The sequence below is a fragment of the Streptomyces sp. NPDC022910 genome, assembly GCF_055561075.1.
In genome coordinates this window covers 1-53,779 of record NZ_JBVHHL010000014.1, presented here as the reverse complement: position 1 = coordinate 53,779, position 53,779 = coordinate 1, and the positions used below count along the sequence as shown (strand labels likewise).

General features: G+C 70.1%; 57 protein-coding genes and 4 pseudogenes. 35 read left to right on the top strand and 26 right to left on the bottom strand.

Features of this window, described 5'->3' with window-relative positions; all coding sequences use genetic code 11:
* The first annotated feature begins 263 nt into the window (after positions 1-263).
* From ACZ3TS_RS16110 to ACZ3TS_RS16100, 3 genes are all read left to right on the top strand, one after another.
* Complete coding sequence (locus tag ACZ3TS_RS16110; RefSeq protein WP_467618140.1) at positions 264-1,862, top strand: ABC-F family ATP-binding cassette domain-containing protein; 1,599 nt, start codon at positions 264-266, stop codon at positions 1,860-1,862.
* Positions 1,863-2,232: 370 nt separating this feature from the next.
* Entirely contained in the window at positions 2,233-2,454 is a 222-nt protein-coding gene (locus tag ACZ3TS_RS16105) for a helix-turn-helix domain-containing protein (protein ID WP_009337982.1), read from the top strand.
* 132 nt (positions 2,455-2,586) lie between these two features.
* On the top strand, positions 2,587-3,378 hold the full coding sequence (locus tag ACZ3TS_RS16100) for an enoyl-CoA hydratase/isomerase family protein (protein WP_467618139.1): 792 nt from the start codon (positions 2,587-2,589) through the stop codon (positions 3,376-3,378).
* 45 nt (positions 3,379-3,423) lie between these two features.
* Here ACZ3TS_RS16100 and ACZ3TS_RS16095 read toward each other — a convergent pair whose 3' ends face one another.
* A complete protein-coding gene (locus ACZ3TS_RS16095) occupies positions 3,424-4,185 on the bottom strand; it encodes a nucleopolyhedrovirus P10 family protein (RefSeq protein WP_467618136.1) in 762 nt (253 codons plus the stop codon).
* 176 nt (positions 4,186-4,361) lie between these two features.
* Between ACZ3TS_RS16095 and ACZ3TS_RS16090 the strand changes: the two genes are divergently transcribed.
* The 5 genes from ACZ3TS_RS16090 to amaP all read left to right on the top strand — a co-directional run bounded on the left by ACZ3TS_RS16090 (position 4,362) and on the right by amaP (position 6,687).
* Positions 4,362-4,841 (top strand): Asp23/Gls24 family envelope stress response protein, encoded by a 480-nt coding sequence (locus tag ACZ3TS_RS16090; RefSeq protein ID WP_467618134.1) that lies wholly within the window; start codon positions 4,362-4,364, stop codon positions 4,839-4,841.
* A gap of 29 nt (positions 4,842-4,870) precedes the next feature.
* A complete protein-coding gene (locus ACZ3TS_RS16085; RefSeq protein WP_467618132.1) occupies positions 4,871-5,056 on the top strand; it encodes a hypothetical protein in 186 nt (61 codons plus the stop codon).
* Between the two features lie 63 nt (positions 5,057-5,119).
* The gene (locus ACZ3TS_RS16080) at positions 5,120-5,440 is read left to right on the top strand and encodes an Asp23/Gls24 family envelope stress response protein (RefSeq protein WP_467618129.1); all 321 of its coding nucleotides are present in this window, start codon (positions 5,120-5,122) and stop codon (positions 5,438-5,440) included.
* Positions 5,437-6,102 (top strand): DUF6286 domain-containing protein, encoded by a 666-nt coding sequence (locus ACZ3TS_RS16075; protein WP_467618127.1) that lies wholly within the window; start codon positions 5,437-5,439, stop codon positions 6,100-6,102. The genes ACZ3TS_RS16080 and ACZ3TS_RS16075 overlap by 4 nt, the downstream gene beginning before the upstream one ends.
* Positions 6,103-6,108: 6 nt before the next feature.
* Complete coding sequence (gene amaP / locus ACZ3TS_RS16070; protein ID WP_467618125.1) at positions 6,109-6,687, top strand: alkaline shock response membrane anchor protein AmaP; 579 nt, start codon at positions 6,109-6,111, stop codon at positions 6,685-6,687.
* A gap of 39 nt (positions 6,688-6,726) precedes the next feature.
* Here amaP and ACZ3TS_RS16065 read toward each other — a convergent pair whose 3' ends face one another.
* The 4 genes from ACZ3TS_RS16065 to ACZ3TS_RS16050 all read right to left on the bottom strand — a co-directional run bounded on the left by ACZ3TS_RS16065 (position 6,727) and on the right by ACZ3TS_RS16050 (position 9,970).
* Positions 6,727-7,482: an SDR family oxidoreductase gene (locus ACZ3TS_RS16065; protein ID WP_467618123.1), complete on the bottom strand. Its 756-nt coding sequence runs from the start codon at positions 7,480-7,482 to the stop codon at positions 6,727-6,729.
* Between the two features lie 297 nt (positions 7,483-7,779).
* Positions 7,780-8,604 carry an SURF1 family cytochrome oxidase biogenesis protein gene (locus ACZ3TS_RS16060; protein WP_467618120.1) on the bottom strand — a complete coding sequence of 275 codons (825 nt, stop codon included), beginning with the start codon at positions 8,602-8,604 and terminating at the stop codon, positions 7,780-7,782.
* 49 nt (positions 8,605-8,653) lie between these two features.
* Positions 8,654-8,887, bottom strand: a complete 234-nt coding sequence (locus ACZ3TS_RS16055) for a hypothetical protein (protein ID WP_467618118.1) — start codon at positions 8,885-8,887, stop codon at positions 8,654-8,656.
* A gap of 78 nt (positions 8,888-8,965) precedes the next feature.
* Positions 8,966-9,970, bottom strand: a complete 1,005-nt coding sequence (locus tag ACZ3TS_RS16050) for a DEDDh family exonuclease (RefSeq protein ID WP_467618116.1) — start codon at positions 9,968-9,970, stop codon at positions 8,966-8,968.
* 299 nt (positions 9,971-10,269) lie between these two features.
* Here ACZ3TS_RS16050 and ACZ3TS_RS16045 point away from each other — a divergent pair, with 299 nt between their 5' ends.
* The 3 genes and pseudogenes from ACZ3TS_RS16045 to ACZ3TS_RS16035 all read left to right on the top strand — a co-directional run bounded on the left by ACZ3TS_RS16045 (position 10,270) and on the right by ACZ3TS_RS16035 (position 12,769).
* Positions 10,270-10,980, top strand: coding sequence for a VIT1/CCC1 transporter family protein (locus ACZ3TS_RS16045; RefSeq protein WP_467618115.1), 711 nt, complete (start codon positions 10,270-10,272; stop codon positions 10,978-10,980).
* Positions 10,981-11,223: 243 nt separating this feature from the next.
* Positions 11,224-11,574: pseudogene (locus ACZ3TS_RS16040) on the top strand (sterol desaturase family protein); the annotation flags it as partial.
* Positions 11,575-11,722: 148 nt separating this feature from the next.
* Positions 11,723-12,769 carry a zinc-dependent alcohol dehydrogenase family protein gene (locus ACZ3TS_RS16035; protein ID WP_467618113.1) on the top strand — a complete coding sequence of 349 codons (1,047 nt, stop codon included), beginning with the start codon at positions 11,723-11,725 and terminating at the stop codon, positions 12,767-12,769.
* 138 nt (positions 12,770-12,907) lie between these two features.
* Here ACZ3TS_RS16035 and ACZ3TS_RS16030 read toward each other — a convergent pair.
* Positions 12,908-13,485, bottom strand: a pseudogene (locus ACZ3TS_RS16030) (CoA transferase); the annotation flags it as partial.
* Between the two features lie 69 nt (positions 13,486-13,554).
* Entirely contained in the window at positions 13,555-15,075 is a 1,521-nt protein-coding gene (locus tag ACZ3TS_RS16025) for a S8 family peptidase (RefSeq protein WP_467618112.1), read from the bottom strand.
* Positions 15,076-15,364: 289 nt separating this feature from the next.
* Here ACZ3TS_RS16025 and ACZ3TS_RS16020 point away from each other — a divergent pair, with 289 nt between their 5' ends.
* From ACZ3TS_RS16020 to moaA, 3 genes are all read left to right on the top strand, one after another.
* Positions 15,365-15,721, top strand: coding sequence for a DUF485 domain-containing protein (locus ACZ3TS_RS16020; RefSeq protein ID WP_467618110.1), 357 nt, complete (start codon positions 15,365-15,367; stop codon positions 15,719-15,721).
* Entirely contained in the window at positions 15,718-17,337 is a 1,620-nt protein-coding gene (locus tag ACZ3TS_RS16015; protein WP_467618108.1) for a solute symporter family protein, read from the top strand. The genes ACZ3TS_RS16020 and ACZ3TS_RS16015 overlap by 4 nt, the downstream gene beginning before the upstream one ends.
* 149 nt (positions 17,338-17,486) lie before the next feature.
* Positions 17,487-18,476 carry a GTP 3',8-cyclase MoaA gene (gene moaA, locus ACZ3TS_RS16010; RefSeq protein WP_467618106.1) on the top strand — a complete coding sequence of 330 codons (990 nt, stop codon included), beginning with the start codon at positions 17,487-17,489 and terminating at the stop codon, positions 18,474-18,476.
* 20 nt (positions 18,477-18,496) lie between these two features.
* Here the strand turns inward: moaA and ACZ3TS_RS16005 are convergent, their stop codons facing one another.
* Positions 18,497-18,733 carry a hypothetical protein gene (locus ACZ3TS_RS16005; protein WP_467618105.1) on the bottom strand — a complete coding sequence of 79 codons (237 nt, stop codon included), beginning with the start codon at positions 18,731-18,733 and terminating at the stop codon, positions 18,497-18,499.
* A 216-nt stretch (positions 18,734-18,949) separates the two neighbouring features.
* A complete protein-coding gene (locus tag ACZ3TS_RS16000; protein WP_467618103.1) occupies positions 18,950-19,381 on the bottom strand; it encodes a DUF3099 domain-containing protein in 432 nt (143 codons plus the stop codon).
* A gap of 241 nt (positions 19,382-19,622) precedes the next feature.
* On the opposite strand from ACZ3TS_RS16000, the gene ACZ3TS_RS15995 reads away from it, so the two are divergent.
* Positions 19,623-19,904 carry a GlsB/YeaQ/YmgE family stress response membrane protein gene (locus tag ACZ3TS_RS15995; RefSeq protein ID WP_467618101.1) on the top strand — a complete coding sequence of 94 codons (282 nt, stop codon included), beginning with the start codon at positions 19,623-19,625 and terminating at the stop codon, positions 19,902-19,904.
* A gap of 63 nt (positions 19,905-19,967) precedes the next feature.
* Here ACZ3TS_RS15995 and tyrS read toward each other — a convergent pair whose 3' ends face one another.
* Genes tyrS through ACZ3TS_RS15980 form a run of 3 tightly spaced genes read right to left on the bottom strand, consistent with a single transcriptional unit; the run spans position 19,968 to position 24,229 of the window.
* On the bottom strand, positions 19,968-21,236 hold the full coding sequence (gene tyrS, locus ACZ3TS_RS15990) for a tyrosine--tRNA ligase (protein ID WP_467618099.1): 1,269 nt from the start codon (positions 21,234-21,236) through the stop codon (positions 19,968-19,970).
* Positions 21,237-21,293: 57 nt separating this feature from the next.
* Positions 21,294-22,688, bottom strand: a complete 1,395-nt coding sequence (locus ACZ3TS_RS15985; protein ID WP_467618097.1) for a metallopeptidase TldD-related protein — start codon at positions 22,686-22,688, stop codon at positions 21,294-21,296.
* Positions 22,685-24,229, bottom strand: coding sequence for a TldD/PmbA family protein (locus ACZ3TS_RS15980; RefSeq protein WP_467618095.1), 1,545 nt, complete (start codon positions 24,227-24,229; stop codon positions 22,685-22,687). The genes ACZ3TS_RS15985 and ACZ3TS_RS15980 overlap by 4 nt, the downstream gene beginning before the upstream one ends.
* Before the next feature lie 271 nt (positions 24,230-24,500).
* Between ACZ3TS_RS15980 and fabG the strand changes: the two genes are divergently transcribed.
* The 3 genes from fabG to ACZ3TS_RS15965 all read left to right on the top strand — a co-directional run bounded on the left by fabG (position 24,501) and on the right by ACZ3TS_RS15965 (position 26,498).
* Complete coding sequence (gene fabG / locus ACZ3TS_RS15975) at positions 24,501-25,205, top strand: 3-oxoacyl-[acyl-carrier-protein] reductase (protein WP_467618094.1); 705 nt, start codon at positions 24,501-24,503, stop codon at positions 25,203-25,205.
* Between the two features lie 5 nt (positions 25,206-25,210).
* Positions 25,211-25,978: an enoyl-ACP reductase FabI gene (gene fabI / locus ACZ3TS_RS15970; RefSeq protein WP_467618092.1), complete on the top strand. Its 768-nt coding sequence runs from the start codon at positions 25,211-25,213 to the stop codon at positions 25,976-25,978.
* A gap of 148 nt (positions 25,979-26,126) precedes the next feature.
* The gene (locus ACZ3TS_RS15965) at positions 26,127-26,498 is read left to right on the top strand and encodes a hypothetical protein (protein ID WP_467618090.1); all 372 of its coding nucleotides are present in this window, start codon (positions 26,127-26,129) and stop codon (positions 26,496-26,498) included.
* Positions 26,499-26,505: 7 nt separating this feature from the next.
* Here ACZ3TS_RS15965 and ACZ3TS_RS15960 read toward each other — a convergent pair whose 3' ends face one another.
* A complete protein-coding gene (locus tag ACZ3TS_RS15960; protein ID WP_467618087.1) occupies positions 26,506-27,195 on the bottom strand; it encodes a FadR/GntR family transcriptional regulator in 690 nt (229 codons plus the stop codon).
* Between the two features lie 121 nt (positions 27,196-27,316).
* Between ACZ3TS_RS15960 and ACZ3TS_RS15955 the strand changes: the two genes are divergently transcribed.
* The 4 genes from ACZ3TS_RS15955 to ACZ3TS_RS15940 all read left to right on the top strand — a co-directional run bounded on the left by ACZ3TS_RS15955 (position 27,317) and on the right by ACZ3TS_RS15940 (position 29,941).
* Positions 27,317-28,675, top strand: a complete 1,359-nt coding sequence (locus tag ACZ3TS_RS15955) for a CynX/NimT family MFS transporter (RefSeq protein ID WP_467618085.1) — start codon at positions 27,317-27,319, stop codon at positions 28,673-28,675.
* A 98-nt stretch (positions 28,676-28,773) separates the two neighbouring features.
* On the top strand, positions 28,774-28,890 hold the full coding sequence (locus ACZ3TS_RS15950; RefSeq protein ID WP_107116635.1) for an SGM_5486 family transporter-associated protein: 117 nt from the start codon (positions 28,774-28,776) through the stop codon (positions 28,888-28,890).
* Between the two features lie 162 nt (positions 28,891-29,052).
* Positions 29,053-29,265: a hypothetical protein gene (locus ACZ3TS_RS15945; protein ID WP_467618083.1), complete on the top strand. Its 213-nt coding sequence runs from the start codon at positions 29,053-29,055 to the stop codon at positions 29,263-29,265.
* A gap of 157 nt (positions 29,266-29,422) precedes the next feature.
* Entirely contained in the window at positions 29,423-29,941 is a 519-nt protein-coding gene (locus tag ACZ3TS_RS15940; RefSeq protein ID WP_467618080.1) for a SixA phosphatase family protein, read from the top strand.
* Positions 29,942-30,022: 81 nt separating this feature from the next.
* Here the strand turns inward: ACZ3TS_RS15940 and serB are convergent, their stop codons facing one another.
* Both serB and ACZ3TS_RS15930 read right to left on the bottom strand, forming a co-directional pair.
* Positions 30,023-31,234 carry a phosphoserine phosphatase SerB gene (gene serB / locus ACZ3TS_RS15935; RefSeq protein ID WP_467618079.1) on the bottom strand — a complete coding sequence of 404 codons (1,212 nt, stop codon included), beginning with the start codon at positions 31,232-31,234 and terminating at the stop codon, positions 30,023-30,025.
* 180 nt (positions 31,235-31,414) lie between these two features.
* The gene (locus tag ACZ3TS_RS15930; RefSeq protein WP_467618076.1) at positions 31,415-33,292 is read right to left on the bottom strand and encodes a streptophobe family protein; all 1,878 of its coding nucleotides are present in this window, start codon (positions 33,290-33,292) and stop codon (positions 31,415-31,417) included.
* A 239-nt stretch (positions 33,293-33,531) separates the two neighbouring features.
* On the opposite strand from ACZ3TS_RS15930, the gene ACZ3TS_RS15925 reads away from it, so the two are divergent.
* A complete protein-coding gene (locus ACZ3TS_RS15925) occupies positions 33,532-36,009 on the top strand; it encodes an ABC transporter ATP-binding protein/permease (RefSeq protein WP_467618074.1) in 2,478 nt (825 codons plus the stop codon).
* A gap of 82 nt (positions 36,010-36,091) precedes the next feature.
* Here ACZ3TS_RS15925 and ACZ3TS_RS15920 read toward each other — a convergent pair whose 3' ends face one another.
* The 3 genes from ACZ3TS_RS15920 to ACZ3TS_RS15910 form a co-directional block, all read right to left on the bottom strand.
* Positions 36,092-36,838, bottom strand: coding sequence for a transglycosylase SLT domain-containing protein (locus tag ACZ3TS_RS15920; protein ID WP_467618073.1), 747 nt, complete (start codon positions 36,836-36,838; stop codon positions 36,092-36,094).
* A gap of 298 nt (positions 36,839-37,136) precedes the next feature.
* Positions 37,137-38,360 (bottom strand): S-adenosylmethionine:tRNA ribosyltransferase-isomerase, encoded by a 1,224-nt coding sequence (locus tag ACZ3TS_RS15915; protein ID WP_467618071.1) that lies wholly within the window; start codon positions 38,358-38,360, stop codon positions 37,137-37,139.
* Positions 38,357-39,052: an SDR family NAD(P)-dependent oxidoreductase gene (locus ACZ3TS_RS15910; protein ID WP_467618069.1), complete on the bottom strand. Its 696-nt coding sequence runs from the start codon at positions 39,050-39,052 to the stop codon at positions 38,357-38,359. The genes ACZ3TS_RS15915 and ACZ3TS_RS15910 overlap by 4 nt, the downstream gene beginning before the upstream one ends.
* 188 nt (positions 39,053-39,240) lie before the next feature.
* Here ACZ3TS_RS15910 and ACZ3TS_RS15905 point away from each other — a divergent pair, with 188 nt between their 5' ends.
* The 3 genes from ACZ3TS_RS15905 to chpE all read left to right on the top strand — a co-directional run bounded on the left by ACZ3TS_RS15905 (position 39,241) and on the right by chpE (position 41,386).
* The gene (locus ACZ3TS_RS15905) at positions 39,241-40,386 is read left to right on the top strand and encodes a GAF domain-containing sensor histidine kinase (protein WP_467618067.1); all 1,146 of its coding nucleotides are present in this window, start codon (positions 39,241-39,243) and stop codon (positions 40,384-40,386) included.
* Positions 40,379-41,020 carry a response regulator gene (locus ACZ3TS_RS15900; RefSeq protein WP_467618066.1) on the top strand — a complete coding sequence of 214 codons (642 nt, stop codon included), beginning with the start codon at positions 40,379-40,381 and terminating at the stop codon, positions 41,018-41,020. The genes ACZ3TS_RS15905 and ACZ3TS_RS15900 overlap by 8 nt, the downstream gene beginning before the upstream one ends.
* 120 nt (positions 41,021-41,140) lie before the next feature.
* Positions 41,141-41,386 (top strand): chaplin ChpE, encoded by a 246-nt coding sequence (gene chpE, locus ACZ3TS_RS15895; protein WP_467618064.1) that lies wholly within the window; start codon positions 41,141-41,143, stop codon positions 41,384-41,386.
* 220 nt (positions 41,387-41,606) lie between these two features.
* Here the strand turns inward: chpE and ACZ3TS_RS15890 are convergent, their stop codons facing one another.
* Complete coding sequence (locus ACZ3TS_RS15890) at positions 41,607-42,389, bottom strand: hypothetical protein (protein WP_467618062.1); 783 nt, start codon at positions 42,387-42,389, stop codon at positions 41,607-41,609.
* 152 nt (positions 42,390-42,541) lie between these two features.
* On the opposite strand from ACZ3TS_RS15890, the gene ACZ3TS_RS15885 reads away from it, so the two are divergent.
* From ACZ3TS_RS15885 to ACZ3TS_RS15875, 3 genes are all read left to right on the top strand, one after another.
* Positions 42,542-43,339, top strand: a complete 798-nt coding sequence (locus tag ACZ3TS_RS15885) for an ABC transporter ATP-binding protein (RefSeq protein ID WP_467618061.1) — start codon at positions 42,542-42,544, stop codon at positions 43,337-43,339.
* A gap of 82 nt (positions 43,340-43,421) precedes the next feature.
* Positions 43,422-43,850 carry an NfeD family protein gene (locus ACZ3TS_RS15880; RefSeq protein ID WP_467618058.1) on the top strand — a complete coding sequence of 143 codons (429 nt, stop codon included), beginning with the start codon at positions 43,422-43,424 and terminating at the stop codon, positions 43,848-43,850.
* A 154-nt stretch (positions 43,851-44,004) separates the two neighbouring features.
* Entirely contained in the window at positions 44,005-44,967 is a 963-nt protein-coding gene (locus tag ACZ3TS_RS15875; protein ID WP_467618056.1) for an SPFH domain-containing protein, read from the top strand.
* Positions 44,968-45,080: 113 nt separating this feature from the next.
* On the opposite strand, the gene ACZ3TS_RS15870 is transcribed toward ACZ3TS_RS15875, so the two are convergent.
* The 3 genes from ACZ3TS_RS15870 to ACZ3TS_RS15860 form a co-directional block, all read right to left on the bottom strand.
* On the bottom strand, positions 45,081-45,587 hold the full coding sequence (locus tag ACZ3TS_RS15870) for an HNH endonuclease (protein WP_467618055.1): 507 nt from the start codon (positions 45,585-45,587) through the stop codon (positions 45,081-45,083).
* A gap of 165 nt (positions 45,588-45,752) precedes the next feature.
* Positions 45,753-46,292 (bottom strand): YbhB/YbcL family Raf kinase inhibitor-like protein, encoded by a 540-nt coding sequence (locus tag ACZ3TS_RS15865; protein ID WP_467618052.1) that lies wholly within the window; start codon positions 46,290-46,292, stop codon positions 45,753-45,755.
* Positions 46,293-46,337: 45 nt separating this feature from the next.
* On the bottom strand, positions 46,338-47,123 hold the full coding sequence (locus ACZ3TS_RS15860) for a sporulation protein (RefSeq protein ID WP_467618050.1): 786 nt from the start codon (positions 47,121-47,123) through the stop codon (positions 46,338-46,340).
* Positions 47,124-47,328: 205 nt separating this feature from the next.
* Here ACZ3TS_RS15860 and ACZ3TS_RS15855 point away from each other — a divergent pair.
* From ACZ3TS_RS15855 to ACZ3TS_RS15835, 5 genes and pseudogenes are all read left to right on the top strand, one after another.
* A pseudogene (locus tag ACZ3TS_RS15855) lies at positions 47,329-47,544 on the top strand (DNA-3-methyladenine glycosylase); the annotation flags it as partial.
* A gap of 23 nt (positions 47,545-47,567) precedes the next feature.
* The gene (locus ACZ3TS_RS15850; protein ID WP_467618048.1) at positions 47,568-48,179 is read left to right on the top strand and encodes a DNA-3-methyladenine glycosylase; all 612 of its coding nucleotides are present in this window, start codon (positions 47,568-47,570) and stop codon (positions 48,177-48,179) included.
* Positions 48,180-48,446: 267 nt separating this feature from the next.
* Entirely contained in the window at positions 48,447-48,935 is a 489-nt protein-coding gene (locus ACZ3TS_RS15845) for a hypothetical protein (RefSeq protein WP_467618046.1), read from the top strand.
* Positions 48,936-49,240: 305 nt separating this feature from the next.
* On the top strand, positions 49,241-49,573 hold the full coding sequence (locus tag ACZ3TS_RS15840; protein ID WP_467618044.1) for a hypothetical protein: 333 nt from the start codon (positions 49,241-49,243) through the stop codon (positions 49,571-49,573).
* A 702-nt stretch (positions 49,574-50,275) separates the two neighbouring features.
* Positions 50,276-50,863, top strand: coding sequence for a recombinase family protein (locus tag ACZ3TS_RS15835; protein WP_467618043.1), 588 nt, complete (start codon positions 50,276-50,278; stop codon positions 50,861-50,863).
* A 140-nt stretch (positions 50,864-51,003) separates the two neighbouring features.
* On the opposite strand, the gene ACZ3TS_RS15830 is transcribed toward ACZ3TS_RS15835, so the two are convergent.
* The 4 genes from ACZ3TS_RS15830 to ACZ3TS_RS15815 all read right to left on the bottom strand — a co-directional run bounded on the left by ACZ3TS_RS15830 (position 51,004) and on the right by ACZ3TS_RS15815 (position 52,892).
* Positions 51,004-51,246, bottom strand: coding sequence for a DUF7848 domain-containing protein (locus ACZ3TS_RS15830; RefSeq protein ID WP_467618040.1), 243 nt, complete (start codon positions 51,244-51,246; stop codon positions 51,004-51,006).
* The gene (locus ACZ3TS_RS15825; RefSeq protein ID WP_248782997.1) at positions 51,246-51,449 is read right to left on the bottom strand and encodes a hypothetical protein; all 204 of its coding nucleotides are present in this window, start codon (positions 51,447-51,449) and stop codon (positions 51,246-51,248) included. Before ACZ3TS_RS15825 ends, ACZ3TS_RS15830 begins: the two co-directional genes overlap by 1 nt.
* An 88-nt stretch (positions 51,450-51,537) precedes the next feature.
* Positions 51,538-52,371 carry a helix-turn-helix domain-containing protein gene (locus ACZ3TS_RS15820; RefSeq protein WP_467618038.1) on the bottom strand — a complete coding sequence of 278 codons (834 nt, stop codon included), beginning with the start codon at positions 52,369-52,371 and terminating at the stop codon, positions 51,538-51,540.
* Positions 52,368-52,892 carry a DUF6879 family protein gene (locus tag ACZ3TS_RS15815; RefSeq protein WP_467618035.1) on the bottom strand — a complete coding sequence of 175 codons (525 nt, stop codon included), beginning with the start codon at positions 52,890-52,892 and terminating at the stop codon, positions 52,368-52,370. Before ACZ3TS_RS15815 ends, ACZ3TS_RS15820 begins: the two co-directional genes overlap by 4 nt.
* A 148-nt stretch (positions 52,893-53,040) precedes the next feature.
* On the opposite strand from ACZ3TS_RS15815, the pseudogene ACZ3TS_RS15810 reads away from it, so the two are divergent.
* Positions 53,041-53,406 (top strand): annotated as a pseudogene (locus ACZ3TS_RS15810) (DNA-3-methyladenine glycosylase); the annotation flags it as partial.
* Positions 53,407-53,779 lie beyond the last annotated feature (373 nt).

Sequence of the window (53,779 nt, the reverse complement as noted above, 5' to 3'; positions counted from 1 at the left end):
GGCGCCGGGCCATGGCACGAACGGGGGACACACCGGCCGCGTCACGTCCTCGTACGCCGCACCCGCGCCTACAGTGCGCCCCGGGCTCCCGGACGGAGTGACGGACAGGGCAACGAGCATCACAGCGCCGAACGTCCGCACACACAAAAAGTGCTTGCACGACCCCGTTAGACTGGGGCCCATGGCCATTCTCCTCGCGCATTAGACGGCGGGAACGTCCTCAGCCGCCCATCCCGCCCTCCCATCCGCCCTGGAGTCTGTCCGTGATCTCCGCCTCCGGTATCGAGCTGCGCGCCGGTGCCCGCATCCTCATCGAGAACGCCTCCTTCCGCATCGCCAAGGGCGACCGCATCGGCCTCGTCGGCCGCAACGGCGCGGGCAAGACCACCCTCACCAAGGTCCTCGCCGGCGAGGGCATCCCCGCCGCGGGCAGTGTCACCCGTTCCGGCGAGGTCGGTTACCTCCCCCAGGACCCGCGCACGGGCGACCTGGACGTGCTCGCCCGCGACCGCATCCTCTCGGCGCGCGGCCTGGACGTGTTGATCCGCAAGATGCGCGAGAACGAACAGCGCATCGCCGTCGGCAAGGGCTCCACCCGCGAGAAGGCTCTCAAGCAGTACGAGCGCCAGGAGACCGAGTTCCTCACCAAGGGCGGGTACTCCGCCGAGGCCGAGGCCGCCACCATCGCCGCCGCGCTCAACCTGCCGGACCGCGTACTGGGCCAGCCCCTGCACACGCTCTCCGGCGGTCAGCGCCGCCGTATCGAGCTGGCCCGCATCCTGTTCTCGGACGCGGACACCCTGCTGCTCGACGAGCCGACGAACCACCTCGACGCCGACTCGATCATCTGGCTGCGCGACTACCTGAAGACCTACCGCGGCGGTTTCATCGTCATCTCGCACGACGTGGACCTGGTCGACACGGTCGTCAACAAGGTGTTCTACCTGGACGCCAACCGCTCCACGATCGACATCTACAACATGGGCTGGAAGCTCTACCAGCAGCAGCGCGAGGCCGACGAGAAGCGTCGCAAGCGGGAGCGGCAGAACGCCGAGAAGAAGGCGGCCGCGCTCAACGCCCAGGCGGACAAGATGCGCGCCAAGGCCACCAAGACGGTCGCCGCGCAGAACATGGCCCGCCGGGCCGAGCGCCTGCTGTCCGGCCTCGAAGCGGTCCGCCAGTCCGACAAGGTCGCCAAGCTGCGGTTCCCCGAGCCCGCTCCCTGCGGCAAGACCCCGCTGACGGGCGAGGGCCTGTCGAAGTCGTACGGCTCGCTGGAGATCTTCACCGACGTCGACCTGGCCATCGACAAGGGTTCCCGGGTCGTCATCCTAGGTCTGAACGGTGCCGGCAAGACCACCCTGCTGAGGCTGCTCGCGGGCGTCGAGCAGCCGGACACCGGTGCCGTGGTCCCCGGTCACGGCCTCAAGCTCGGCTACTACGCCCAGGAGCACGAGACCCTCGACGCGGACCGCACGGTCCTGGAGAACATGCGCTCCGCCGCGCCCGACATGGACCTCGTCGAGGTCCGCAAGGTACTCGGCTCGTTCCTGTTCTCCGGCGACGACGTCGACAAGCCGGCCGGTGTCCTCTCCGGCGGCGAGAAGACCCGTCTCGCCCTCGCCACCCTGGTGGTGTCGTCCGCGAACGTGCTGCTCCTCGACGAGCCGACCAACAACCTCGACCCCGCCAGCCGCGAGGAGATCCTCGGAGCGCTGCGCACCTACAAGGGCGCGGTGGTCCTCGTCACCCACGACGAGGGCGCTGTCGAGGCGCTCCAGCCGGAGCGGATCATCCTGCTGCCCGACGGCGTCGAGGACCTGTGGGGCGCGGACTACGCGGACCTCGTCGCCCTGGCCTGAGCACTACCGTGCGTGGGGCGGCCATGGCCGCTTGATCGAATGGTTGATCCACTGCGTATGGATCATTCGGCCGATCCGTGATCCATCATCTGTGTGAGATCTCCTCGTACCGAGGTGTGTCCTACACCGATTTCGTGGCCGAGCCCTTTCACCCCAAGGGCTCGGCCGTCGCGCGTCGCTGACCTGCGGCTTCCCGGATGAACCCGTTCGGGCGTATGGACACGGCCGGGCGGAACCCCGAATTCCACTCGTGGGGATGTGCTCCTGTCGTCACAACCATGTCGCACGGACCTTGCCGAATGGGTGGCCATCACGCCCCCGAGGGGTGATCATGAGGAGACCAGAGCGCACTTCCCATGAGGAGGCACGGGTGGCCGAGACTCTGAAGAAGGGCAGCCGGGTGACCGGCGCCGCGCGCGACAAGCTCGCGGCAGACCTGAAGAAGAAGTACGACTCCGGTGCGAGCATCCGGGCGCTGGCCGAGGAAACCGGCCGCTCGTATGGCTTCGTTCACCGGATGCTCAGCGAGTCGGGCGTCACGCTGCGAGGGCGTGGCGGGGCGACGCGGGGCAAGAAGGCCACGTCGGCCTGACGCCGGGCGGCCCATCGGCTTCGGTGGTGGCCACCCGGTCGGTCGGGTGACCGGCCGGGTGGTTACTGTGCAGTCACTTGTGGATGTCGTCGTACGGCATCCTCTCCTGACCGCACCCATCGGAGGCGTCCCATGGCTTCGCTCGACCCGGTACTCGACAAGGACGGCGTACGGCTCACCGTCGACGATGCGATCGCCACGGTGACGCTGACCAACCCGGCCAAGCTCAATGCCCAGAGCCCTGCTCTGTGGCGGGCGTTGGCCGAGGCCGGGCGCGCGTTGCCCGGTGCCGTCCGCGTGGTCGTGCTGCGTGCCGAGGGCAAGTCGTTCTCGGCGGGGCTCGACCGGCAGATGTTCACGCCCGAGGGAATCGATGGGGAACCGACCTTCAGCGACCTCGCGCGCAGCAGCGACGCCGAGCTGGACGCTGCCATCGCCGAGTACCAGGAAGGGTTCACCTGGTGGCGGCGCAACGACATCGTGTCCATCGCCGCCGTCCAGGGGCATGCGATCGGTGCCGGATTCCAGCTCGCCCTCGCCTGTGACCTGCGCGTCGTCGCGGACGATGTGCAGTTCGCCATGCGCGAGACCAGCCTCGGCCTCGTACCCGACCTCACCGGCACCCATCCGCTGGTGAGCCTGGTCGGTTATGCCCGCGCACTGGAGATCTGCGCGACGGGCCGGTTCGTCCTGGCCGAGGAGGCCGTGCACACGGGGCTCGCGAACATCGCCGTACCGCGTGAGCAGCTCGACGCCACCGCACGGGACCTGGCGTCCGCACTGCTCACCGCCCCCCGCGACGCCGTGATCGAGACCAAGACACTGCTGCGCGGGGCGCAGGAGCGGTCGTACGAGGAGCAGCGCGCCACGGAGCGGGCCGCGCAGGCCCGCCGACTGCGGGACCTGGCCGGTGTCGGCGACTAGGGCCGGCCCTGTGAAGTCGTGACGTCTTACCGGCCCTGCGACGTTTCAGGGGACGACGGCCGTCACCAGGACGGCGACCGACGGGTGATCCAGCAAGGCCTCCGTCACCGCTCTCCGCACCGCCCGGGCCACGTCCACCGCCCGTCTGTTCTCCGCGACGGCCACTTCCACCCGGACATGGCGGCGCGGCAGGGTCGCCGCGCCCTGCCGTTCCTCGATGTGCACCGCACGGCCCAGGCCGCCGAGTGCGCCCGTGAGCCGGACCACGCCCGGGACGGACCGCACGGCCGCGGCCACCGTCGACTCGTCGGGTCCAAGTGGCGCATCGGGCTCGGCCGGTGGCGCCTGCTCGGGGCTTCGTACCTCGGACGGCTCCTCGATCGCCGAGGGGGCGGCCGGTTCGGCGTCCAGCAGGTCCGTCACCCGCAGGTCCACCGCCGTGACCGTCAGCCCGAGGCGATCCACCGATGCCGTCGCCAAAGCCGCGCGGAGGCGGCCGGCGGTCGTGGGAATCGGTTCGGCGTCCGGGGCGAAGGGGTCCGCCACGACCGCGAACTCCGCGTCGATCCGCAGCGGCCCGGCTGGCAGAGCGCTAGGCGGGGGCGGTACCGCGGGCTCGTACGCCTCCTCCGGTTCGGCGAGCGCGATCCGCAGCGCCTCCATCGACACCCCGCTCACCTCCTCGGCCGCGCGCCGCAGTGCCGAACCGGCCGCCTTCTCGGCGATCCACGCGCCGTCACGCGGGCCACCCAGCGGCAGCAGCCGTCCCCGTCCGGCCGGTCGTCCCGCCCACCCGCCTTGCACCACCGCCCTGCTCGAAGGCTCCCCCCGAGCTGAACGCCCGAGGGAATCTCCCTCGCTCCGCTCGCTCATGTCGGTCCACCGCTCCGCCGTCATTCCTCCAGCCTGCCGCATCCCCGGCGCGCGACCGTGGAACCGCCCTTACTGTGGGTGAAGGAGGACGACCGAAAGGGACTGCGGCGATGACCGAGATGACGGAGCGGAACCGGCCGGAGACGACCTCCGAGGGCGTGGAGGCTCCGCAGACACGCAAGCCCACTCGGCGGGGCGGCGGCGACCCGGCCACAAGGGGACGGACGACCATCGCCGACGGCGTGGTGGAGAAGATCGCCGGGCTCGCGGCGCGCGACGTGCCCGGTGTGCACGCCCTGGGCAGCAGCCTCAGCCGCACCTTCGGTGCCATGCGGGACAGGGTGCCCGGCGGTTCGAGAACCCCCCGCGGCGTGAAGGCCGAGGTCGGCGAGGTACAGACCGCGCTCGACCTGGAGATCGTCGTCGAGTACGGGGTGTCCATCGCCGAACTGGCGCGCGCCGTCCGGGAGAACGTCATCGTGGCCGTGGAGCGCATGACCGGGCTCGAGGTCGTCGAGGTCAACATCGCGGTCAGCGATGTCAAACTGCCCGACGAGGCGGACGAAGAGGCCGAGTCGCGGCTCCAGTAGCCGGGCGACCGTGAGCTGAGGAGCGCAGCATGAGCTTGGCCGTGATCGGCATGATCGCCGGAATGGCGCTGGGCTTCGCCGGGTACTTCGGCGGCTTCGGCGCGTTCCTGCTCGTGGCGGCCCTCGGCGCCGTCGGCCTCGTCGTCGGCCGCCTGCTCGAGGGGGATCTGGACGTCGGTGACTTCTTCCGCACCCGCGACGGCCGGCGGCGGTGACGTGTGCCGGGCCCTACCGTTGCACGTGAGCGCAGTGGCGAGGAGCGCCGGCACCCGGGCGCGGTGCCGCCGGCCGAACGGGGCGCCACCCGGGTCGCCGACCGGGTCGTCGCGAAGATCGCCGCGCAGGCGGCGCGTGAGGCGCTCGGCGCGCTGCCGCCGGACGCCGTGCCGCCGCACGCCACGGTCGTCGTCCACCACGAGACGGCGCGCGTCCGCGTCAGCCTCGAACTCGGCTACCCCTCCGACGTCGGTGGTCAGTGCGCCGCTGTGCGTCGTCGGGTCGCCGAACGGGTAGGCGCCTTGGCGGGGATGAAGGTGCACGAGGTCGCCGTCCAGGTGGAGCGGCTGCACCCCGGCCCGGCATACGGGAGGACGCAATGAGCGAGTCCCAAGGCTACGAGAGTACCCAGAGGCTCCCGGTCATCGAGAAGACCACGGACGGCGGACTGGGCCAGTCCTCGTCCGCGGCGGCGTACGAGCCGCTGGACGGCGCGGACGGCGGGGGCGGCCGCTTCTGGTCGGTGCGCCGCGTTCCCGCGGGCGTCCTCGCGCTGCTCCTCCTGGTCGTCGCGGGTCTGTTCCTGTACGACATCGCGGCCGTCCGGGCCCACCGGCCCGCCATGCACTGGCGCCGGGCGCTCGCCCACCGGCTCGCCGAGCAGCCCCTCGACGGCACCTGGGTGCTGGTCGGCGCGGGCGTGGCCACGGTCCTCGGCCTCTGGCTGCTGGTGCTCGCCGCGACGCCCGGAATGCGCGCTGTGCTGACGATGCGCCAGGCGCACACCGACGTACGGGCCGGACTGCATCGGGACGCCGCCGCCACGGTGCTGCGCGACCGGGCCATGGAGGTCTCCGGGGTGCAGTCCGTGCGCGTCCGCATGGGACGCCGGAGGGCGGACGTGAGGGCGGTGTCGCACTTCCGGGAACTCGACGACGTACGGGCCGACTTGGACACCGCGCTCGCCGACGCCGTTCGGGGCCTCGGGCTCCGCCGGCCGCCCGGGCTGTCGGTGCACGTACGGCGGCCCGGACGGAAGGGGTGAGGCGCGGTGCTGCGGATCGTCAACCGTGTTCTGATCGGTCTGGTCGGCCTGGTCCTGGTCGTCCTCGGCGGTTCCGTGCTCGCTGTCGGCCTGGGCGTGACGCCGCCCTCGTGGTGGATCCACCAGGGCCCGCACGACGTCCTGCTCAGCGATGCCGAGCGCACCCGGTGGCGGGACCAGGGTTGGTGGTGGCCAACGGTCATCGCCGTGCTCGCGCTGCTCGTCCTGCTCGCCCTGTGGTGGCTGTCGGCGGTGCTGCGTCGGCGCCGGCTCACGGAGGTGCTCGTCGACACCGGCGACGGCGAGGGCGCCCTGCTGCGCGGACGGGCTCTGGAGAGCGTATTCACCGGCGAGGCGGGGCAGTTGGACGGCGTCGAACGGGCGTACGTGCTGCTGACCGGACGGCGCAGCGCGCCCGAGGCACGGGTGCGGCTCCTGCTGGCACCGCATGTGGACCCCAGGGACGCCCTGCACCGCCTGACCACCGAGTCGCTCGCCCACGCCCGTGACTCCGCCGGACTTGCGGCGCTGCCCGCCGAGGTAAGGCTGCAGGGGGTCAGGCATCGGGCGGAGCGCGTGAGCTGACAGCCCGGAGCGGGCGGGCCGCCGGGTCATGCCCGTGGGTCAGAACCCGTGCCGGAAGCCGCCGTCCACCGGGACCATGATGCCGGTCAGGTACGACGCCGCCGGCGACAGCAGGAACGCGGCCGTGCGGCCGAACTCCTCCGGGGTGCCGTAGCGGCGCAGCGGGATGCGGGCCGCGTTCGCCGCGCGCGTCGCCTCCGGATCGGCGGACAGGGCGTCCAGTTCGCGCACCCGGTCCGTGTCGATGCGGGCCGGGAGCAGACCGACGACGCGGATGCCGCGCGGGCCCAGCTCGTCCGAGACGGACTTGGCGAAGCCCGCGAGCCCGGGACGCAGACCGTTGGAGATGGTCAGGCCCGGGATCGGCTCGTGCACCGAAGCGGAGAGCACGAAGCCGATGACGCCGCCCGCGGTCAGCTCCGCGGCGGCGGCCCGGGCCAGCCGCACCGCGCCCAGGAACACCGACTCGAACGCGGCCGTCCACTGCTCGTCCGTGTTGTCGGCGAGATGGCCCGGCGCCGGGCCGCCGACGCTGATGAGGATGCCGTCGAAACCGCCGAAGTGCTCGCGCGCCGCGGAGATCAGCCGGGCCGGCGCCCCGGGGTCGGCGTTGTCCACGGCCACGCCCACGGCGTTCGCGCCCAGTTCGGCCGCGGCCTCGGCGGCCCGCTTCTCGTCGCGGCCCGTGACGACCACCTTCGCCCCGTCGGCGACGAGTTCCCGCGCGGCCGCGTTGCCCAGCCCGCGCGTGGAGCCGGTGACGACGTACACACGGTCCTTCAATCCAAGATCCATGGCCCCTATCCTGCCTTCTCGTGCCCGTAGAGGGCGAGGGTGGTGCCCACCGGACCGAGGCGGATGAGGGATGAGGACTGCGGGGACTTTCCGAACCGGTGGAGCGATCACGGGCGGGGCGGGGAGTGACACGCGGGGCGGACGCGCCGCCCAGCCCTGACGCCCGCGTCCGTCCCGCACGTCCTTCGTCTTCCCGGTTTCGGGCGTCTCGCACATCCTCGCGCCTGCGGGTTCCGCCTCTCCGGGAGGCGGGTCCGCGGCCCCGGCCGTCCGGCCGGGCGGCGCCGGAGGTGACGGTCAGGCCGCCGCCGGTGCCGGCTCCTCGCTCGTCTCCTCGGGCGCCTTGGCCCGCTCCCGGGCCTCGCGGCGGACCAGGATCACCCAGCCGAGGGGGACGCCCATCGCGAACAGCCACCACTGGACCGCGTACGGCAGGTTGATGTCGCCGAGGCCGATCCAGCTGCTGTCCTCCTTGGGCGACGGGATCAACTCGGGGCTGCCGCCCTTGGGGGCGGGGGAGGTCAGTTCGATGTAGCCGCCGAGCATCTGCTTGGCGGAGGTGTCGCCCGCGTCGCTCAGGAGCGTGCCGATCTGCTTGCTGTTGATCAACATGATCTGGCGGTCCGGCAACCCCTTGACGTTCTTGATGCCGCTCGCGGCCGTCGTCTCGTCCTGCATCAGCCGGCCGGTGACCGTGATCTCGCCCCCGGCGGGTGCGGGGATCTTCGGGAAGGAGGTCTGCGAGGCGGGGGAGGCGATCCAGCCCCGGTTGACGAGCAGCGTCCTGCCACTGTCCAGCACGAACGGCGTCAGGACGTGGTAGCCGACCTGATCGTCCGTGTTCGTACGACGGCGCACCACCAGTTCGTGCGCCGTGTCGAAGTGGCCCTTCGCGGTCACCCGGCGGTAGAGGTCGTCGTGCCGGACGGTCCCGCCGACGGAGGCGAGCGACTCGGCGGGCACGGGCTGCGCCGCCAGCGAGTCGTTGATCACCTTGTTCAATGCTTGCCTGTGGTCATGGCGGTGCAGCTGCCAGAAACCCAGCCTGATCATCGTCGGAATGAGCAGGAGGGCCACGAGGGTGAGGATCACCCACTGGCGGGTCAACAGGAAGCGGTACACCCCACGACCGTACAACTCGGTCGTGGGGCGTATTCAGGCGGGTGCCGGCTCACACCTTGTCGACGATCCCCACTTTCCCCTCGGCGCGGGCGCAGTGGGCTCCGCAGTACCAGTGGCCCTCGACCTCGACGCCCTGGCCGATGATCTGGACACGACAGTGTTCGCAGATGGGTGCCATACGGTGGATGGCGCAGGAGAAGCAGTCGAAGACGTGCACCGCGCCCTGGGCGTGCACCTCGAAGGTCATTCCATATTCATTGCCGCAAACTTCACATCTCGCCATGCGCCACAGGGTGTGCTGTCGCCGCCGCGCGGGCGAGCGGGCGCCGGGCGAGTCGCACGGCAATCACCCGTACGTCCGTCAGCGCCCCTCCGACGCCGCCGCTCTCGTCTGTGTCTCCGCGGGCTCGACGTCCCGCAGCAGCTGCCCGAACGCGGCCTCGTCCACCACGGGTGTCCCGTACTGCCGTGCCTTGACCGTCTTCGAGGTGCCCGAGTCGGGATCGTTGGTGACGAGCAGGCTGGTGAGCCGGGACAGGCTCGTAGCGATGTGCAGTCCCGCCTCGACGGCTCGGTCCTCCAGCAGTTCGCGGTCGACCGACGTGTCGCCGGAGAACGCCACCCGCATGCCCTGCTTGAGTCGTTTGCCCTCTTCGTACCGTCCGGGGTTGGGGTAGGGGCAGGCGGGGCGCCTGCGGGAAGGGCGCCAACTGCCCGGCCGGTAGCCGCCGGACGACTGCCGGCCGATGGTCGGGGAAGCGGACCACTCCGTCAGCGGGCGGCACTCCAGCAGCGGCAGTCGTACGCCTTCACGCGCGGCTGTGTGCAGACTGGGCCGAAACGCCTCGGCCAGCACGCGCGCGTCGTCCAGTGCGTGGTGCGCCCGCTGCTGGACGACGCCGAAGTGCGCGGCAAGGGTCTCCAGCTTGTGGTTGGCCAGCGGCAGGCCCAGTTCCTTGGAAAGCGCGATGGTGCACAGCCGCTGACGGACCGGGGCCTCGCGCTCCGCGCGCGCGTACTCCCGGGCGATCATCGACCAGTCGAAGACCGCGTTGTGCGCGACCAGGACCCTGCCGGCGAGCCGGTCGGCGAACTCCTCGGCGATGTCACCGAAGAGCGGCGCCCCTTCCAGCGCCTCGCTCGTCAGACCGTGGATCCATACGGGGCCCGGGTCGCGTTCCGGGTCGACCAGCGTGTACCAGTGGTCCTCGACCTCACCGCGTGCGTCCAGCCGGTAGACGGCGGCCGAAATGATCCGGTCGTCCCGGGCCAGTCCGGTGGTCTCCACGTCGACGACCGCGTACCCCTCGGGATACGCGGCCGGCCAGGGGGCCGGGAGCGCTGCGGTCGCAGGGTCTTCGAGCATGGTCATTGAGGATACGGGCCGTGACTGACACTGTTGCGCGCGCCCGTCTCCGGCGGCCCGGTCCGCGTCGCCCGGCGGCGCACACAACACCGGGGCGGGTCGGGCGAGTTCGCTCCCTCCGGGAGGCTGAGGCGCCCGTCAGTGTCCGTGTGTTCTTCTGTGGGGCTTTCGAGATGGGAGAGTATCCGCCTGGTGACAGCCGATCAGGAAAAGGCGGTAGGCGGTCTACAAGGAACTGGACGTTCCGGTCGATCGAGTCGGTGCGGCGATGACGGAACCCGGGGTGCCATCCTCCCGGTGTGATGGAACCGATGCACGACGAGGCCCACGCAGGCGCGCTGGGTTCCCGGCTGAACTGGCTGCGGGCCGCCGTCCTCGGCGCGAACGACGGCATCGTCTCCACGGCGGGCCTCGTGGTCGGCGTGGCCGGCGCGACGACGGCCCGCTCGACTCTGCTGACGGCGGGTCTGGCCGGGCTGCTGGCCGGGTCCATGTCGATGGCGGCGGGCGAGTACGTGTCGGTGTCGACCCAGCGGGACTCGGAGAAGGCGGCGCTGGCCCTGGAGCGGCGGGAGCTGCGGGAACAGCCGGAGGCCGAGCTGGAGGAACTGACGGAGCTGCTGGAGGAACGGGGCCTGTCCCGGGAGGTGGCCCGTGAGGCGGCGGCCCAGCTGACGGCACGGGACGCGCTGCGCGCCCACGCGCGCGTGGAACTCGGGATCGACCCCGACGAGCTGACCAACCCGTGGCACGCGGCGTGGGCGAGCTTCCTGGCGTTCACGGTGGGGGCGCTGCTGCCCCTGCTGGCGATGGTCCTGCCGTCCGCGCCCCTGCGACTCCCGGTGACGGTGGTGTCCGTCCTGGCCGCCCTGGTCATCACCGGCTGGACCAGCGCCCGCCTGGGAGCGGCGAGGCCGGGGCGGGCCGTGGTGCGGAACATGGCGGGCGGGGCGTTGGCGATGGGGGTCACCTATGTCGCGGGGACGTTGTTGGGGGCGGTGGGGGTCTGAGGGTCGGCCGGCGGGACACCTGCGGCGTTCCGGCAGGAAGAGGTCGGCGCCCCCACCGGTCGTCGTGGTAGATCCGCCAACGAGCAAGCGCGAGCCGGTCATACTCGTCGGTAACGACCCCTGGCCCCGGCCGGTCGACGGTCCTACCGTGCACCCAACGAACCTGCCCGATGTCGTGCTGTGGTCGATACCCGCCTTCGTGCTGCTCACCCTGGTCGAGATGGTGAGCTACCGTCTCCATCCCCCCGCTGGTTCGAGTCGGTTCTCAACACGCCGTCGCACCACCGGGTGCACCACGCGTCCCAAGGCGGCTATCCGGACCGTGACTTCGGCGGGATCCTCATCGTCTCGGACCGGCTGTTCGGCTCCTTCGTCCCCGAGACCGACCGGCCCGTGTACGGGTTGACGAAGAACATCGGCACGTACAACCCGCTGAAGGTCGCCACGCACGAGTACGTGGCCATCGCGAAGGACGTCAAGGCGGCGAGCGGCTGGCGCGAGCGGGCCGGACGGGTGCTCCGCGGGCCGGGCCGGCAGCCCGCCGCGACCCGTGTCGTCACGGCGGTACCGGTCGCCGACAACCCCGCCGCATGAGACCCACCGCGACCGCTTCCCGCGCAATTCCCGCTGGTCCAGACCCCCTCGACGAGCGAGGCGCACCGCAGGCGACGTACGGTGAAGTGCGCTCGACCACCGGCTGAGCGCACCCCGTCAGGACGATCGCACGAGAAAGACCCTCGCCATGCGCGCCACCACCATCCACGCTCCCTACGACATGCGGGTGGAGGACGTGCCCGAACCCGTGGTGCAGCTGCCCACCGACGCGGTCGTCCGTGTGCTGCGGGCCTGCATCTGCGGCAGCGACCTGTGGGCGTACCGCGGTGAGGCCCCCCGGCAGCCGGGGCAGCGCATCGGGCACGAGTTCCTCGGCACGGTCGAGGACACCGGCTCCGATGTGACAGGCCTCCGGCGAGGCGACCTGGTCGTCGCGCCCTTCATGTGGTCCGACGGCGTCTGCGACTACTGCCGCGAGGGGCTCACCACCTCCTGCGAGCACGGTGGCTTCTGGGGCTCGGTCGGCTACGACGGCGGACAGGGCGAGGCCGTGCGCGTGCCCTTCGCCGACGCCACCCTCGTCCGGCTGCCCAAGGAGGCCGTCTCCGACGACCGTCTGTTGTCCGGGCTGCTGACGCTCTCCGACGTCCTGGGCACCGGGCACCACGCCGCCCTCGGCGCGGGAGCCGGTCCGGGCGCCACGGTCGCCGTGGTCGGGGACGGGGCCGTCGGGCTGTGTGCCGTGCTGGCGGCCAAGCGGCTCGGCGCCGAGCGGATCATCGCGCTCGGCCGTCACCAGGTCCGCACCGACATCGCGCGCCGCTTCGGCGCCACGGACGTCGTCGCCGAGCGCGGGGAGGCGGCCGTCGAGGCCGTCCGCGAGCTCACCCGCGGCCAGGGCGCGCACGCCGTGGTAGAGGCCGTCGGCACCGAGCAGTCGATGCGGACCGCCGTGAACATCACCCGAGACGGCGGCGCCATCGGCTTCGTGGGCGTCCCGCACGGCAGCGGTACCGGGCTCGACCTGGGCGTCATGTTCGACCGGAACATCGCCCTGCGCGGCGGCGTCGCCCCCGTGCGCGCATACCTCCCGCAACTGCTGCCCGACGTCCTGGACGGCACCATCGACCCCTCGCCGGTGTTCGACCGGACAGTCGACCTGGAGGGTGTGCCCGAGGGCTACAAGGCGATGGACGAGCGCACCGCCCTCAAGGTGCTCGTCACCAACGGCTGATCACGACCAGCGGATCGGCGGCGGCAGCGCCGTCAGCAGTCCCGACACGGCGACGACCAGGCCCAGCGCCACCACCTCCGCGCGCGGGAGCACAGGCGTCGAGCGGGTCGTCGGTGTGCCATCCCGCCGTCGGCTGGTTCAGTCCCCGGGGGAGACCGGCGCCCACCGTGCAGCATCCGCGCCCCAGCGCCCCGGCGGTCGCGCCCGGTCCACCGGGCCGCCCGCGAAACCGACCGGCGGCAGCGCGTACCGTATTCGGCCCAGCACGCCGTCGGTCTCCGCGAGCCACGGGCCCGGGCCCTCATAGGCCGACCGCGCGCCCCCGGGGTCCCGGGGGGTGCCGTCCGGCAGCCAGGCCGCCGTCCGCGCCAGCGCCAGCCGTACGACCCGGCTCCCGCCCTCCTCCGTCTGCTCGGTGAGAGACCTCAGGACGGCCGCGGCCAGCAGATATCCCGTGCCGTGGTCGAGCGCCTGCGCGGGCAGCGCGCCCGGCCGCTCGGCCGACCCCTCGGTCACCGCGATCCCCGTGGCGACCTGTACCAGGCTGTCGGAGCCCCGCCGCCCGCCCCACGGCCCGTACGCGCCCCACGCCGACAACTGCGCCACGACAAGACCGGGCCGCCGCTCGGCGAGTTGCCCGGGGGCGAGTCCGAACGGGTCGAGCGCCCGGGCCGGTAGCCCAGGACGACCACGTCCGCCTCCGCCAGCAGGTCCTCCGGATGGTCGGAAATCAGATGGCGAAGGGGGCCGGGCAAGGGCCCGGCCCCCCTTCGTACGGACAAGGATTACTTCGTCACGGCCTTCAACGCGTTCACGGTGCCCCACCCGTAGAACCCGTTGTGGTTCTTCGAGCCCTTGCACACCGCGTCGATCTTGCCGTCCGCGTCGATGTCGTACGGATCCGTGCACGGCGTCGCGTCGGCCTCGGCATACAGCAGGGCCTTCACCAGACCGGCGGGTGCGTGCGGATGGCTCGACTTGATGAGGGCGGCCACCCCCGCGACGTGCGGGCTGGCCATCGACGTGCCCGCCATGTAGCCCCACTTGCCGCCTGGCAGCGGGCCGAGGATCAGACCGCTGGTGGCCGGCGGGGCGGGGGTCTGGTACCGGGTGGCGTCGCCGCCGGGCGCGGCGACGTCTATGACGCCCAGGCCGTAGTTGGAGAACGACGACTTGATGCCCCTCGCGCCCGTCGCGGCGACCGTCACCACACCGGGCAGCTGGGTCGGGATGTCGAAGCACTTGTGCGGGTCGATCACCCGGTCGCTCGGCGTGCCGTCGTTCGGGGAGGCCGGGTCGGTGATGGAGTCCGCGTCCAGGTCGTAGTTCTCGTTGCCCGCGGCCGCGACGTTGACCGTGCCCTTGCGCTCCGCGTACTGCGAGGCCCGGGTGATGGCGTCGACGAGCGCCTTCTGGTCCGGGTCGTCGGTGCAGTTGAAGTACCAGGGGTCGGTGTAATAGCTGTTGTTGGTGACGTCGACGTGGTGCTCGGCCGCCCAGACGAACCCACAGACGACGGCCTCGGTGTAGAAGTAGCCCGCCGTCGTGGCCACCTTGATGCCGGCGACCTTCACGCCCGGTGCGACACCGGTGATGCCGACGCCGTTCTTGGCACCCGCGATCTCACCCGCGACATGTGTGCCGTGCGGGCTCTCCGCCGCGCTCGGCCGCCAGGCCCCGTCGGTGGTGTCCGGCTTGCCCGACACACAGTTGGCGGACGCGTCGCGGTCGAAGTTCGGGGCGATGTCGGGGTGTGTGTCGTCCACTCCCGTGTCGATGACGGCCACGGTGACGTCGTGGCTGCCGAGCGTCTTCTCGTGCGCCTTGTCCGCCTTGATGGCGGGCAGGTCCCACTGCAACGGCTCCAGCGGGTCCTGCCCGTCGGCCGCCTGGGCGCTCGCGACCTCCTCGGAGGTGAGCACCTTCGGCGTGCCGACGTCGGTCGTCGACTGCGCGGGAAGGGGCGCGTTGCGGGTGGCGCCTGCCGACTGCACCCCGGGCACCGTGCGCAGGGTCTTCGCGAAGTCGGGGTTCGCGGAGTGGACGACGATCACGCCGATCCGGTCGTACGCGATCACGATCGTGCCGCCGGCCGCGGCTATCGCCCGCTGCACCGTCGAGATCGTGTGATGGTCCGTCCTGGTGTTGACGACGTAGGCCAGTTCGGGGCCCTCGGCGGTCTGGGCGGTGGCGGCGGTGCGCGGGGCGGCCGACGCGGCACCCGGCAGGAAGCCCAGGGAGGCGGTGAGCGACAGCACGACGGGCACGGCAAGGGCGAGTCGGCGTCTGGAACGCAGATGAGCCATGGGGTCTCCACATCATCCGGAAACGTGAACGAGCCGGAACACGGTGCGTGTCCGGCAGGTGCATGACGGGTGGTGCAGAGTGAAGCTATCCGTCGTCCCGGCTGGTCAGCAATCATTTCCGGGGACGACGTACGAAAGAAATAAAGGGAGTTGAACCGGGACACGCGCGGCGCCGTGCCCTTGTGCAGGGAGCACGAGGACGATCGAGGCCCCCTGTCGGATCACCGGCGAGCCCCTGGTTCGCCGCCGACCCACCGCCGTCACCGCACCCGCAACGCGAGGAGACTCCGTGGCTACCGACGCACCTCCCCCCTCGAGGACAGGACACAACCTGCCGTCCACCGAGGAGTTCACCGCGGTCCAGGAGAGCGCCGAATTCGGTGAACTGCGCGGCTCCTACCGCTCGTTCGCCTTCCCGCTGACCGTGGCGTTCATCGCCTGGTATCTGCTCTACGTCCTGCTGTCCAACTACGCGGGCGACTTCATGGGCACCAAGCTCTTTGGCAACGTCAACGTCGCCCTGGTGCTCGGCCTCGCCCAGTTCCTCACCACGTTCCTGATCGCGTGGTGGTACTCGCGGCACGCCGCCGCCAAGCTCGACCCCAGGGCCGAGGCCATCAAGTCCCGTATGGAGGGCGACGCATGAGCCACGAACTCGTCCTGGCCGCCGGTGAGGCGAGCGAGCACCGGCCGCTGATCATCACCCTGTTCGCGGTGTTCGTCGCCGCGACCCTCGTCATCACCGTCTGGGCGGGCCGCCAGACCAAGAGCGCCGCAGACTTCTACGCGGGCGGGCGCCAGTTCACCGCCTTCCAGAACGGCCTCGCCGTCTCCGGCGACTACATGTCCGCGGCGTCCTTCCTCGGCATCGCGGGCGCGATCGCCCTCTTCGGTTACGACGGATTCCTGTACTCCATCGGCTTCCTGGTCGCCTGGCTGGTGGCCCTGCTCCTGGTCGCCGAGCCGCTGCGCAACTCCGGCCGCTACACCATGGGCGACGTGCTGGCCTACCGCATGCGTCAGCGTCCGGTCCGTACCGCGGCCGGCACCTCCACGATCGTCGTGTCGATCTTCTACCTGCTCGCGCAGATGGCGGGCGCCGGCGTCCTGGTCTCGCTGCTGCTCGGCATCACCAGCGACGGCGGCAAGATCGGCATCGTCGCCCTCGTCGGCGTCCTGATGATCGTGTACGTCACCATCGGCGGCATGAAGGGCACCACCTGGGTGCAGATGGTCAAGGCGGTCCTGCTGATCGCGGGCGCCCTGCTGCTCACCTTCCTGGTGCTGCTGAAGTTCAACTTCAACCTGTCGGACCTGCTGGGCAAGGCCGCGAGCAACAGTGGCAAGGGGTCGGTCTTCCTGGAGCCCGGTCTGAAGTACGGCGCCACCGGCACGACCAAGCTGGACTTCATCTCCCTGGGCATCGCGCTGGTCCTCGGCACCGCCGGCCTGCCGCACATCCTGATCCGCTTCTACACGGTGCCCACCGCGAAGGCCGCCCGGAAGTCCGTGAACTGGGCGATCGGTCTCATCGGCGCCTTCTACCTGATGACCCTCGCCCTCGGCTTCGGCGCCGCCGCGCTGATCAAGCCGGACGAGATCATCGCCTCCAACAAGGCGGGCAACACGGCGGCACCCCTGCTGGCGCTGCACCTGGGCGGCGTCGACTCCAACTGGGGAGCGATCCTGCTGGCCAGCATCTCGGCGGTGGCCTTCGCCACGATCCTCGCGGTGGTCGCCGGTCTGACCCTCGCCTCGTCGTCGTCGTTCGCTCACGACATCTACGCGAACGTCATCAAGAAGGGCCAGGCCGACGAGAAGCAGGAGGTGAGCGCGGCCCGCTGGGCGACGATCGGCATCGGCGCCGTCTCCATCGCCCTGGGCGCCCTCGCCCGCGACCTGAACGTGGCGGGCCTGGTCGCTCTCGCCTTCGCGGTCGCCGCCTCCGCGAACCTGCCTACGATCCTCTACAGCCTCTTCTGGAAGCGGTTCACCACCAGCGGCGCGCTGTGGTCCATCTACGGCGGCCTGGTCACCGCCGTCGGCCTGGTGCTGTTCTCGCCAGTGGTCTCCGGCAAGGAGACGTCGATGTTCCCGGACGTCGACTTCCATTGGTTCCCGCTGGAGAACCCCGGCATCATCTCCATCCCGGTCGGCTTCCTGCTGGGCTGGCTCGGCACGGTCCTGTCGAAGGAGGAGCCGGACGCCGGCAAGTACGCGGAGCTGGAGGTACGGTCCCTGACAGGCACCGGGGCACATTGACGGACCCCCGGACCGACGGCCGCGTCGTAGGGATCTACGACGCGGCCGCGGCGTACCTCATGGGATCGCGCCGCTGTCTGTGTCAGTGGGGTCGCGTAGGCTCGCAGATGACGGAAAATATGTGATCCGCTACGAGGGAGGGGGCCCACGTGCTCATCGACACCTACGGCCGGGTGGCCACCGACCTGAGGGTCTCGCTGACCGACCGGTGCAATCTGCGGTGCACGTACTGCATGCCCGAGGAGGGCTTGCAGTGGCTGGCCAAGCCCGACCTGCTCACGGACGACGAGATCGTCCGCCTGATCGACATCGCGGTCACCTCTCTCGGCATCAAGGAGGTCCGCTTCACGGGAGGCGAGCCGCTGCTGCGCCCCGGCCTGGTCGGCATCGTGGAGCGCGTCGCGGCACTGGACCCCCGCCCGCAGATGTCCCTCACCACCAACGGCATCGGTCTCAAGCGCACGGCGACGGCCTTGAAGGCGGCCGGCCTGGACCGGGTGAACGTCTCGCTGGACACCCTGCGCCCGGATGTCTTCAAGGCCCTCACCCGCCGGGACCGCCACAAGGACGTCCTCGAAGGCCTGCAGGCCGCCCGTGCGGCGGGCCTGACCCCCGTCAAGGTCAACTCCGTCCTGATGCCGGGGCTGAACGCCGACGAGGCCCCCGACCTGCTCGCCTGGGCGGTCGAGCACGACTACGAGCTGCGCTTCATCGAGCAGATGCCCCTGGACGCCCAGCACGGCTGGAAGCGCGAGGGCATGGTCACCGCGGGGGACATCCTGGCATCGCTGCGCACCCGCTTCGAGCTGACCGCCGAGGGCGCCGGGGAACGCGGCTCCGCACCGGCCGAGCGCTGGACCGTGGACGGCGGTCCGCACCGCGTCGGGGTGATCGCCTCGGTCACCCGCCCGTTCTGCGCGGCCTGTGACCGTACGCGGCTGACGGCCGACGGTCAGATACGGACGTGCCTGTTCGCCACCGAGGAGACCGACCTGCGCGCGGCGCTCCGCTCCGGCGCCCCCGACGAGGAGATCGCCCGCATCTGGCGGCTCGCGATGTGGGGCAAGAAGGCCGGTTCCGGGCTGGACGACCCGTCGTTCCTGCAGCCCGAGCGGCCGATGTCGGCGATCGGGGGCTGACTCAGCGATCGGGGGGTGACTCAGCCCGTCGGTGAGCCGGTGCCGGGGGACTCCCAGTCCTCCAGCTCGACCACGTCCTTGAGGAACCCCCGCACGCTCAGGAACTTCGACAGATACTCACGGTGCTCCTCGCACGCCAGCCACGTCTTGCGGCGCTCGGGCGTGTGAAGCTTCGGGTTGTTCCAGGCGAGCACCCACACGGCGTCCGCACGGCAGCCCTTGGCGGAACACATCGGCGAGTCGGGGTCAGGTCCCATCACATCCACGACCCTAGCGTGCTCACCAAAGGCGACGCCGAGCAGCCACGGGGGGAGCTGCCCGGCGTCGGTCTGTCGCTCCGACGGGGGATGCGGAGCGCGTACGAAGTATGTCACGGGTGACCCACTGCCCGGCACTGGAACTACATGATTGATCTGAGCTTTTCCTGAGCTTGGTCCGGGGGCGTCATTCGGTGTCGGGGCGTTCCGCCGTGGTCAGGTTCGCTCGTGCGGTTCGGTCCGGACGCCCGCCGCGGACTCCGCCGGAATGTCTTCCGAGAACGGTTCCGCGGCGCCCTGCTCGTCCTCGGACGCGCTCGGGCGTGAAGCCCCCTCGTCCTGCGGCGGAGCGATCATCGGACGCATCGGTGCGCTGACGAACGTCGACGGGAGGGACGGTGCGTTCTCCCGTCCGGCGTTGGCGATGACGACGGCGATATAGGGGAGGACCGCACCCAGGACCAGTGCGACGACGGCGACCGGCCGCGAGACGTTCCACAGGGTGGCCGCGAGGATCACCGAGACCGTGCGCACGCTCATCGAGATGACGTAGCGGCGCTGCCGGCCACGCACGTCCTCGGCGAGACCCTGCCGGGCACCCGTGATCCGGAACACCTGGGCGTGACCGCCGCTGTTCAGCTTCCGCATCACATCCACCACCCGCCTGCCTCGGGCTCCCCTGCCCGTACCCGGTCCGTACCCGGTCAGGAGCCGGGCCCGAACATGCACAACGTTACGCCGCGCCTGCGCCGCGTTCGAGACCGGGGCACCTCCAGCCTGAGGGAGAGCGCTGCGCACTACCGCGTACGGGTGCGCCCGACATGCGCCGTATGGCGGACAGCCCGAGACTGGGCGTACTGCTCACGTCGCGCCGTACGAGGAGGCAGCCATGGGCTGGTTGTGGGCGATCATCGTCGGATTCGTGCTGGGCCTGCTGGCCAAGCTCATCCTGCCGGGCAAACAGCACAGCCCGCTCTGGCTGACCACGCTGATGGGCATGATCGGCGGCATCGCGGGCAACGCGATCGCACGCGCCATCGGGATCGCGGAGACCCGGGGCATCGACTGGGGCCGCCACGGCCTCCAGCTCGCCGCCGCGGTCGTCCTCGTCTTCCTCGGGGACATGGCGTACACCTCGGTGAAGGGCAGCAGAGGCAGAGAGCGGGCATGACGGCACGGGGAAGGGGGCGGCCCCCGGCGGGACCGCCCCCTTCCCCGCGCGTACGGGCGTGGTTCAGGCGCCGGTGACCTCGACCGCGGCCAGGTTCTTCTTACCGCGGCGCAGCACCAGCCAGCGGCCGTGCAGCAGGTCCTCCGCTGCGGGGACGGCGTCCTCGGCGGTCACCTTGACGTTGTTCACGTACGCTCCGCCCTCCTTCACCGTGCGCCGTGCGGCCGACTTGCTGGGCACCAGGCCGACCAACGCGAAGAGGTCCACGACCGAGGAGAGCTCGGTGACCTCGATGTGCGGCAGCTCGGCGAGTGCCGCGGCCAGTGTCCTGTCGTCCAGCTCCGCCAGCTCGCCCTGGCCGAAGAGGGCCTTGGACGCGGCGATCACGGCGGCCGTCTGGTCGGCGTCGTGCACCAGCGTCGTCAGCTCCTCGGCGAGCGCACGCTGGGCGGCGCGGGCCTGCGGACGCTCCTCGGTCTGCTTCTCCAGGTCCTCGATCTCTTCGCGCGACTTGAAACTGAAGATGCGCAGGAACTTGGAGACGTCCCGGTCGTCGGCGTTCAGCCAGAACTGGTAGAAGGCGTAGGGCGTGGTCAGCTCGGGATCGAGCCAGACCGTGCCGGACTCCGTCTTTCCGAACTTGGTGCCGTCCGCCTTGGTGATCAGCGGTGTGGCCAGCGCGTGCACCGCGACGTGCGGCTCCACCTTGTGGATCAGGTCCGCGCCTGCCGTGAGGTTGCCCCACTGGTCGCTTCCGCCGGTCTGCAGCGTGCAGCCGTACCTCCGGTACAGCTCGAGGAAGTCCATGCCCTGCAGGATCTGGTAGCTGAACTCGGTGTAGCTGATACCCGCGTCCGAGTGCAGCCGCCTGGCGACGGCCTCCTTCGAGATCATCTTGTTGACCCGGAAATGCTTGCCGATGTCACGCAGGAAGTCGATGGCCGACAGGCCCTGGGTCCAGTCCAGGTTGTTGACCATGGTCGCGGCGTTCGGCCCCTCGAAGTCCAAGAACTTCTCGATCTGGCCGCGCAGCCGCGCCACCCAGCCGCCCACCACCTCGGGGTCGTTCAGCGTGCGCTCCGCCGTCGGCTTCGGGTCGCCGATGAGGCCCGTGGCGCCCCCGACCAGGCCCAGCGGGCGGTTACCCGCCTGCTGGATCCGGCGCATCGTCAAGATCTGGACGAGGTTGCCGAGGTGCAGGCTGGGCGCGGTCGGGTCGAAGCCGCAATAGAACGTGACGGGGCCGTCCGCGAACGCCTTGCGCAGTGCGTCCTCGTCCGTGGAGAGGGCGATGAGCCCACGCCACTTCAGCTCGTCGACGATGTCCGTCACGGTTCTCGTGTCTCCTTGGATGATCCTCGGGCGGTCGGGTGACAGCCGACTACGAGGTTATACGCCCTGACTGACAGAGCTCATGTTGAAATCGGGCACCCGTACCGGAGGCATCGCGGCGCGGGTGAACCAGTCGCTCCATTCCCTCGGCAGCGTCTTCTCCGTGCGCCCGGCCTCGGTGGCGCGGCCCAGCAGGTCGACCGGGGACTCGTTGAAGCGGAAGTTGTTGACCTCGCCGGTGACCTCGCCGTTCTCCACGAGGTAGACGCCGTCCCGGGTCAGCCCGGTGAGCAGCAGCGTCGCCGGGTCGACCTCACGGATGTACCACAGACAGGTCAGCAGCAGTCCCCGCTCGGTGTCCGCGACCATCTCCTCAAGGGACCGGTCGGCGCCCCCGTCCAGGATCAGGTTCCCGATCGACGGCGTGAGGGGAAGGCCGGTCAGGCCGGCGCTGTGGCGGGTCGTCGTCAGATGCCTGAGATCGCCCCCGCCGATCCACTCGGTGGCCTTCAGCGGCAGCCCGTTGTCGAACACGGACGCGTCGTCGCCCGAGGCGTGCGCGATGACGAAGGGCGCCGTCTCCAGGCCGGGCTCGTTCGGGTCGCTGCGCAGGGTCAGCGGCAGCTCGGAGAGCTTCTCCCCGACGCGCGTGCCGCCGCCGGGCTTGCTGAACACCGTGCGGCCCTCGGCCGCGTCCCGGGCCGCCGCCGACCACATCTGGTAGATCAGCAGGTCGGCGACCGCGGTCGGCGGCAGCAGCGTCTCGTACCGGCCCGCGGGCAGCTCGATCCTGCGCTCCGCCCACGCCAGCCGTTGGGCCAGCTCCGCGTCCAGCGCCGCCGGGTCGACGTCCTTGAAGCCCCGGGTCGAGCGTCCCGCCCACGCCGAGCGCGTACGGTCCGGCGACTTGGCGTTGAGCTCCAGCGTGCCGCTCGGCTGATCGTGACGCAGCCGCAGTCCCGTCGACGTACCGACGTACGTCGAGACGACTTCGTGGTTGGCGAAGCCGTAGAGCTCGCGGCCGCCCGCACGCGCGCGTGCGAACGACTCGCCGAGTGCCGGGGCGAAGTCCGCGAAGACGGCCGACGAGGTCTCGGCGGGCGCGTCCGTGAAGTCCGGCGCCTGAGGCACCCCCGTCACCAGCGGCTGTGCGTCCTCGGCCGGCCCCGCGCCGCGGGCGGCGGCCTCCGCGGTCCGTACGAGCGACTCCAGCTCGCCGGCGGTGACGGCCGAGCGAGAGACGACCCCGGACGCCGTGCCCTCCTTGCCGTCGACTGTCGCGATGACGGTCAGAGTGCGCCCGCGCGTGACACCGTTCGTGGTCAGCGCGTTGCCCGCCCACCGCAGATTGGCGGTGGAGTGCTCGTCGGCGATGACGACGCACCCGTCCGCGCGGGACAGTTCGAGAGCACGCTCGACGATCTCGTGCGGCTTGTTCGTACGGGCGCTCATCGACCGGCCTCCTGCGTGGTGTTGAGGATGTTGACGCCCTTGAAGAGGGCCGAGGGACAGCCGTGCGAGACCGCCGCGACCTGACCCGGCTGGGCCTTGCCGCAGTTGAAGGCGCCACCGAGGACGTATGTCTGTGGGCCGCCGACGGCTGCCATGGAGCCCCAGAAGTCGGTGGTCGTCGCCTGGTACGCGACATCCCGCAGCTGGCCCGTGATACGCCCGTTCTCGATCTTGAAGAACCGCTGACCGGTGAACTGGAAGTTGTACCGCTGCATGTCGATGGACCAGGAACGGTCCCCCACGACATAGATGCCGCGGTCCACACCACCGATCAGATCCTCTGTGGACAGCCCCGCCGGATCCGGCTGGAGCGACACGTTGGCCATGCGCTGCACCGGCACGTGCGAGGGCGAGTCGGCGTACGCGCACCCGTTGGACCGCTCGAACCCGGTCAGTCTGGCGATGCGCCGGTCCAGCTGGTAGCCCACCAGCGTCCCGTCCTTGACGAGGTCCCAGGACTGGCCCTCGACGCCCTCGTCGTCGTACCCGATCGTCGCCAGGCCGTGCTCGGCGGTGCGGTCACCGGTGACGTTCATCCGCTCGGAGCCGTACTTCAGCTTGCCCAGCTGGTCGAAGGTGGCGAAGGAGGTGCCCGCGTACGCGGCCTCGTACCCGAGCGCCCGGTCCAGCTCGGTGGCGTGCCCGATGGACTCGTGGATGGTCAGCCACAGATTGGACGGGTCGACCACCAGGTCGTACACGCCCGCCTCGACGCTCGGCGCGCGCATCTTCTCGGCGAGCAGCTCGGGGATCTGCGCCAGCTCGGAGTCCCAGTCCCAGCCGGTGCCCGTCAGGTACTCCCAGCCACGGCCGACCGGCGGCGCGAGGGTGCGCATCGAGTCGAACTCGCCGGTGGACTCGTCGACCGAGACGGCGGTGAGCTGCGGGTGCAGCCGCACGCGCTGCTGGGTGGTCACGGTCCCCGCGGTGTCGGCGTAGAACTTGTTCTCGTGGACGGTCAGGAGCGAGGCATCCACGTGGTTGACGCCGTCGGCCGCCAGCAGCCGCGCGCTCCAGTCCGCCAGCAGCCCCGTCTTGTCCTCGTCGGGCACGGTGAAGGGATCGATCTCGTACGCCGAGACCCACGTCTTCTCGGCGTGCACCGGTTCGTCCGCCAGTTCGACCCTGAAAGGCGCGGGAGGTGCCCCCACGCCGGAACCCGCCGCCTTGATCACCTGTGCCGACAGCTTCGCCATCGCCACCGCCTGCGACGCCACCTTGGCGGCGGCGTCCGGCGTCAGATCGACACCCGAGGCGAACCCCCAGGCCCCGCCGTGCACGACCCGCACCGCGTACCCCAGGTCGGTCGTGTCCGACGACCCGGAGGGCCGGCCGTCGCGCAACCGCCACGCGGCACTGCGTACCCGCTCGAACCGGAAGTCCGCGTGCTCGGCCCTCAGCGACCGCGCGCGTGCCAGCGCCGCGTCGGCCAGGGCCCGCAGCGGCAGTGCCGTGAAGGCTTCGTCGATGGAATGAGGCACGGAGGTCTCCCTGCTGTCGTGGCCTGTCGGGTCCGATCATGTCCCGCGAGCGGGTCCGCGGACCACACCTTTCCGTCCTGCGGCGGGACCCTTTGCCTCCGGTGACCGTTCAGGCGCGGATCACTCCCCGCCACTTCTGTAGGGATCCGACAGCCAGTCCCGTTCGCCACTGTCGGTGCCCGATTGTCCGTGCGGCGGGCCGGACCGATAGGTTTTCGCCGAAGGCGCCTGTCTTGCAGGGGTCACAGACCGCTATCGAAAGGGTGATCCGTTGAGCCGCTCGGTTCTCGTCACTGGAGGCAACCGGGGCATCGGCCTCGCCATCGCCCGCGCGTTCGCCGACGCCGGCGACAAGGTCGCGATCACATACCGCTCGGGTGAGCCGCCGGCCGACTTCCTCGCGGTCAAGTGCGACATCACCGACACCGAGCAGGTGGAGCAGGCCTACAAGGAGATCGAGGCCGAGCACGGCCCGGTCGAGGTCCTCGTCGCCAACGCCGGCGTCACCAAGGACCAGCTCCTGATGCGCATGTCCGAGGAGGACTTCACCTCCGTCATCGACACCAACCTCACCGGCACCTTCCGCGTCGTCAAGCGCGCCAACCGCGGCATGCTGCGCGCCAAGAAGGGCCGCGTCGTCCTGATCTCGTCGGTCGTGGGGCTGCTCGGCTCGGCCGGGCAGGCGAACTACGCCGCCTCCAAGGCCGCCCTGGTCGGCTTCGCCCGCTCCCTCGCCCGTGAGCTGGGCTCGCGCAACATCACCTTCAACGTCGTCGCCCCCGGCTTCGTCGACACGGACATGACCAAGGTGCTCACCGACGAGCAGCGCGAGAACATCGTGTCGCAGGTGCCGCTCGGCCGGTACGCGCAGCCGGAGGAGATCGCCGCGGCGGTGCGGTTCCTCGCCTCCGACGACGCCTCGTACATCACTGGAGCCGTCATCCCCGTTGACGGCGGACTGGGAATGGGTCACTGATCACCATGAGCGGAATTCTCGAGGGCAAGCGCGTCCTGATCACCGGTGTGCTGACGGAGTCCTCCATCGCCTTCCACACCGCCAAGCTGGCCCAGGAGCAGGGCGCCGAGATCATCCTCACCGCGTTCCCGCGGCCCACGCTGACCGAGCGCATCGCCAAGAAGCTCCCCAAGCCCACCAAGGTCATCGAGCTCGACGTCACCAACGACGAGCACCTCGGCCGCCTGGCCGACGTCGTCGGCGAGGAACTCGGCGGCCTCGACGGCGTCGTGCACTCCATCGGTTTCGCCCCGCAGGACGCGCTCGGCGGCAACTTCCTCAACACGCCGTTCGAGTCCGTGGCCACCGCCATGCACGTGTCGGCGTTCTCCCTGAAGTCGCTGACCATGGCCTGCCTGCCGCTGATGCAGAACGGCGGATCGGTCGTCGGCCTCACTTTCGACGCGCAGTACGCCTGGCCGCAGTACGACTGGATGGGCCCGGCCAAGGCCGCGCTGGAGGCCACCAGCCGCTACATGGCCCGTGACCTGGGCAAGCAGAACATCCGCTGCAACCTCGTCTCGGCGGGCCCGCTCGGCTCGATGGCCGCCAAGTCCATCCCGGGCTTCAGCGACCTGGCCTCCGTGTGGGACAGCCGCTCCCCGCTGGAGTGGGACCTCAAGGACCCGGAGCCGGCCGGCCGCGGCATCGTCGCCCTGCTGAGCGACTGGTTCCCGAAGACCACCGGCGAGATCATCCACGTGGACGGCGGACTGCACGCCATCGGCGCCTGACCGGCGCGATCGCGGACGCCCCGTTTCCCGCAACCGCGGGGAGCGGGGCGTCGCCCGTTCGGAGCAACTGACAGGGCCCCGCGGGCCGAACACCACGCACGCTGGGAGTACGACCGCCCCGCAGCCGAACGGCCCAGGAGGTCCCCTTGTGCGCTTGTCCCGCCGCTTCGCTCCGGCCTTCCTGGCCATCGCCCTGGTGACGTCGCTGCCGTACGACGCCCTGACGCATGCGCGCGGGAAACACACCGTGCCGCACGCGCGCGTAGAGGCCGGGAAGAGCCCTGACCCGCAGCCCTTCGGGTCCGAGTGCCGTGTCCGAGTCACGGGCTCGGAGGTCGTCGCCTACTGCCACAACCCCTATCCCGACACCGATCACGTGAGTCTGCACATCGAGTGCGCTCACTGGTGGGACCTGGACACCGACACCGCCCCGGTGGACGCCGGGCCGGCGATGACCGTACGACTGACCGGCCGGTGCTGGGAGAACGTGCGCTCGGCGTGGGCCGGACACGCCCGGTGAGGCGGGGTCATCGGCCGGCGGACTTCGGACGCCCCGGGCGGCACATGAACGGATAGCTCGCCGCCTCAGCGGCCGCCGCGGCCGCGTCGCCCGCCCGGATGGCGTCCATCAGCCCCGTGTGGTCCATGTACGTCTCCGGTGTCAGTTCCTCGCCGACGTCGTCGCGCAGCCAGTCCCGCAGCACCTCGCCCAGGTCCGCGTACATCGCCGTCATCACGTCGTTGTGGGACGCGGCCACCACCGCCATGTGGAACGTCGCATCGGCGGTCACGAACGCCTCCGCGTCCCCGGACTCCCATGCCTCCTCGCGGCGCACAAGCAGCGCGTCCAGCTGCTTGAGGTCGCGCTCGGTGCGCCGCTCGGCGGCCAGCTGGGCGGCGCCCGACTCGAGGGTGGAGCGCAGCTCGGCGATGTGGTTCGGGTCGGCGTCGGCGAAGCGGCGGTGCATCACGCCCGCCAGCTCGCTGGTCGCCGCCACGTAGGTGCCCGACCCCTGGCGGATGTCCAGCAGACCGTTGTGCGCGAGCGCGCGGACCGCCTCCCGGACCGTGTTGCGGGCGACCCCGAGCTGCCCGACCAGCTCGGGCTCGGTGGGGATGCGCGAGCCCACCGGCCATTCGCCCGACGTGATCTGGTTCCGCAGTTCGGCGATGACCTGCTCGGACAGCGCGGATCGGCGGGGATGGCTCAGCGGCATGACGGTCCTTCGTGCGGGCCCGGGTCGAGGGCCTTCAAGGATGTCGGGGGCTTCAAGGACTCGGAGCGTAACGCAGCGGAAAGTGGGCAGCCAATCATCCCATGATTCTATGATGGCTCTCATGGCACGCGAGGAGACCGGGACGACGGCGTCCGCACCGATGCGCAGCTCCGTCGGGACGGGCACAGGAACGGGGACGCAGACGAGGACCGGAAGCGATGCGTTCCGTACGCGCGCCTGGACGACGCGCGTCCTGGCCCTCGGCATCGTCCTCACGGCGCTCAGCCTGCGCCCCGCCATCACCAGCCTCGGCGCCCTTCTGGAAGAGGTGCGCGACGGGCTCGGCATGAGCGGCAGCGTCGCGGGGCTGCTGACCTCCGTACCGCCGCTCTGCTTCGCCGCCTTCGGGGCCATGGCGCCGCGGCTCGCACGCCGCTTCGGTCCGAGCGCCGTGGTCTGCGCCGGAATGGCCGCTATCACCGCCGGCCTGGTGATCCGCCCCTACGCCGGGAACACCGTCGGCTTCCTGGCCGCCAGTGCGCTCGCCCTGATGGGCATCGCCGTCAGCAACGTACTGATGCCGGTGGTCGTCAAGCGCTGGTTCCCCGACCGGGTGGGCTCCATGACGGGCCTGTACTCGATGGCGCTCGCCCTCGGCACGGCCGCCGCGGCGGCGGTCACGGTGCCCATGACCGACGCGCTGGGCGGGAGCTGGCAGTCGGGGCTGGCTGTCTGGGCGGCGCTGTCGGCGGCCGCCGTCCTGCCCTGGATCCCCTTCGTACGGGCGCGGGGCGCGGGTTCCGCGGACTCCGCGGACTCCGCGGACTCCGCGGACTCCGCGGACTCCGCGGACTCCGCGGACTCCGCGGACTCCGGCCGGGGAGAGTTCGACGGGCTGCGGATCACCCGGAGCCGGACCGCTTGGGCGCTGGCCGTCTTCTTCGGGCTCCAGGCCACGGCCGCCTACATCACGATGGGCTGGATGGCGCAGATCTTCCGCGACGCGGGGGTGGCCGCCGGCACGGCCGGTCTGCTGCTCGCCGTCACGATGGTGATGGGCGTGCCCCTCGCCTTCGTCATCCCGCGGCTGGCCACCCGGCTGCCGCACCAGGGCCCGATCGTGGTCGCCCTCGGCGTGTGCGGTCTCGCCGGGTACGCCGGCCTGTACTGGGCTCCGGCGGGCGGCGCCTGGGTGTGGTCGATACTGCTCGGCATCGCCAACTGCGCCTTCCCGCTGGCGCTCACCATGGTGGGGATGCGGGCACGGACGGGCGCGGGGGTGGCGAAGCTGTCGGCGTTCGCACAGAGCACCGGGTACCTGCTGTCGGTCCCGGGGCCGCTGCTGGTCGGTGTCCTCTACCAGCACAGCGGCGGTTGGGGCCTGCCGCTCGCCCTCATGGCCGGGCTGATGGTGCCGCAGACCGTCGTGGGTGTCCTGGCGGGCCGCGACCGGACGGTGGAGGACGAGGCGACGCGCTGAGCGGCCAGGCCCGATGGGGCGCGACGAGCGCCGGCCCGGTCCGGGGTGCCGCCGACCCCGCCGGAGCCCGGACGGGAACGGGGTGCGAAACTGACCGCATGCCCGTGCTCGACCCGAATCCCAAGAACGGCCAGAAGAAGATGCTGCTCGTCTTCGGCACGTTCTTCGCCATCTTCGTGATCATCGCCGTCATCGCAACGATCGCCTCACCCTGACGACAGGACCTGGGTGGGGCTGGCCCCACCATCCCCTAGGGGGTCAGTGTCAGGGTCAAGTGGGTGGATCACCGGATGGGTTGACGGCTCCCGAGTCCGTAGCTTCGAGGTGTGGCCGCGAGGGGCGGACCATGCACCACCCGGAGATCCACGGAGGCGGTCATGTCGGCCCGTACGCACCCCCGGCCCCACCCGGCGACCACGGGCGGCGTCGACATCCGGCTGCCGTGGTGGGCCCTCGCCCTGCCCACGCTGGCCTTCATCCTCCTGCTGGCGCTGATCCTCAACCCGGCGGACGCGGGCGCCGGCGGTGACCCCGCCCTCAGCCACCTCGTCGAGCGCATCCAGCAGACGATGACCCACCACGCGCCGTGACACCACCCCACCCGCCCTGGCGGCCCGGGCGCCAAGTCGGCCTCGTCCTCCCAGGTGGGGCGGTCGGGCGACCGGGTGAGCCACCCGTGCGCAGGCGCGCGCCCGACGCCGTCAACTCCCTGCGCTCCCTGGCCTGTTTCATGCGAAGCTGGGACCCATGAGCTCCGCAGAACCCCGCAGGATTGTCCTCTTCCGGCATGCGAAGGCCGACTGGCCGCAGGTGCCCGACCACGAACGTCCGCTCGCTGACCGGGGCCGCAAGGACGCGGCTGTCGCCGGACTCAAGCTGGCCGACACCGGCATCCCCTTCGACCTGGTCCTCTGCTCGACCGCGGCGCGCACCCGCGAGACCTGGAAGCTCGCGGTCCAGGAGTTTCCGCACCGGCCGAAAACCATCTATGAGGAGCGGCTCTACGAAGCCTCGCCCGGCGAGCTGATCGCAGTGCTCAACGAGGTCCCCGACGACGCGCGGAACGTGATCCTGATCGGTCACAACCCCGGCATCCAAGGGCTCGCGGAGATCCTCGCCGGTGCGGCCCAGGACGACGCCCGCGAGCGGTTGAGCCGGCGCGGCTTCCCGGCCGGCGCCTTCGCCGTGCTCTCCTTCGACGGCTCCTGGAAGTCACTGGAGCCGGGCACGGCGACCCTGGTCGACTACTGGGCGCCGAGCGAGTAGCCACCTACGGAGCGGGACGGGGCCCGGCACCCGCACGGTTGCCGTGCCCCGCCGGCGTCCCTGTACCGCTCCTGTGCGGACTCAGTGCGTGTCGTCCTGCGTGTCGGCCGCCTCGACCTCTTCCCGGGTGACGCCCAGCAGATACAGGACGGTGTCCAGGAAGGGGAAGTTCACCGCGGTGTGCGCGGCCTCGCGCACGACCGGCTTGGCGTTGAAGGCGACGCCGAGACCGGCCGCGTTCAGCATGTCGAGATCGTTGGCCCCGTCACCGATCGCCACGGTCTGCGCCAGCGGCACACCCGCCTCGGCGGCGAACCGGCGCAGCAGCCGTGCCTTGCCCGCCCGGTCGACGATCTCCCCGACGACCTTGCCGGTCAGCCTCCCGTCGACGATCTCCAGCGTGTTGGCCTGCGCGAAGTCGAGCCCGAGCCGTTCCTTCAGATCGTCCGTGACCTGGGTGAAACCGCCGGAGACGACCCCCACTTGGAAGCCGAGCCGTTTCAGCGTACGGATCAGGGTCCGCGCGCCCGGAGTGAGCCGGACCTCGGCGCGCACCTTGTCGACCACCGACGCGTCGAGCCCCTTGAGGAGGGCTACGCGCGCGTGCAGCGACTGTTCGAAATCCAGTTCGCCGCGCATGGCGGCCGCCGTCACCTCGGCGACCTCCGCCTCGCAGCCGGCGTGCGCCGCGAACAGTTCGATGACCTCGTCCTGGATGAGTGTCGAGTCCACGTCCATGACGACCAGACGCTGGGCCCGGCGGTGCAGACCGGCAGCGACGACGGCGACGTCGACACCGAGTGCCGCGGCGTCGGTCACAAGGGCGGTGCGCAGCGGCTCGGTCTCCACACCGGACACGGCGAACTCGACGGCCGTCACGGGGTACTTGGCGAGCCGGAAGATACGGTCGATGTTGCCGCCGGTACCGGCGATGCGGGCGGCGATGGCCGCCGTCGACTCGGCGGTGAGCGGGTGGCCGAGGACGGTGACGAGTGAGCGCCCGAGGCCCCGCGGACGGTTGTCGCCGATGCCGGAGATGATCTCCGCCTGCATCTTCACGGACTCCGCCCAGCTGTGGACGGTGGCCCGCAGATCCCCCTCGAGCCCGGACGGGGGCACGGTCACGAGGGCGCACAGCACCATCCGGCCCCGGGTGACGACCTGCTCGATGTCGACGACGTCGACGCTGTAGGCCGCGAGGGTGTCGAAGAGGCCGGCGGTCAGGCCGGGCCGGTCCTTGCCGAAGATCTTGACAAGGAGGGTGGGGGCGTCGGAGGTCTGCGAAGCGCTCATGGTGCTTCCACCGTATCCGGCACCCAGTGCCTTCCGCGCTCCCGGTCCGCCCAGCGGACGGGGAACAGTGGGTGGCGGTCAGATGACGGACGCCTTGAGCAGCGACGAAGGCGCAGGATGCGGCCTGATGGGCGACGAGCAGGCAGGGCACGGGCGTGGCGCGGTCGGTGGCCCCGGCCGTCAGCCGCTGCCTCGGGGGCGCCCGGGCGGCGGAGGCGGTGGTGGTGGGGGAGGAGGCGGGGTCGGACCCTGGTCCGAGGACGACGGTGTCCTCCCGCGCCGCCCCGGCGACCGGTGCGGCGGTTCGATCGGCCCCACCACCGTGGGGGCGCCGTACACATCTCCGGGGGTGGGCGGCGGGGCGGCACCGGGCGGCGGAGCGCTTTCGTCGGAGGGTGCCCGAGGGGGCCTGGGCCCGCGCGGCGGCGCGCCTGTGCCGGAGGGCGTCCTGGTCCGGCCGGCCGGCGCGCTCTCTCCGGGCCGGGCGTCCTCCGGTTCGCCCGGTCCCTCCGGCAGCCGCAGATACGGATTCGTGTCGGGGTTGGGCGGGCGGTACGGCTTGCCGGGCACATAGGGGCCCGACCGCTGCGGCACCGTCGCGTAGGAGGGGGACGGAGGCGCAGGCAGTCCCGCGCCCTCGCGTGCCAGGGGCGCCGCGCGGCTTCCCGCCGCCCCGGTCGCGTACGCGAGCAGCGCCCCGGCCGCTCCCGCGGCCGCTCCCCATGCCGCACCCAGCAGCAGTGCCATGCCGAGATGCCCGTGCAACTCGACGCCGGCCCCGAACGCGTCGAATCCGAACACGGACAGCGACGCGTCCACGGACACGTCCGTCAGCCAGGCCAGCAACGGGAGTGCCAGTGCCGTCACGACCCCGAGCCGCAGGGCGCAGCGTCCTGCGAAGCCGAGGGGACCCGCATCTCGTACCGCGGCAGGAGCCGGGCCCTGTACGGCCGATGCATCCCGGGCTCGTACGAGAGGCGTACGTGCGGCGGTCAGTACGCCCGCGAAGAGCATCATGAGGGCCGCGGCGATCGCCAGCAGCCACACCTTGCCGTCCAGTTCGGCCAGGCGCCCCAGTGCGACCGGCTGGTCCGTCCGCACGCTCAGCAGCCGGTCCAGCGGGTCGGGCAGCAGATTCGCCAGCTCGCCCGTGGCCTTGCCGTCCCACGGTACGAACAGGCCGATCGGGATGCCCAGCCACACCCCGTTGGGCGCGCCGAGCAGTGCCGCCCCCGCCATCCGTGCCGGATGGGCGTCGCCGATCGCCGCGTAGGCCGCCGCGGCGAAGCCGGCGAGCACCGCCACGAGCAGCACGGTCACCAGCGCGGACACCGTAGGACGCACCACCCGGTGCACCGCTTCCCAACCGCGGGGCAGAGGCGTGCGCCGGGACGCGAGCAGGGAAATCAGCAGGACACCGGCGGCCCATGCGGCGCCCCCGAGGAGCGTGGGCACCGTGTCGACGGTGAAGCCGACTGCGGCCTCAGCATCGATGAGGTCGCCGATCCGGTTCGGCAGCAGCCCCTGGATGTTCCCGAGTCCGGGGATGTCGACGCCGCCGCTGCCGCCTCCGCCGGGGAGCCTGCCGAGCCCGAGTGAGCCTCCGTCGATGGTGATGACGTCATGGCCGGCCCAGGCGAGACCACCCAGCATCGCCACGAACAGCACGACCACCGCGCCCGCGCGCGCGAGGATTTCGGCGGGCGCGACCACAACTTGCGCCGCACGCAAGGACCGCAGGAAGAACCAGCAGAGCAGGAGCGCCCCCACCAGGCTCACACCCAATGGTGTGATCTCCATGGCGGTCGTCGCCTCCGCCCCTTGCAGGCCGAACGCCGACACGTCCCCGGACGGCGTGACCGACCCGTTCGCCCCAAGTGCCACCACGGCCGCGGTCATCGGACCGAGCGAGCCCGCGGCATCCGCCTGGAGCAGATGCAGACCGAGCGCGGCCGTCCCCGCCATCCCGATCAACGCCCAGCTCACGGAGGCGATCGCGGACAGCAGCACGTCCGTCCACGGCAGCCTCCCGCCGCCTTCCGCGGTCTCGATGCCCATGCCAGCCCCCGATCCGCGCCGCGGTGATCCACCATGGATGTCCCCCCTCGCGGGGGATTACCACTCTCCGGGGCGGTTTCACCCCCGTCAACGGCACGCGTCCAGGAGCGCGTGCGCACGCGTCAGAAGGCCCGACTTTCGGTCTGAACGCTGAGCCTGAAATAGTTCCCCACGATGTTCGACATCCCTAGACTCCCTGTGTTGGGGGTAACTCGGGGGACAACTCAGTGGGGCATGGAGTGCCTGAACTCGTACTCGAATTGAACGGACGTACCTGGACACTTGATGCGTCCAGGCCATACATCCTCGGGCGTGATCCGCAGGGGGACATCGCGCTCGACGACGCCAGGGTTTCCTGGCGTCACGCCACGATCAGCTGGAACGGCCGCAGTTGGGTCATCGAGGACCACGGGAGCACCAACGGCACGTTCGTGCAGGGGCAGCGGGTCCACCAGGTGGAGATCGGCCCGGGCTCGGCCGTGTACCTGGGCAACGCGACCGACGGACCGCGACTGAACGTGTCCGGTGCCGCGGCCGCCGTCGCCGCCCCGCAGGTCCAGCCCCAGCAGCAGCCGTACGCGGCCCAGGGCGCGAACACCGGCTGGGCGCAGCAGGCCCCACAGCGGGCCGCTCCGCAGATTCCGCAGCAGCAGGGCCCCGGTGGTGGCGCGGGGGTGCCACCGGTCTACGGTGACCGCAGTCCGACCACGTTCCACCAGCTCGCGCTCGGCCGTGTGATGCGCATCGGCCGTGCGCTGGAGAACGACCTGGTCGTCTCCGACCTCCAGGTCTCCCGGCACCACGCCGAGTTCCACGCCACGCCCGACGGCCGTTTCGAGATCCGAGACCTGGGCTCGCACAACGGCACGTTCGTCAACGGTATGCCGATCGGCAAGGGTGGCTCGGCGCTGCTCGGGCCCAACGACATCGTCGGCGTCGGTCATTCGACGTTCCGTCTGGTCGGCGATCGTCTCGAGGAGTTCGTCGACACCGGTGAGGTCTCCTTCTCCGCCCGCCACCTCACCGTCACGGTCGACGGCGGCAAGCAGATCCTCAAGGACGTCTCCTTCGGCGTTCCGGAGAAGTCGCTGATCGCGGTCATCGGCCCGTCCGGCTCCGGCAAGTCGACGCTGCTGAAGGCGCTCACCGGCTACCGCCCCGCGAACCAGGGTGACGTCCTCTACGACAACCGGAACCTGTACAAGCAGTTCGCCGAGCTCCGTCAGCGCATCGGTCTGGTCCCGCAGGACGACATCCTGCACAAAGAGCTGACCGTCAAGAAGGCCCTCAAGTACGCGGCCAAACTGCGCTTCCCGGCTGACACCACGGCCGCCGAACGCGAGGCGCGCATCGATGAGGTGCTGCGCGAGCTGAAGCTGGACGTCCACAAGGAGAAGAAGGTCACCTCCCTCTCCGGCGGTCAGCGCAAGCGCGTCTCGGTGGCTCTGGAGCTGCTCACCAAACCGTCGCTGATCTTCCTGGACGAGCCCACGTCCGGTCTCGACCCGGGCATGGACCGCGACGTCATGCAGCTGCTGCGCGGCCTCGCCGACGACGGCCGTACGGTGCTCGTCGTCACCCACTCGGTGGCCGAGCTCGCCCTGTGCGACAAGCTGCTGGTGATGGCGCCCGGCGGTTCCGTCGCCTACTTCGGCCCGCCGGAGGAGGCGCTGAACTTCTTCGGCTACGAAACCTGGGCCGATGTCTTCTCCGCCTTCGAGAACTACCGTGACTACGACTGGGCGGGCCGCTGGAAGGGCTCGCAGCACTACCAGATGTACGCCGCGGACATCGACGCCGTCGCCCCGCAGTCGGTCCACATGCCGCCGCCGCAGGCGATCAAGCCGCCCAAGCCACAGGGCTGGTTCTCCCAGGTCGGCACCCTGATCCGGCGGTACATGGCGGTCATCGCCTCCGACAAGGGCTTCTTGGCGCTGACCGTGATCCTGCCCGCGGTGCTCGGCGCGGTCAGCCTGCTCATCGACAGTGACAAGGGCCTGCTGGTCAATCCGGTCAACCCGAAGACCGGCGTGCCCGTCCCGAACGGCACGGCCACCACGGTCCTGCTGATCCTCGCGGTCGGCGCATGCTTCGCGGGCGCCGCCAACTCCGTGCGCGAGCTGATCAAGGAACGGGTCATCTACGAGCGGGAACGCGCCACCGGCTTGTCCCGCTCCGCGTATCTGATGTCGAAGGTGTTCGTCCTCGGCGCCATCACCGTGCTGCAGGGCCTCATGGTCGGCATGATCGGCTTCTCCAGCCGTGAGATCCCCCAGGAGGGCGTCGTCCTGGGCAAGTCCACGCTGTTCGAGCTGTGCCTTCCGGTCATGGCGCTGGGCTTCACGTCGATGATGTTCGGCCTGGTCATCTCCGCGCTGGTGAAGACCGCCGAGAAGACCATGCCGCTGCTGGTGATGTTCGCGATCATCCAGGTCGTCTTCACCGGCTGCCTCTTCACCCTGAACGGCGCGGTCGGCGTCAACGAGTTCTCGTACCTGATGCCGTCCCGCTGGGCGGTGGGCGCCGCCGGTGCGACGCTGGACTTCAACGACATCGCCCCGAACACCGACGATCCGACCAGCACGGATCCGCTGTGGAACCACACGGCGGGGACCTGGACCCTGGACATGGCCGCCCTGATCGCCATCGGTGTGATCTGCGGCTTCCTCGTGGCCCGCTTCCTGCGCCGCCACGAGCCCGAAGTCATGCGGAAGTAACCGCTCCCGTACGACGCCGAGGGGCGGCACCCCGCATGGGGTGCCGCCCTTCGGCATGAGCGTTGAGAGGCCCGCGCCTGCCTCAGTACGCGCTGTTGACGTTGTCCATCGAACCGTATCGGTGCGCCGCGTAGTTGGCGGCGGCGGTGATGTTCGCGACCGGGTCGTAGATGTTCCACGACGTGCCGGCCACGTGGTACGCCCTGAAGGTCGGGTCGATCACCTGGAGCAGACCCTTGGACGGGATGCCGTTGGCGGCGTTGATGTCCCAGTTGTTGATGGCCATCGGGTTGCCCGAGGACTCTCGCATGATGTTGCGGTACAGGCCGTTGTACGAGCCCGGGATGCCCTTCTGCGCCATGATGTCGAGCGACTGGCGGATCCAGCCGTCGAGGTTGTTGGCGTAGGACGTGGGAGCGGCCTGCTGGACCGGGGCGCGCTGCGCGGAGCGGCTCGCGGCCTGCTGCGCGTTGTGCTGAGCCGCCTGCTGCTGGGCCTTCTGCGTTGCCTGCTGCTGGGCCTTCTGGGCGGCCAGCTTCTTGGCGGCCTGGTCGGCGGCCTGCTTCTTGGCGGCGATGGCCTCGGCCTTCAACATGGAGGCGGCCTTCTGGTCGGTGACGCTGACCTTGATGTTCTTGACCGGCTGGTTGCCGAGGGTCACCGTGGCCGACGCGACAGCGGGGGCCTCGTGGGTCGTGCTCTGCGCCTCGCTCGGCGTGGCGGTCAGGGCGAGGGTGGCGACACCGAGACCGGCACAGCAGGCGGCGGAGAGCTTCTGGGTCTTGGTCAGAGCACGAGCACGACTGCGAAGGTTGAAGTTCTGGGGCATGAGTGAGGGACCTCTTCGACTAGCGCGGAGGTCGCTCTGGTGCCGGCGAAAGACAGGTGTTTCCAGCACAAGCGCCGCGGGTAAGTGACCGCGGCGCCGAGCGACGGAAGCAATTCTTAGCGGCCGCAAAAACCCCAGGCAAAGGCGTGATGTACGATCCGCGATAGTGGACACAGGAAGGGCAGAACGGGACAAACCGCCTGGTCTGCCCCGTTCATGCGGTCTTTATTCCTGTCCTATGCTTCCTAGTACGTGACGTACGTCCTATGTGCGGCGTCACACCGAGCGGGTGCCGATTTCACCAAGAGTTGCTGGAGCAATGCTCTGTGTGGTGCCCCTCCACCGGCAGGATGAGGTGGGTGTCGCCGAACTCGTGCCACAGGTAGCGCCCGGCCAGTGCCTCGGCGTAGCCGCTGTCTATCGCCGCCCGCCCCGCGATCGCCTCCAGCATCAGAAGATGGGACGCCTCCGGCTCGTGCAGCCCGGTCAGCAGCCCGTCCACCACCCGCACGCCGCGCTCGGGCGTCACCACCAGGTCGGTCCAGCCCTCCCGCGCCCGTACGGCACCGTCGGCGCCGACGGCCGACTCCACGGCCCGCACGGCCGTCGTACCGACCGCGATCACCCTGCCGCCCGGCCGTGTCCCCCCACCACCGTTCCAAGGCCGCGCTTCGCGCCTTTCTCGATCTGCCCGCACGGCGTTGATCAGCCGCGCCGACGTCTCCGGCACCGCGAAGCGCTCCGGGTACGGCGGTTCGTGCGCCTCCGCCGACGCCACCCCTGTGTGCAGCGTGATCGGCGCGAACTGCACGCCCCGGCTCACCAGCTCCGCCACCATCCGCGCGGTGAAGGGCCGCGCCGCACTCGGCATCTCCGCGCTGCCGCTGCCGTCGGCGGACGGCAGCGCGAACACCGTCTGGTACACGGACAGCGGCTGATCCCTCTCCGTGTAGGAGTAGCGAATGGGACGCCCGTGCCGGCCCAGCAGCCCCAGCAGGTCCGCATCCGACGAGCCGGCCCACCACAGCCGGCCGCTTCGCTGCGACAGCGGCTCCTCGAGCACGAGCCGTACGTCGCCGGGGAGCCGCACCTCTGCCCCCGCGGGCCCTGGCGTCCGTCGCCCGCCACCACCCTTCTGATGAGCGTTTCGCGCCCGGCTTGATTCACGCGCGCGCGTGGTCCCCCGTCCGTCCGGATCCCGCAGTTCGACCGCCCACCGCCCGTCGTCCCCGCGGGTCGAGAAGTGCACCACCACGCGCGCGTGCCCGATCCAGCCGTCCACAGCGGCCGCCAGCGTCGGCGACGTGTTGACGACGAGCAGGTCCCCGGCGCGCAGCAGCCGCGGCAGCTCCACGAACGCGTGGTGCGACACCTCGGTGCCCCGCGAGACCAGCAGCCGCACGGAGTCCCGCTCCAGGCCCGGCCCGCGCTGCTCGGCCGGGACCCGCGCCGACAGCTCCTCCGGAACCCTCCCCCACTCTCGAGCGCGCTCGAGCCGGGGAACCCCCACCGCCGTCCTCATCGCCCCTCCAGCAGCGAGGGGGCACCGTAGCGGCCGCTCGCCGGACGCTCGTCCAGCAGCCTGAGGAACGCGGGCACCACGCTCTCCGGCGCCGGCCGCGGATCGCCGTCGTCCGGTACGGCCGCCGCGTAGAGGTCGGTGGCCATGTCCCCGGGGTCCACCGCCCACACCCGTAGCCCGGGCTCCTCCGCGGCGAGCACCGCCGCCAGATGGTCGAGCGCCGCCTTCGACGCCCCGTATCCGCCCCACGTCTCGTAGGCCTCGGCCGCGGCGTCCGAGCTGACGGCGATCACCGTGCCCGCGCTGGACGCCCGCAGCAGCGGCAGCGCCTCCTGGACGAGGCCAAGCGCGGCGACCACGTTGACCTCGAGCGCCCGCCGCAGCCCGTCCGCAGCCAGCTCCTCGAGTCGCACCAGCGGCTCCGCGCCCAGCGCGCTCGCGTTGTTCACCAGCAGGTCGAGCCCGCCCAGCTTCCTGGCCGCCGCCACCAGGTCGGCCCGGTGCCCGGCGTCCGTCACGTCCCCGGGCAGCGACTCCACCCGCGTTCCGTACGCGGCCAGGCTCTCGGCCGTCTCCTCCAGGACCGGTGCGGTCCGGGCGTCCAGCACCAGATCCCAGCCGCGCTCCGCCAGAGCCGCGCCGAGCGCCCTCCCCAGCCCCTTCGAAGCCCCCGTGATGATCGCAACCGGCATGACTACCGTCCCCTCGGTCCCTCGGCCGCCGGTGTTCGGCGGTGAGCTCAACGTAGGAACGGCACCTTCCCGGCCGCCTCGGACGCGGGCCGCAACGAGCGGGGGCCCTTCGCCCTAGGCCCATCGGCCCAGGTACGGCCGCCACAGGTCGGATACGCACCGTCACACCTCACCGGTACGGTGAGGTCATGAGCCAAGGACCCCGGTCGGGCCTGTACGCGGTGAGCTCCGCGCTGCTGGCCATGAGCAGGCACCTCGAGGTGCGCGACGTCCTCAAGACGATCGTCGCCTCGGCCCGCGAGCTGCTCGACGCGGAGTACGCGGCGCTGGGCGTCCCGGACGACCACGGGGGCTTCGCCCAGTTCGTCGTGGACGGGGTCACCGACGAGCAGTGGAAGGCCATCGGCCCGCTCCCGCGCCAGCACGGCATCCTGGCCGCGATGCTGCACGAGGCGCAGCCGGAGCGGCTCGCCGACGTCCGCAAGGATCCCCGCTTCGAGGGCTGGCCGGCCGCCCACCCCGAGATGTCCGACTTCCTGGGCCTGCCCATCCGCGACGGCGAAGAAGTCATCGGCGCGCTGTTCCTCGCCAACAAGAGGTGCTCGAAGCCGCACGGCGGTTGCGGCTTCACCGAGGCCGACGAGGAACTGCTCTCGATCCTCGCCCAGCACGCCGCGATCGCCCTCACCAACGCCCGGCTGTACGAGCGCAGCAGGGAGCTGACCATCGCCGAGGAGCGCTCGCGGCTGGCCCACGAGCTGCACGACGCGGTCAGCCAGAAGCTCTTCTCCCTGCGGCTCACCGCCCAGGCGGCTGCAACCCTGATCGACCGCGACCCGGGCCGCGCCAAGGGCGAGCTGCAGCAGGTGGCCGCGCTCGCCGCGGAGGCCGCCGACGAACTGCGCGCCGCCGTCGTCGAGCTGCGCCCCGCCGCTCTGGACGAGGACGGTCTGGTCGCCACTCTGCGCACCCAGGTCCAGGTTCTCGACCGCGCCCACAGCGCGCGCGTGACCTTCACCAGCCGTGGCGTGCGCGCACTGCCGGCCGCCCAGGAGGAGGCGCTGCTGCGTGTCGCCCAGGAGGCCCTGCACAACGCCCTGCGGCACTCCGGTGCCGGGAGAGTGGGGGTGACCCTGGAGAAGTGCGGCCCGGGCGCCGTCCTGCGGGTCATGGACGACGGCGGCGGGTTCGAACCCACGGCGATACGCCGCGCGGGCCGCCACCTGGGCCTGGTTTCCATGCGCGACCGGGCGAGCGGGGTGGGTGGCACGCTGACCGTGGAATCGGCGCCCGGGAAGGGCACCACGATCGAGATGGAGGTCCCTGGTGGCTGACGCAATCAAGGTGCTGCTCGTCGACGACCACCAGGTGGTCCGTCGTGGCCTGCGCACCTTCCTCGAAGTGCAGGAGGACATCGAGGTCGTCGGAGAGGCGTCCGACGGTGCCGAAGGAGTGGCCCGTGCCGAGGAGCTGAAGCCCGACGTCGTCCTCATGGACGTCAAGATGCCGGGCATGGACGGCATCGACGCACTGCGCAGGCTCCGCCAGCTCGACAACCCCGCGCGTGTACTGATCGTCACCAGCTTCACCGAGCAGCGCACGGTGGTTCCCGCCCTGCGCGCGGGCGCCGCCGGGTACGTCTACAAGGACGTGGACCCCGACGCGCTCGCCGGAGCCATCCGCTCGGTGCACGCGGGACACATCCTCCTGCAGCCGGAGGTCGCGGGCGCGCTGCTGTCCCAGGAGGAGGCGAACTCGGGCCAGGGGAGGGCCGGTTCACTCACGGAGCGGGAGCGCGAGGTGCTGGGGCTGATCGCGGACGGCCGGTCGAACCGGGAGATCGCCCGGGCGCTGGTGCTGTCGGAGAAGACGGTGAAGACCCATGTCTCGAACATCCTGATGAAGCTCGACCTGGCGGACCGCACGCAGGCCGCGCTCTGGGCGGTGCGCCACGGAGTAAACGGCTGACCGGATCTTCATACCGCCGTGTGTATGTCCCCTGAGCGGCGCATCCTCAGTGGATCTCGGCCGTTCTCCAAGGCGTGCTGCGGCGCCTGCCGCAGTGATCGCAAGGAGAGGGCTCAGAAAGTGAAGAACCTGAAGAAGGCCGCAGCCGTCACGATGGTGGCCGGTGGACTGATCGCCGCCAGCGCCGGTCTCGCCTCCGCCCACGACGGGGCGCACGCCGACGGCAAGGCCGTGGGTTCCCCGGGCGTCGTCTCGGGCAACGTCATCCAGGCCCCGGTCCACATCCCTGTGAACGCGGTCGGCAACAGCGTGAACGTGATCGGCGTCCTGAACCCGGCGTTCGGCAACCTGGGCATCAACCACTGACGCCTTCGAGGGAGCACACCTGACCACCGGCCTCTTGGGCACAGCCCAGGAGGCCGGTCATGCCTGAAGAGGCTGTCGGGCGTCCGAGGACGATTCAGCCCAGGCCGCCATCGATCAGCCCGTCCGGCGTTGGAGGACGAGGCCGCTCAGGCCGACGGGGGTCTGGGGGCGCAGCCCTCAGGGACGGTGGCCCCACCCTCGGGCGGGAAAGAACCCCCGGTCACCGAATCTCCCGCTGCTCCACCACGGAGTTGTACGCCGCGACCTGCGCCCGCCGAGCCGTCCGCTCCACCGGTCGCAGCGCCTGGGACCGGGCCGCCATCTCGGAGGCGCTCACGGCGCCGCCGTGCCCGTTCTCGTACGCCACCGAGATCAGCAAGCCCACCCGCTGGGCCAGCTCCAGCACCCGCACCGCCCGTGGCGGATATCCCGGTGCCAGGACCTCCCGCCCCCGCTCGGCCCGCGCACGGTACGCGTCGATCGCTGCCTCCGCCACCGGTCCCGAACCCGCCACGTCCAGCCGCGACAGCACCTCCGTCGCCTCGCGCAGCGCCTCCGCCAGCTCCCGCTCGGCCTCCCCGAGCGACGGCACATCGGCGGGCGGCGCCTCCCGCACCGGCAGACAGTGCCAGACGACCTCGATGTGCACGTCGCCGCCGGGCCCGGCCTCGTACACCTCAGGCACCAGCCCGAACGCGGCCCCGTGACAGACCACCGCCTCCTCGGCCTCCAACGCCCGCGCGTTGAACTCCGGCGGACCGCTCAGTCCCAGCGGATGCCCCGGTGCGGGCAGCGCGACCTGCAGCCCGGTCACCCCGAGCGTCCGCAACCGCCCCATCGCGAGCGTGAGACCGACGGGCGCCGACTCGCCCGGCAGCCCCTCGACCCGGTGCACCGCGTCCTCCCCGACGATGGCGGACACGGCGTCGTCCGGCGAAACAAGTCCGACCAAAAGGGCATTTCCCCATGCGGCCAGCCGTCCTGAGCGTGGTTCCGAGAGCATGCCCCCACCCTAAGGACCTGACCTATGGAATGGTCCGGGCGACCGGTGGCGTAGATTTCGTGGGGGGCTGCGCCCACAGGCGTGGCGGACCACGCCCACAGGCGTACGCGAGAGCCGACACTGGCCACACTGCAAGGGGAGACAACACGCTCATGAGCGATGTTCTGGAGCTGGAGGACGTATCCGTGGTCCGCGAGGGCCGCGCTCTGGTGGACCAGGTCTCCTGGTCGGTCAAGGAGGGCGAGCGCTGGGTCATCCTCGGCCCGAACGGCGCCGGAAAGACGACCCTCCTGAATGTCGCCTCCAGCTACCTCTTCCCCAGCAATGGCACCGCCACCATCCTGGGCGAGACCCTCGGCAAGCCCGGCACCGACGTCTTCGAGCTGCGCCCGCGCATCGGCATGGCCGGCATCGCCATGTCCGAGAAACTCCCCAAGCGCCAGACCGTCCTCGAGACCGTGCTGACCGCCGCCTACGGCATGACCGCGCACTGGCAGGAGGACTACGAGGACGTCGACAAGCAGCGCGCCCGCGCCTTCCTCGACCGCCTCGGCATGAGCGAGTACCTCGACCGGAAGTTCGGCACCCTCTCCGAGGGCGAGCGCAAGCGCACCCTCATCGCCCGCGCCCTGATGACCGACCCCGAGCTGCTGCTCCTCGACGAACCCGCCGCCGGCCTCGACCTCGGCGGCCGCGAGGACCTCGTACGCCGCCTCGGCCGCCTGGCCCGGGACCCGATCGCCCCTTCCATGATCATGGTCACCCACCATGTCGAGGAGATCGCCCCCGGCTTCACCCACGTCCTGATGATCCGCCAGGGCAAGGTGCTCGCCGCCGGCCCGCTGGAGCTCGAGCTGACCTCGCGCAACCTTTCCCTCTGCTTCGGCCTCCCGCTCGTCGTCGAACAGGTCGGCGAGCGCTGGACGGCCCAGGGCCTGCCCCTTTCCTGACTCCCGAAAACCCCGCAAGAAGCCAGGTCCGACCCGATCTGCGCCCTGTCCGCGAGCGGACCCCCGGCCCTACCATGACCATGTGAACATCGACGCGTGGGTGTGGTGGCTGATCGGCGCGGCGGGGCTCGGCATCGCGCTCGTGATCACCGCGATGCCGGAGCTCGGAATGCTCGCGGTGGGCGCCGTCGCGGCCGCCGTGATCGGTGGTCTCGGCGGCGACGCCGTCTTCCAGGTCGCCGTTTTCGCCGTCGTCTCGGTCGCACTCATCGCCGTGGTCCGGCCGGTTGCCGCCCGGCACCGCGCCCAGCGACCTCAACTCGCCACCGGCGTGGAGGGGTTGAAGGGCAAGCAGGCCGTCGTCCTGGAGCGCGTCGACGGCAACGGCGGCCGGATCAAGCTCGCCGGAGAGGTCTGGTCGGCACGCGCGCTCAACACCGAACTCGCCTATGAGGTGGGCCAGGAGGTGGACGTCGTGGACATCGACGGGGCCACGGCGATCGTCATGTGACCTCGTAGGACTCAACTGAACCGAACGGCCCACGGGGCACGGCACGGTCTGTCAGACTCGTCCAACAAGATCTTCAACAACCATAAGATCTTCCACAGGGCGCCGAGGCGGAGCACACGGGCGCCGAAGCGGAGAAGGGGTACGGGGAATCACGATGGAACCGATCATCATCGTCCTGATCATTCTGGTGGTGTTGGTCTTCATCGCCCTGATCAAGACGATCCAGGTCATTCCACAGGCGAGCGCGGCCATCGTCGAGCGCTTCGGCCGCTACACACGGACGCTGAACGCGGGCCTGAACATCGTGGTCCCGTTCATCGACTCCATCCGCAACCGCATCGACCTGCGCGAACAGGTCGTGCCGTTCCCACCGCAGCCGGTGATCACCCAGGACAACCTGGTCGTCAACATCGACACCGTGATCTACTACCAGGTGACCGACGCCCGGGCCGCCACCTACGAGGTCGCCAGCTACATCCAGGCCATCGAGCAGCTCACGGTCACCACGCTCCGCAACATCATCGGCGGCATGGACCTGGAGCGCACCCTGACCTCCCGCGAGGAGATCAACGCGGCCCTGCGCGGCGTCCTCGACGAGGCCACCGGCAAGTGGGGCATCCGCGTCAACCGCGTCGAACTGAAGGCCATCGAGCCGCCCACCTCCATCCAGGACTCGATGGAGAAGCAGATGCGCGCCGACCGTGACAAGCGTGCGGCGATCCTCACCGCGGAGGGTACGCGCCAGGCCGCGATCCTCACCGCCGAGGGCGAGAAGCAGTCCCAGATCCTGCGCGCCGAGGGTGAGGCCAAGGCCGCCGCCCTGCGCGCCGAGGGCGAGGCCCAGGCGATCCGTACGGTCTTCGAGTCCATCCACGCCGGCGACCCCGACCAGAAGCTGCTCTCCTACCAGTACCTGCAGATGCTCCCGAAGATCGCCGAGGGCGACGCCAACAAGCTCTGGATCGTCCCGAGCGAGATCGGCGACGCCCTGAAGGGTCTCTCCGGCGCCATCGGCAACTTCGGCCCGATGGGCGGGGGTTCGAGCGGCGGCTCCGGATCCTCCAACGGCAACGGCGGAACGGGCACGGACCGCCGGGAGAAGCCGTCCATCGACTGACGGGGCAGCGCTCGTACGACACTGGGGCCCGCCTCCCGAAGGAGGCGGGCCCCAGCATTCACGTAGGGACTCGCGGCCCCTACGCGGCAGAACGGGCGGTGGCCTGCCACGACCTAGGCCGCTGACTGCCCCAGCCACTCCGGGAGCGCCTCGAAGTCGTCATGCCCGAGCGCCAGCAGCATCGCGTCCGCCGGTGTCGGCTCGAACGGCTGACGCAGCAACGGCATCCCCGCCTGCTCCGGAGTGCGATTCGCCTTGCGGTGATTGTCCTCGGCACACGAGGCCACCGTGTTCAGCCAGGTGTCGCCACCACCGTGCGACCGCGGCACCACGTGGTCCACGGTCGTCGCCCGCCGCCCGCAGTAGGCGCACCTGTGCCGGTCCCGTACCAGGACACCCCGCCTCGACCATGGAGCCTGTCTTCGGAAGGGCACCCGTACGAACCTGCAGAGCCTGATGACCCGGGGCGCAGGTATGTCGACATCGGCTCCCCGCATACGGATTTCGGGGTGGGCCTGCTCGACGACGGCCTTGTCCTGCAGCACCAGAACGACGGCTCGGTTCAGTGTCACCGTCGACAGCGGCTCGAAGCTAGCGTTCAGCACCAGCGTGTCACGCATCCAGCCCACCTCCCGTGTGCACCTGCCCACCCCCTGGCGGGCTTGGATCAACTCTGGACGGGCGCGCCGAGATGGACAACGAAATAAAAAATGCCCGCCTCTGATCACTTCCAAGACCAGAGGCGGGCAAACGTTCGGTGAACGTCAGTCTTCGGAGTTCGTAGGTCAGCCCTGGGCCGGGTTCTCGTACTCCCCGATGAGCTGGGCGCGTGCCAGCGCGTGGAACCGCAGATTGAAGCCGACCACCGCGGGAGAGGCGTCCGCGTCAGGACCGAGCTTCTCCTGATCGACGGCGTAGACCGTGAACACATACCGGTGCGGCCCGTCCCCGGGCGGCGGCGCGGCACCGCCGAAGTCCCTCGTCCCGTAATCGTTGCGCGCGTGGACCGCACCCTCGGGGAGTCCCTCGAACTTCCCGCTGCCCGCGCCGACGGGCAGCTCGGTCACGGAGGCCGGGATGTCGAACAGGACCCAGTGCCAGAACCCGCTCCCCGTCGGAGCATCCGGGTCGTAGCAGGTCACCGCGAAGCTCTTGGTCTCCGGCGGGAAGCCCTCCCAGCGCAGCTGCGGAGAGGTGTTCCCGGCCGCGTGGACCTGAGCGTCCTTGAGCCTGGCACCCGGCTCGACGTCCTCGCTCGTCACCGTGAACGACGGCACGGGCGGATGGAAGTCATGCGGCAGAGGCCGCCTCTTGGGCTCGGTCACCTCGGTACCTCCAAGTCAGTGGATCAACCGATTCCAGTTCAGAGCCTAGAACCAGCTGCGCTTGCTGCCGACCTCCGACAGCCACTGGTGGAGGTAAGCGCCCCAGTCTGTGCCGTGGAAGTCGTGCAGACCGACCTGGAACCTGCGGTAGGAGTCGCTGCCCTCGCTGAACAGTCCCGGCTTCTTGTCCATCTCCAGGATGACGTCCATCGCGTGCTCATCCGCGACGAAGCTCAACTCCACCTGGTTCAGGCCGCGGTACTGCGACGGCGGGTAGAACTCGATCTCCTGGTAGAACGGCAGCCGCTGCCGAGTACCGCGGATGTGGCCGCGCTCCATGTCCGCGTTCTTGAAGCGGAAGCCCAGCTGGATGAACGCGTCCAGGATCGCTTTCTGCGCCGGCAGCGGGTGCACATTGATCGGGTCCAGGTCACCGGAGTCCACGGCACGCGCGATCTCCAGCTCCGTCGTCACCCCGATGTGCATTCCCCGCAGCGCCTGCCCGTCGATCATGGTGATCGGCGTCTCCCAGGGGATCTCGAGTCCGAACGGCACGGCGTGCACCGCCCCCGCCTGGAGCTCGAAGGCACCGCCGAGCCGTACCTTCGTGAACTCGATGTCCTGCTTGTACTCCGTGTCGTCGTGCCCCTCGACCTCTACCTTGGCCTGCAGACCGACGTTCAGGCCCTCGATCGCCTGGTTCACGGACCCGCCCTGGATCCGTACCTCCCCCTGGACGACACCGCCCGGCACGACATTGACCTCGGTCAGCACCGTCTCCACCGAAGCCCCTCCGGCTCCCAGGCTCGCGAGCAGCCGCTTGAACCCCATGAATCTTCCCTCCCAGGCAACGCCTGTTCCGTCGTCGTGCCTCCAGCGCGCGTTCTCGTGCTCCTCGCGCGCGCTCGGCGTCCATGGATCCTTGATCCCTGAACACGCGATCCGGCCGGGACCGGTTCCGTGCCCTCACCCTTCCAAGAGGGGGGACCCTTGACCACCCTTTGGCACGCACCCGTCTGGACTACGCTCGTACGCCATGATCGCGACCCCCGACCGTACGCCCCTCCCCAGGGAGTTCTTCGACCGACCCGTACTGGAAGTGGCCCCCGACCTCCTGGGGCGGCTCATCGTCCGCAGTACGCCGGATGGTCCGATCGCACTGCGCCTGACGGAGGTCGAGGCGTACGACGGCCCGAACGACCCCGGCTCCCACGCGTATCGCGGCCACACGGCACGCAACGACGTGATGTTCTACGGCGTGTCAAGGCGGTCAGCATGAACGTCGACGTCCTCGCCCATCCTGCCGAAGAGGTCGCGCCCAGGCTGCTCGGGAGCGTCCTCACCTGCAAGACCCCCGAGGGGACCGTGAGCATCGCCATCACGGAAACCGAGGCGTACTCCGGTACGGCTGACCCAGCTTCCCATGCCTACCGAGGCCAGACACCCCGTAACGCCGTCATGTTCGGACCCGCAGGACACCTGTATGTGTACCGTTCCCACGGCCTCCACTGGTGCGCCAACGTCGTCACCGGGACGGATGGCATCGCCTCGGCTGTCCTCATCCGGGCAGGCAGGGTCATCGAGGGGGAAGACCTGGCACGCAAGCGGCGCGGGGAGAGGGTCGAGAGTCCACGCCTTGCCCGAGGTCCCGGGAACTTCTGTCAGGCACTCGGCATCACGGCGGAGCACAACGGCGCAGACCTCCTGACAGGTACCTCGGTCGTGTTGTCCGAGGGTGAGCCTGTACCCGCCGCGCTCATCCGGGTCGGTCCTCGGGTAGGCGTGAGCAAGGCCCACGACTGGCAACACCGGTTCTACCTCGCCGGTGATCCGACGGTCTCGGCGTACCGACTGAGCCCCCGAGCCAAACCGCCCGCTGGCGCCTGAGCCGCTGTACGCCTCGCTCGCGGCCCGCCGGTGAGTCGGCGCGGAGTTGGACCAGAAGTTGCGTGATCGTTCGCGAGCGCGGCGCGTGACGCGTTCCTGACCGGTCGAGTGACTGCCGACGTGCGCCGACTCGGACCGGACGGGTGGGTGTGACTGATCACCCCAGTTGGCATTTGAGCAGCCGAGTTGGGATCTTGTCCCTGCCTGGTGCATGCGAACCAAAGCAGCAGACACAGTTCTGGGCTGGTCAGACGTAGGGGTGGGTGGATGAGCGCAGATGCGGAGCGGGAGCGCTGGGAGCTGCGATCCGGAGAAGGCGTGGGGCCGCTGCAGTTCGGGATGTCTCCAGCCGAGGTCGCCCACGCACTTCTGGTCTCTGGGCCTCTGGCACGGGTCGGTGGTCCGTACGAGCAGGAGGACTTCCCGGACGGAGTGAAGGCGTTCTACGACGCGGGCAAGCTCGCATGCGTCGCGCTGGATGCAGTCACCGGTCCGCAGGTCTTCCTGGCCGGCTTCCCGTTGGCAGGGAGCGATCCAGTGCAGGGCCATCAGTTTCTGCTGGACCACGCTGCGGAGCATGGGAACTGGATTCTTTACACCCCTGACGAGTCGCTTTCCCTGACCGATCTCGGACTTCTTCTGCGTTCGCAGCGGGTCGGGAATGCGCGCCTTACACGTCCACTTTTCGTCAAGGAGGAGTGGCTGGAGTCGCAGTACTTCCGAGACCACCTTCCGCTTGAGGATGTCTCAGGCTGAGCGCTTCGAGCAGCACCACACGGGAGGGCTCCCTGAACGGGGTCCTCTCTCCTGCGTGTAAGATCTCTCGGCCAGGTCGCCGCCGTCGCCCCTGACCGCACGAGACCGAGTCCAAGCCCGAAGGCGTGGGCGTCCACCTGTGAAGAGAGACCGCGCCATCCGTGCACGGTCCACCCCCGCAACGAAAGGGAGGCACATGTCCCGCCATCCGGCGGGGGTCACTGGCGCACCCGTGTGCGCCTCACAGGAATGGACTGCCAACAGTGGGACGTATCCTGTTTCAGTTTGAAGGCGACTTCGCCGCTGTGTCTCAGGAGCAGTACAAGCGGCGGGCGCGCGACCCGCGCTTCGACTACGCCCACCGCGTCGAGTACGCAGCCATGGGATGGGCCAACCAGATCGGGCACGCCGAGTTCCCGCCGGATGAGCTGAACAAGATTCTTGCCGACAAGGACGGCAAGGTGCCCAGCAACAACGCCTTGAACAACCACGTGCGCAAGGCGAAGGGGTGGGGCTTCATCGAGACGGAGTCCAACCGCCGGTGCCTCATACTCCCGGTGTCCCACTTCCAGAAGGGCATCGGGGACGCAACCTGCGATGAGCACGGCATACGCAAGGCCAAGAGGTTCCGGCCGTAGCTCACATGGGGGACGTGTCGATCAGGCATGACCGCGACACGCGAGGCGTGCCGATCGGGCAGCCAACGACATGCGACACCTGTAAGGGCAGGGCTGTGACCTGCGGTGATGTGCCGCCCTTCTTAATCTTCTTGGTAAGCCATCGACAGCGCTTGCAGGGGGTAGCTAAGCCATCGACAGCGCTTGCAGGGGGTAGCGGAGGGGCGGCCTGTCGGCCGCCACAGTCGCAAGCGGTCAACGACAGTGCGGCCCCGGAAGGGGCCGACAGGAGCAAGCCAGCAAGACCAAGGGGGGCGCTGCCGCGCCCCGCAGTCACAGCCGTAAGGCCCTGTTCCTTGCAGCCTTCCGCCGCTGCAAGGAAGGACAGGGCAAGGCTGTGACCAGGTCATACGCTCCCGCCGTGGCAGTCTGCGGGCAAGGCAGACGGACCCTGAAACCGTGGCGGAATCTTGGCTGCTAAGACATGGCGGTCGACCAAGGACCCTTCAGGGGGTCATACCCCACCCCTTGCCGTTGCCTCACTCCCGCGCCGCTGGCCGTCGAGCATGGCGCAGCGTGACCGAGTAGAGCCGTCTCGAAAACCAAGGTTTGTGAGACGAGACGGTAAGCACCCCAGAAGGAGGTGCGGCCCTGTTCAAAACCCGTCTCGAAACCTCCGTCTCCGGCTTGACCTTTTGAGACGAGTTCTGAGACGGTCGGGTCATGGCAGAGATCATCACGCCCACGGGGCAGCTCATCGGTTACGCCCGCGTCTCCACCGACGACCAGGAAGCGCAGCTCCAGCGCGACGCACTGACGGCCGCAGGCTGCGCCCGGATCTTCGAGGACAAGGCGTCGGGCAAGAACACCGACCGGCCGGAGCTGCGGGCTGCACTCGACTACGCCCGCCCTGGCGACACCCTGTGCGTGTGGAAGCTGGACCGATTCGCTCGGTCCCTCATCGACCTTGTGACCATGGTCGACACCCTTCGAGAGCGGGGCATCGGGTTCAAGGTGCTCACGGGCGCACTGGCCAACATCGACCCGGGTACGGCAGACGGCCGTCTCATGCTTCAGGTGGTCGGAGCCATGGCTGAGTTCGAACGCAGCCTCATCAAGGAGCGCACGCGGGCCGGACTGGAAGCAGCCAAGGCACAGGGCCGGACCGGCGGCCGGCCGTCTGTGGTGGACGAGGATGTACTCACCGTGGCCCGTGCCAGGAAGGCGAAGGGCGAGAGCGTCAGCGCCATCGCCAAGGCCCTCGGAGTCTCCCGAGCCACGCTGTACCGGCACCTGGGAGAGAGCGCCTGAGACAGGCGCACAGCAGTTCAGGCAGGCCCTCGGCTCTACGCCGGGGGCCGTGGTCATACGTAGGCGTACAACACTGTCTGACGGCCGCAACGACTGCACGCCCCTTCCAGCGCACCTCTGGTTGTGTTGCTCGCCGCCCCTCAGTGCGCGGGGGGTCTGTCTTGCTCGGCCCGCACCACCATGGCGAACGACGTGCACATCCGCCGGAAGCCGCGATGGTTGCTCAGGCCGGTGTGGCTCATGCACTCGACGTCGACCGTCGCACTGTCCGTCGACGGCTCCGCCTTCCACTTGCAGTGCAGGCACTCCGCCTCATAGGTCACGTCCGTGTCCGGATGCTGCGCGATTCGGTGCGTCACGAACCGCAGGACCGCGCGCGACATCACTCGGCCCCGTGGTCTTCCCGGAGGTGCGTGCGGAGCACGACGTTCGCGTCCGTCGCCTTCGAGTAGTCGCCGACCGATCGGGCGTTGGCTCGGGTCACGGCGACGCCGAGGCACTGCCGACAGCCCGCGACGGGGTTCGGGTCTCCCTCTGGAAGGGTCAGGTTCACCGGCCCTGCCATCGTCGTCCTGGGTGTGCTCATCCGTGCGACCTCCCGACTGTTCGCCTGCCGAAGGATGATCCCCCGGGGTGCGTACGGGATGGCGCTTCAGTCGCGTAGTCGACTGAAGTCATGCACGGCAAGCGGCGGACCACTCGGCGAGCCGTGCCCGAAGGTCTTCGCCGAAATGGGCGTGTTCCTCGTACCCGGCGAACTCCTTCAGGTACGCCTGAACATCTCGGCCGTCGCGGAGTACGAGACTTCCCGCCGTCGTCTCGATGGTGACCAACGCGGCGTCGTAGATGGTGAACGTACTCAGAGGGGTTCGGGGTGTCCGTGCCCCTACGGGGATCACTCCGATCTGAACGTTCGGGAGGTAGGACAGGGACGCCAGCCGGTCCATCTGCTCGGCCAGCGCCAGTGGGGAGACGACCGGCCAGCGAACCGCCTGCTCGGTCAGAACGAACGTGAACCGCTTCGAGGCGTCGTAGAGGACGGCTTGCCGTCCCAGCTTCCCCGCTACTGCCTTGCTCGTGTCGGCCGTCGAGTGGGCCAGGCTCGCCCGTACGTACTCCGGGGTTGCGAGCAGTCCGGTAACCATCGAGAGCAGGAAGTAGCGCATGTGCGTTGAGGACGCTTCGAGCGACTTCAGCTCGGCCTGTCTCGTACCGAGCCCCTTACGCCGAAGCTCTCGGAGGTTCCGCCACTCGGTGTTCGCCATCCTGGCGAGGGCGGAGACCTCGGCGACCAGTTCCGGCGGAGCGTCCAGCGCTCGCAGGATCTGCTCGACGTCGACCAGGGACGGCCGTGTCCGGCCGTTCTCGATGCGAGACACCTTCGACTGGGACATGTTGCAGCGCGCCGCGAGCCGGTCCCCAGAGAGGCCGGCTCGCTTGCGCAGGTTCCGACGCAGAGAGGCGAGTTCGGCACCAGACTCACCAAGCTGCTCAGCTTCGAACGTCACTCCGTCACGCGCTCCGCGTACTCCAGGAAGGGAACCGACTCGGCAACGGCGATGCGCTGCCACTCGATGAACGGCGCAGGGTCACCCTGGTACAGCTCCCGGCTGATCTGCGTGCCGTCGCCCTCGTAGTGCATCAGGACGACCGTCGAGCGGTCGAACATCCAGAAGTCCTCGACATCCGGCAACGGGTTCTCCCGCTCGGTCACGTCAAGGATGCGGATGTCCTCCCCGGCGAGCACGTGCGGTGAGTAGTACCGGGAGAACTCGAAGCGCAGGTACTCGGAGAGCGGTCGAGTTAGAACGTGCACTCGACCCTTGCTCCTCCCTTCACCGCGCAACCGCTTCAGGTCCTCCGCGTACGCCGACGAGTAGGTGTCCGGGTCGATGCGCTTGCCTGCGCGGAAGGCTTCGAGTTCTTCCGCCTCTTGCGGTACGAGGTACTGGGGCAGGGTCTCCAGCCGCCACGCTTCCGACTGGAAGCCCCGGAGCATCGCCCGCCACTCGTCACCATCCAAGAGCACGAACGGCCTCCCGAAGAACGTTCTCGGGGATCTCCACGAGCCCTTCCCCCTGCGGGGGGAGTGAAGGCGTCGGACACGTCGCCCTGAACCACGATGGAGCCGGAAGCGGTGCGATAGACGTTCGGGCAGTCGTCCTCTCCACACGTGCCTGTGCGGTCCGGAGGGCCAGGCGAGCGCTGTACTGCTCCGGGCCGGCGAGATCACCGAAGGGGCCGAGCTCGCCCGGACCCGTCGACTCTCGGCCCGCAATGACAAGGAACTGGCCAAAGGTCCCGCGCGCCTGGCCACGGCCCTCGACGTGGACAGGGCCCTCCACGGCACGGACGCATGCACCCCGGGTGAGACGCCGTTGCGTGCCCTGACGGGCACCCCGGTCCCCCCCGACCAGGTACGCAACGGTCCGCGCACCGGCCTCGCCGGCGACGGAGCTGTCCACCCCTGGCGCTTCTGGATCGCCAACGACTCGACGGTGAGCCCCTATCGGGCCCACACGCCACGGCGGCGGCGAAGTTGACGCCTCCCTGGAGGATGCGTAATGTGGCCCGAGCCGCTTGAACCGGGTACGGCCTTCAGCCAGCAGCCGGAAGCGGTCACCCCACTACTTAGGTCAACCCTCACAGAGGGCGAATTTGGCGTGCCCGCACGCCGAATTCGAACCTGCGGAACTCGATTATGAGCTGCGGCGGGAATCGGCTAACGTAGTGAATGTCGAAAGGCCGCGAGGCGAAAAGCCCCAGGTCCAAGACAAAGCCCACCGGCTGGGAGTCGGATCGGAAAGATCTGATAGAGTCGGAAACACCGAAGGGAAGCGCCCGGAGGAAAGCCGCGAGAGTGAGTCTCTCGGGTGAGTACAAAGGAAGCGTCCGTTCCTTGAGAACTCAACAGCG

What these genes read in the sequence shown, in the direction of transcription:
- ACZ3TS_RS16100 (WP_467618139.1), top strand. Translation starts at nt 2,587, where the DNA reads ATGGCTTCGCTCGACCCGGTACTCGACAAGGACGGCGTACGGCTCACC.
- ACZ3TS_RS16090 (WP_467618134.1), top strand. Translation starts at nt 4,362, where the DNA reads ATGACCGAGATGACGGAGCGGAACCGGCCGGAGACGACCTCCGAGGGC.
- ACZ3TS_RS16085 (WP_467618132.1), top strand. Translation starts at nt 4,871, where the DNA reads ATGAGCTTGGCCGTGATCGGCATGATCGCCGGAATGGCGCTGGGCTTC.
- ACZ3TS_RS16075 (WP_467618127.1), top strand. Translation starts at nt 5,437, where the DNA reads ATGAGCGAGTCCCAAGGCTACGAGAGTACCCAGAGGCTCCCGGTCATC.
- ACZ3TS_RS16065 (WP_467618123.1), bottom strand. Translation starts at nt 7,482, where the DNA reads ATGGATCTTGGATTGAAGGACCGTGTGTACGTCGTCACCGGCTCCACG.
- ACZ3TS_RS16055 (WP_467618118.1), bottom strand. Translation starts at nt 8,887, where the DNA reads ATGGCGAGATGTGAAGTTTGCGGCAATGAATATGGAATGACCTTCGAG.
- ACZ3TS_RS16050 (WP_467618116.1), bottom strand. Translation starts at nt 9,970, where the DNA reads ATGCTCGAAGACCCTGCGACCGCAGCGCTCCCGGCCCCCTGGCCGGCC.
- ACZ3TS_RS16035 (WP_467618113.1), top strand. Translation starts at nt 11,723, where the DNA reads ATGCGCGCCACCACCATCCACGCTCCCTACGACATGCGGGTGGAGGAC.
- ACZ3TS_RS16025 (WP_467618112.1), bottom strand. Translation starts at nt 15,075, where the DNA reads ATGGCTCATCTGCGTTCCAGACGCCGACTCGCCCTTGCCGTGCCCGTC.
- ACZ3TS_RS16015 (WP_467618108.1), top strand. Translation starts at nt 15,718, where the DNA reads ATGAGCCACGAACTCGTCCTGGCCGCCGGTGAGGCGAGCGAGCACCGG.
- ACZ3TS_RS16005 (WP_467618105.1), bottom strand. Translation starts at nt 18,733, where the DNA reads ATGGGACCTGACCCCGACTCGCCGATGTGTTCCGCCAAGGGCTGCCGT.
- ACZ3TS_RS16000 (WP_467618103.1), bottom strand. Translation starts at nt 19,381, where the DNA reads ATGCGGAAGCTGAACAGCGGCGGTCACGCCCAGGTGTTCCGGATCACG.
- ACZ3TS_RS15995 (WP_467618101.1), top strand. Translation starts at nt 19,623, where the DNA reads ATGGGCTGGTTGTGGGCGATCATCGTCGGATTCGTGCTGGGCCTGCTG.
- ACZ3TS_RS15985 (WP_467618097.1), bottom strand. Translation starts at nt 22,688, where the DNA reads ATGAGCGCCCGTACGAACAAGCCGCACGAGATCGTCGAGCGTGCTCTC.
- fabI (WP_467618092.1), top strand. Translation starts at nt 25,211, where the DNA reads ATGAGCGGAATTCTCGAGGGCAAGCGCGTCCTGATCACCGGTGTGCTG.
- ACZ3TS_RS15960 (WP_467618087.1), bottom strand. Translation starts at nt 27,195, where the DNA reads ATGCCGCTGAGCCATCCCCGCCGATCCGCGCTGTCCGAGCAGGTCATC.
- ACZ3TS_RS15955 (WP_467618085.1), top strand. Translation starts at nt 27,317, where the DNA reads ATGGCACGCGAGGAGACCGGGACGACGGCGTCCGCACCGATGCGCAGC.
- ACZ3TS_RS15950 (WP_107116635.1), top strand. Translation starts at nt 28,774, where the DNA reads ATGCCCGTGCTCGACCCGAATCCCAAGAACGGCCAGAAGAAGATGCTG.
- ACZ3TS_RS15945 (WP_467618083.1), top strand. Translation starts at nt 29,053, where the DNA reads ATGTCGGCCCGTACGCACCCCCGGCCCCACCCGGCGACCACGGGCGGC.
- ACZ3TS_RS15940 (WP_467618080.1), top strand. Translation starts at nt 29,423, where the DNA reads ATGAGCTCCGCAGAACCCCGCAGGATTGTCCTCTTCCGGCATGCGAAG.
- serB (WP_467618079.1), bottom strand. Translation starts at nt 31,234, where the DNA reads ATGAGCGCTTCGCAGACCTCCGACGCCCCCACCCTCCTTGTCAAGATC.
- ACZ3TS_RS15930 (WP_467618076.1), bottom strand. Translation starts at nt 33,292, where the DNA reads ATGGGCATCGAGACCGCGGAAGGCGGCGGGAGGCTGCCGTGGACGGAC.
- ACZ3TS_RS15920 (WP_467618073.1), bottom strand. Translation starts at nt 36,838, where the DNA reads ATGCCCCAGAACTTCAACCTTCGCAGTCGTGCTCGTGCTCTGACCAAG.
- ACZ3TS_RS15915 (WP_467618071.1), bottom strand. Translation starts at nt 38,360, where the DNA reads ATGAGGACGGCGGTGGGGGTTCCCCGGCTCGAGCGCGCTCGAGAGTGG.
- ACZ3TS_RS15910 (WP_467618069.1), bottom strand. Translation starts at nt 39,052, where the DNA reads ATGCCGGTTGCGATCATCACGGGGGCTTCGAAGGGGCTGGGGAGGGCG.
- ACZ3TS_RS15905 (WP_467618067.1), top strand. Translation starts at nt 39,241, where the DNA reads ATGAGCCAAGGACCCCGGTCGGGCCTGTACGCGGTGAGCTCCGCGCTG.
- ACZ3TS_RS15890 (WP_467618062.1), bottom strand. Translation starts at nt 42,389, where the DNA reads ATGCTCTCGGAACCACGCTCAGGACGGCTGGCCGCATGGGGAAATGCC.
- ACZ3TS_RS15885 (WP_467618061.1), top strand. Translation starts at nt 42,542, where the DNA reads ATGAGCGATGTTCTGGAGCTGGAGGACGTATCCGTGGTCCGCGAGGGC.
- ACZ3TS_RS15875 (WP_467618056.1), top strand. Translation starts at nt 44,005, where the DNA reads ATGGAACCGATCATCATCGTCCTGATCATTCTGGTGGTGTTGGTCTTC.
- ACZ3TS_RS15870 (WP_467618055.1), bottom strand. Translation starts at nt 45,587, where the DNA reads ATGCGTGACACGCTGGTGCTGAACGCTAGCTTCGAGCCGCTGTCGACG.
- ACZ3TS_RS15860 (WP_467618050.1), bottom strand. Translation starts at nt 47,123, where the DNA reads ATGGGGTTCAAGCGGCTGCTCGCGAGCCTGGGAGCCGGAGGGGCTTCG.
- ACZ3TS_RS15850 (WP_467618048.1), top strand. Translation starts at nt 47,568, where the DNA reads ATGAACGTCGACGTCCTCGCCCATCCTGCCGAAGAGGTCGCGCCCAGG.
- ACZ3TS_RS15845 (WP_467618046.1), top strand. Translation starts at nt 48,447, where the DNA reads ATGAGCGCAGATGCGGAGCGGGAGCGCTGGGAGCTGCGATCCGGAGAA.
- ACZ3TS_RS15835 (WP_467618043.1), top strand. Translation starts at nt 50,276, where the DNA reads ATGGCAGAGATCATCACGCCCACGGGGCAGCTCATCGGTTACGCCCGC.
- ACZ3TS_RS15830 (WP_467618040.1), bottom strand. Translation starts at nt 51,246, where the DNA reads ATGTCGCGCGCGGTCCTGCGGTTCGTGACGCACCGAATCGCGCAGCAT.
- ACZ3TS_RS15825 (WP_248782997.1), bottom strand. Translation starts at nt 51,449, where the DNA reads ATGAGCACACCCAGGACGACGATGGCAGGGCCGGTGAACCTGACCCTT.